The sequence below is a fragment of the Dankookia rubra genome (assembly GCF_004355005.1).
Classification (GTDB): Bacteria; Pseudomonadota; Alphaproteobacteria; order Acetobacterales; family Acetobacteraceae; genus Paracraurococcus; species Paracraurococcus ruber_A.
Genome location: NZ_SMSJ01000027.1, coordinates 1 through 55593, shown reverse-complemented (window position 1 = coordinate 55593; position 55593 = coordinate 1). Strand labels below are relative to the sequence as shown.

The window sequence follows — 55593 nt, the reverse complement described above, 5'->3', positions numbered from 1 at the left end:
GCCGGCCACAGGCGGCTCGCCATCATCGGCATCCCCTGCCAGGTCTATGCGCTACGGGCGATCGAGCGGGAGCTGGGCTTCGAGCGGCTCTACGTCATCGGCACGCCCTGTTCCGACAACACCACGACCGAGCGGTTCCACGACTTCCTAGCGCTGCTGGAAGACGACCCGGACAGCATCACCTACCTGGAATTCCGCGCCGACTACCAAGTCGAACTGCGCTATGCCGATGGCAGGTCGCGCACCATCCCATTCCTGCAGCTGCCGATCTCGAAGCTGCCGCCCGACTTCTTCCCGCTGACCTGCCGCACCTGCGTCGACTACACCAATGTCCTGGCCGACATCACCGTGGGCTACATGGGCGGCCAGGGCGAGCAATGGCTGCTGGTACGCAATGCGAGCGGGGAGGAACTGGTCGCGCTGCTGGGCGAGGAGCTGCACGTCGCAACGCCGGGCAGCGCCGGCAAGCGCGCCGGCGCGGTGAAGGGCTTCCTGGCGAATACCGAGCGCGCCGCCGGCGGCCTGCCGCTGCGCCGCATGCCGGATTGGCTGCGGCCCATCGTCGGCTGGCTGATGCCGCGCATCGGCCCACGCGGCCTGGAATTCGCCCGTGCCCGGGTGGAGATGAAGGCGGTCGAGACCGTGCTGCACCTGCGGCGGGAGGAACCGCGCCGCATGAAGCATATGATCCCGGGGCATGTCTGGGCGCTGGTCGCGCAATATGGGTTGGCATCGAAGGGCGGCGAGCGGCGCGGGTGAAGGGTGCCGCCGCTAAAGCGCGCGGTTCCAGCCGCCGTCGATGTCGATGACGGCACCTTGCATGTAGCTGGCTTCGGCGCTGGCCAGGAAGGCGACCAGCGCGGCGATCTCCTCCGGCTCGCCGAAGCGGGCGACGCCGGTGGATTTTGCCAGCACCGCGGCCGCCGCCGCTTCGTCCAACCCCTTCTCCTGCATGACGGTGGCGATGCGGCCGGTCAGGCGATCGGTGCGGATGCTGCCGGGGTTGATGCAATTCACCCGCACGCCGTCCTGCACACCGCGGTCGGCCAACGCCTTGGTCAGGTTCATCAGCGCCGCGTTCACCGACCCGCCGATGGCGAAATCGGCGCTGGCGATCTTCCCGCCGACGCCGGCGATATGCACCACGCCGCCCTGCGCCGCCTGCAGCGCCGGCCAGGCGGCCCGCGTCAGGCGGACGGCGGCGAAGAACTTGCCGGCGAAGCTGTCATCCCAGGCGGCGTCGTCCAGCGCCAGGAAGTCGCCGCGCTGCGTCGCGCCGGCGCTGTTCACCACCAGGTCCAGCCTGCCGAAGTCGCGCACCGCATGCGCCACCGCCGCGGCCGGCCCCGCCGGGTCGCGCAGGTCCACCGCCAGACCGATCGCGCCCGGCACGTCGCAGCCGCCGCGGGCGATGCCCAGCACCTGCATCCCCTCGGCGACGAGCCGCTGCACGATGGCGCGGCCGATCCCCTTGCTGGCGCCGCTGACCAGCGCCGCCCTGCCCTTCAGCCCGCGATCCATGTCCCTACTCCGCCTTGATGTTGGCGCCCCGGATCAGCGCCTCCGTCCGGGTCAGGTCGGCGCGCAGGAAGGCGCCGAACTCGGCCGGCGTGCCGCCCACCACCTCGGCCCCCAGGTCGAGCAGCTTGGCGCGGCCTTCCGGCGTGCCAACGATCGCCATGATCTCGCGGTTGATGCGCTCCGTGACCGAAGCGGGCATGCCGGCCGGGCCGATCATCGCGTACCATTCGACCACGGCGAAGCCGGGATAGCCGGACTCGGCGATGGTCGGCAGGTCCGGCGCATAGACCTGCCGACTGGCCGAGGTCACCGCCAGCGGCCGCACCGACCCGCCGCGGACGAAGGGCAGGGTCGAGCTGGCATTGCCGAACATCAACTGGATATTGCCTGCGACGAGGTCAGCAAGCGCCGGCCCGCCGCCGCGATAGGGCACGTGCACCATCTGGATGCCGGCGGCCTGGGAGAACAGCTCGCCCGAGAGGTGCACGGAGCTGCCGATGCCCGGCGAGCCGTAGGAGAGCCGGCCCGGATTCGCTTTGGCATAGGCCACGAGGTCGGCCAGGCTGCGGATCGGCAGGGCGGGGTTGACCACGACGATGTTGCCGACATTGGCCAGGTGCAGGATCGGCGTGACGTCGGCGATCGGATCGTAGGGCTGCTTGGTCAGCAGCGCCTGGGTGATCAGCGTGCTGATGCTCATGCAGATGGTGTGGCCGTCCGGCGCGGCGCGCGTCATCTCGACGATGGCGACCGCGCCGTTGCCCCCGGTGCGGTTCTCCACCACCACGTTCTGGCCGAAGGCCGCCGAGAGCGGCGGGGCGAGGTAGCGGCCGAGGATGTCCGTGGTGCCGCCCGGTGGGAATGGAATGAGCAGGCGGATGGGCCGGCTTGGCCAGGCCGGCTGCGCCTGCGCCAAGGCCGGCGCCGCCAGCGCTGCGAGCAGCCCGCGTCGTCGCATGGTCATCGTTTCCTCCCGCTTGGCGCATTCATTCCACGCTCCGGCGCCGGCGGAAAGGGCTGGCGGCCGGCGCCCGATCGGCTATGCCGTCCCGGTCCAGGAACAACGAGGCAAACCCGATGCCCGATCCCACCGCCACCCAGGCGCTCGGCCGCTTCGTCGCCGGCTCCGACTGGCGCGACATCCCGGCCGCGTTGCGGCACGAGGCCAAGCGTTCGATCCTCAACCATGTGGGCTGCGCGCTGGGCACCGCGCGCGACCCGGCGGTGCAGGCCGCGCTGCGGGTGATGCGGGGGCTCGGCGGCGCGCCGGCGGCGACGGTCTTCGGCCAGGGCGCCCGGCTGGATCCGATGGGCGCGGCCTTCGTCAACGCGGTCGCGTCGAACCTGCTGGACTATGACGACACCCATCTCGACACCGTCATCCATCCCGCCGCGCCGGTCGCGCCGCCGCTCTTCGCGCTCGCCGAGCAGCGCGGCCTGCCCGGTGCCGCGGTGCTGCACGCCTTCCTGCTGGGCGGGGAGGTCGCCTGCCGCATCGGCAATGCCGTCTCGCCCGGGCACTATGCCCGGGGCTGGCACATCACCTCCACCTGCGGCGCCTTCGGCGCGGCGGCGGGCTGCGCAGGGCTGCTGGGGCTTTCCGCGGAACAGGTCGCGCATGCCATCGGCATTGCCAGCAGCGAGGCGGCCGGGACGGTCGAGAACCTGCCGAACGCCGCGAAGAATGTCAGCGTCGGCAATGCCGCGCGGCACGGCATCCTGGCAGCGATGTTCGCCGCCGAGGGCTACGATGCCGCACCGGCGGCGATCGAGGGCCCGCTCGGCTGGGCCCGCGCCGCCGGCGACGCGGCCGACGTGGCGGCGATCACCGAGGGGCTCGGCACGCGCTGGGAGATCGGCCGCAACACCTACAAGCCCTACCCCGCCGGCATCGTCTTCCACGCGGTGATCGATGCCTGCCTGGAACTCCGCGCCCGGCTGGACGCGCCGCCCGAGGCGATCGCCGCCGTCACCGTCGCCGGCGACGCGCTGCTGCTGGCACGCGGCGACCGGGCAGTGCGGAACGCGCGCGACAGCCGCGTCAGCATCCACCATAGCGCCGCGCTCGGCCTGCTGCGCGGCCGGGCCGGCGTCGCGGACTTCGAGCAGCCGGCGGTGGACGACCCGGCGCTGGCCGGCTTCCGTGCCAAGGTGACGGCGGCGCTCGACGCGGCGCTGCCGCGCGGCGCGGCGCGGGTGACCGTCCGGCTGGCGAACGGGCGGGAGGAGGAGACCACCGTCCTCACCCCGCGCGGCTCCGAGGCCAGGCCGCTGACCGATGCCGAGCTCGAGGCCAAGTACCACGAGAATGCCGCGCTCGGCGGCTGCGCCGATCGCGCCGCGGCGCAGATCGCGGCGATCTGGGGCCTGGAGGAGGCGGCGGACCTCGGCCACCTCACGGCGCTGCTCGCCTGAGATGGACAAGTTCATGGCGCTGTCGGTCTTCGCCCGCGTCGTGGAGCAGGGCGGCTTCACCGCGGCGGCGAAGAAGCTGGGCCTCTCGCCCTCGGCGGTGACCAAGACCATCGCCCGGCTGGAGGACGAGCTGGACACCCAGCTCTTCACCCGCACCACGCGGCGGCTGCGCACCACCGACGACGGCCAGGGCTTCTACGAACACTGCGTGCAGATCCTGGCCGAGCTCGAGGATGCCGAGGTCACGCTGACCCGCGGCAGCGCCGTGCCGCGCGGCCGCATCCGCGCCGTGGTGCCGCTGAGCTTCGGCCGCGTCACGCTGATGCCGGAGCTCCCCGCCTTCTTTGAACGCTACCCCGAGATCAGCCTGGAGCTGCATTTCAGCGACGGCCCGGTCGACCTGATCGCCGAGGGCTACGACCTGGCGGTGCGGACCGGCAGCATCACCGACTCGCGCCTGACCACCAGGCTGCTGACCCGCGGCGCGCAGGTGACGGTGGCGGCGCCCCGCTACCTCGCGCGGCACGGGGAGCCGGGGACGCCGGAGGCCTTGCGCGACCACAACTGCCTGATCAGCCGCTTCGGTCCGGAATGGGGCTTCCGCGGCCGGGAAGGCCGCCCCTTCAGCGTGCGGGTGCGCGGCAATGCGGTGATCAACAGCGGCGATGCGCTGCGCGAGGCGACGGTCGCCGGCACCGGGATCGCCCAGGGCACCTGGTGGCTCTACCGCAAGGACCTCGAGCGCGGCGACGTTCGCGCCATCCTGCAGGACTATGCGCAGGAGGGCGCGCCGGTCTCGGTTCTGTATCCGGCGCAGCGGCATGTGCCGGCGAAGCTGCGGGCGCTGATCGACTTCCTCGTGCAGATCACGCGGACGGGGTGAGCTACCCCCAAGGCGCGACGAAGGGTGGCGGCGGCGCGACCTGGAATACGTTCAGCTGCATCGCCAGCAGGCTGTAGTAGCCGGCGAGGCCGGTCAGCTCGACCGTGCCCTTCTCGCCCAGCAGCGCCTTCGCCGCGTCGAAGGCCGCATCGCCGACTTTCCCGGTCCGCAGCAGCTCCCGGACGAAGCCGGCCACCACGCGGTCGGGCTCGGCATCGAAGGGCACGCTCTCCGCGCCGCTGCCGATCGCCGCGATCACCGCCTCCGGCACGCCCTGCTTCGCCGCGATCGGCGCATGCGCGTACCATTCGTAGGCCGCCTTCCAGTGCTGGCCGACGCAGAGGATGGCGAGCTCGCGCAGCCGCATCGGCACGCTGCAGTCGTAGCGGATGAAGATCCCGACCTGCTCGACCCGGGCGCAGAGCTCCGCGCTGGTCAGCAGCGGCAGGAAGGGCCCGCCCACGCCGCCGCGGGCGCCGGAGGCGATGCGGTCCCAGACCACCTGCTGGTCGGCGTCCAGCGTCTCGCGCGTCTTCGGTGCCAGGCGGGCCATGCGTTCTTCCTTCCCAATTGAAAACGGCCCGCACCCTGCGGTGCGGGCCGCCGGCTGTCCAGGCGCCGCGCCTACTCCGCCGCGGCCTGCAGGCCGGGCGCGAAGGCCGGCATGACCTCCCGCGCGAAGGCGCGGAGATTGGCCGGCGAGGCGTTCGGGTCGACCAGCAGGATGTTGGTGGCGCCCAGCGCTTCCAGCTGCTTCAGCCGGGCGACGATCTCCTCCGGCGTGCCGAGCAGCGGCGCGGTATCCTCCTCGACCCGCTCGGCCAGCTTGCCGCGGGCCAGGTCGCCGATGACGCCGACGACGCGCTTGCGCGTGTCGAAGGCCGCCTGCCGCTCCGCCTCCGAATGGATCATCTGCAGCGCGCGGGCGGTGCCGACCATGTTGGGGTCGTAGGCGCGCCCCACCTCCTCGCATTCCGCACGATACAGCGCGATGCGCTCGCCGATCTGCTCGACCGAGGCGAGCTGGTCGAGCAACAGGTTGAAGCCCTCCCGCGCCGCGCGACGGATGCTGTCGGGGCTGCCGGCGGCCAGCCAGAGCGGCGGGTGCGGCTGCTGCAGCGGCGCCGGCTCGACCAGGATGTTCTCGTAGTGCCAGCGCTTGCCGTGATGGGTGAAGCGGTCCTCGGAGGTCCAGGCCTTGCGGATCACCTCGATCGCCTCGTCGAAACGCTCGGACGCTTCCTCGAGCGGGATGCAGAAGGCGTCGAACTCGGCCTTGCGGTAGCCCTTGCCGACGCCGAAATCGAACCGCCCGCCGGTCAGCAGGTCGAGCGTCGCGGCCTGCTCGGCGACCAGCACCGGGTTGTGCCAGGGCAGCACGACGACCGCGGTGCCGAGCCGGATCTGCTGCGTCTTGGCGGCGAGGTAGGCGAGCAGGGTCATGGAGGCCGAGACCTGGCCCTGGCCGGTCGAGTGGTGCTCCACCATGAACATGTGGCGGAAGCCCAGGCGGTCGGCCTCCATCACGTAGTCGATGAAGCCCTGGTAGCCCTGGCTGTCCTCGATGCCGACGCTGCGCTTGGTCCGGGCGCCCCCGAACAGACCGAATTGCATTCCTGGCTCCCTGGGGCGGTTTCTCAGCCCATCATCCTGGGGATGGCAGGGACGGAAGGAAAGGCTTCAATCGGCAATTCTGCCGTGCCGGATCGTCCGAAATCCAGCAGTCCGGGACGAGCGGTCATTTCGGACAGGGCGGCACAGGACTTGTGCATCGCCGGGGTGGGTGACGGCCCGCCAAGGCTGCCGCATCCTGGCCGGAAGCAAAGCGGCGCCTGCCGCAGGGAAGGAATGATCCATGACCTGGAATCCCCGGCCGCTGGGCGTCGAGGATGTGGCCGTCCACCGCCGCGGCAAGGGCCAGCCCCTGGTGCTGGTCCACTGCCTCGGTCAGAGCTGGCGCTTCTGGGACGTGCTGGAGCCGCTCACCGACCGCCACGAGGTGATCGCCTATAGCCTGCCAGGCCATGCCGACACCCCCCTCCCCGCCGGCCAGTACGGCCAGGACGAGACCACGGCGCAGCTCAAGGCGCTGATGGAGCGGGAGGGGATCGCCAAGGCGCACCTCGCCGGCATATCCATGGGCGGCAGCCTGGTGCAGCATTTCGCCGGCACCCATCCGGAGATGGTGGACCGGCTCATCCTTTGCGACTGCACGCCCCTCTACAACGAGGAGAGCCGCGCCAACTGGCCGGTTCGCGCCGCCATCGCGCGGGAGAAGGGCGTCGCCGCCCTCATCCCCATGCTGATGGGCGTCTTCTTCACCCCCGGCAGCGTTGCCGAGGACGGGCCCAATGTCCGTCACGTGCGGGAGGTCTTCGAGGCCTGCAGCGGCGAGGGCTATGCGCTGGCCTGCGAATGGCTCGCCATGGTCGATGCGCGCGAACAGGCCAAGCGCATCACCGCGCCGACCCTGGTCATGCTGGGCTCCGAGGAGCGCGCCGCCTTCAAGGAAGCGGCGGCCTGGATGCATGCCAACATCCCCGGCAGCCAGGGCGTGGTCGAGGTGCCTGTGGCCGGCCATGCCTCGGTGCGGGAGCGGCCGGATTTCGCGGTGGCGCAGTTCCGCGCCTTCCTCGGTGGCTGAGGCGGCCGTGCGGCGGCGGTCGCTGATCGCCGGCCTGGCCTTCGCCGCGCCGGCCGTCGCCCGGGCGCAGGGCGACTGGCCGGGCAGCCGGCCGGTGCGGATCATCCAGCCGAGCCAGGCCGGCAGCCCGGCCGATGTCTATGCCCGCCTGCTGGCCGAGCATTTCACCAAGGCCTTCGGCGGCACCTTCGTGGTGGAGAACCGGGTCGGCGGCACCGGCACCATCGGCACCGCCGCCGTCGCCCAGGCCCCGCCGGATGGCTGGACGCTGATGTTCACCTCCAACACCTCCCACGTCGTGGCGCCGCTGGTGCTGCGCGGCCTGTCCTACGACCCCGTCCGCGACTTCGTCGCCATCGCCGGGCTCTATCACTACCCGATGCTGCTCATCATCAACCCGGCCATCCCGGCACGGACCACGGCGGAGTTCGTCGCCTGGGCCAAGGCGCGGCCGCAGGGCGTCAACATGGCCAGCGTCGGCATCGGCAGCGTCGGCCACATGATGGCAGAGCGCTTCCACCTGCGCGCCGGCTTCCGGCGGGAGCACATTCCCTATCGCGGCGGCCCCTCCGCGGTGCTGGCGGTGTCGCAGGGCGAGAGCGACTACATCTTCGACAATATCGGCAATTCAGGCACCTTCATGCGGGAGGGCCGGCTGCGCGGCCTTTCGGCCACCGGCCGCAGCCGGCCGCGACGGATGCCGCAGGTCCCGACCCTGGCCGAGGAGGGCTTTCCCGGCATGAACGAGGATGTCTGGTTCGGCCTCTGGGGCGCCGCCGGCCTGCCCCGCCCCTTCGTCGAAGGGGTCAATGCCGAGGCCAATCGCTGGCTGCTGAGCCCGGATATCCGCCGCCGGATGGACGAGGCCGGGCACGACAGCCTGGCAGGCCCGCCCGAGGCGATGCACGGCTATTGGATGGAGGACCGGCGGAATTGGGTGGAGATCGTGCGGGAGACCGGGGTGACGGTGGAATGAGGGTCGCGCTGGTGACCGGCGCCTCGCGCGGGATCGGGCGGGAGACGGCGCTCGCCCTCGCGGCCAAGGGCCTGGCGCTGTTCCTGGTGGCGGAGGGCACGGCGGAGGAACTGGCCTCGGCCGGGACCGAGTGCCGCGCTGCCGGCGCGCCGGAGGCGGCGAGTGCCACCTTCGACCTCGGCACCCCCGGCGCGGCGGAGGCGATGGTCGCCGCCGCCCTGGCCCGCTTCGGCCGGGTGGACGTACTGGTCAACAATGCCGGCATCCGGTGCCGCAAGCCCTTCGGCACCTTCACCCGGGCCGACTTCACCGGGCTGCTCGAGGTCAACCTGGCCGCCGCCTTCTTCGCCAGCCAAGCGGTGCTGCCGGCCATGCGGGCCCAAGGGGGTGGCCGGATCATCCATGTCGCCAGCCAGATGGGCCGGGTCGCGGCGGAGGACAACGCGCTCTACGGGATGTCCAAGGCGGCGCTGATCCAGCTGGCGAAGAACATGGCTTTCGAGCTGGCGCGGGAGGGCATCCAGGTGAACTCGGTCAGCCCCGGCCCGATCGCGACCGAATACAACATCGTCTCCTATGGCCGCATCCCCGGCCGGACCGAGCAGATGACCGCCCGCGTGCCGCTCGGCCGCATGGGGCAGCCGGCCGAGGTGGCCGAGGCCATTGCCTTCCTCGCCACCGCGGCGGGAAGCTTCATCCAGGGCCACGACCTGGTGGTGGATGGCGGCTACACGATTCAATAAAGGAGGGGCCAGTAGCGGGCGGGGTGCAAGCCGCCGGCGGCGTTGCTAGAGTCCGGGCAAAGCGACGGAGGTAACGATGCCCGACAGCCTGACCCGGGAGGCTCCCCGCAGCGGCGCGGGGAGCGGCACATACGACGCCGTGATCATTGGCGCCGGTTTCTCCGGCATGTACCAACTGCACCTGCTGCGCGACCGCCTCGGCCTTTCGGTCCGGGTGTTGGAACAGGGCGGCGGCGTCGGCGGCACCTGGTACTGGAACCGCTATCCCGGCGCCCGCTGCGACTCCGAAAGCCATTCCTACTGCTTCACCTTCTCCCCCGAGCTCTACCGGGAATGGGAATGGACCGAGCGCTATCCCGGCCAGCCCGAGATCATGCGCTACATGAACTGGGTCGCCGACCGGCTGGACCTCAAGCGCGACATCGCCTTCGACACCCGCGTCACCGGCGCCCGCTACGACGAAGCGAGCAACCGCTGGCAGGTGGCCACCGAGGCGGGCGAGACGCTGACGGCGACCTGGCTGATCACCGCGGTCGGCTGCCTCTCGACCGCCAACGTGCCGAAGATCCCTGGGCTCGAGGACTTCAAGGGCCGCTGGTACCACACCGGGCAATGGCCGCATGAGGGGGTGGACTTCACCGGCCAGCGGGTCGGCCAGGTCGGCACCGGCTCCACCGGCATCCAGGCGGTGCCGGTCATCGCCGCGGCGGCGAAGCACCTGACCGTCTTCCAGCGCACCGCCAACTACAGCGTGCCGGCGCGCAACGGCCCGCTGGATGCCGAGTTCAAGGATTGGGTGCGGCAGAACTACGAGGCGATCCGCACGACGACGCAGTCGACGCCGAACGGGCATCCCTTCGTCATCGCCGACCGCTCCACCTGGGACGTGACGGAGGAGGAGCGCCGGGCGCTGTATGAGGCGGCCTGGGAGAAGGGCGGGCTGCAGTTCCGCGCCACCTTCCGCGACCTGCTGCAGGACAAGGCGGCCAACGACACCGCGGCGGAATTCCTGAAGGCCAAGATCCGCAGCATCGTCAAGGATCCGGCGACGGCGGCGAAGCTGGCCGATATCGACCATCCCTATGCCGCCAAGCGCCCGCCGATAGACACCGACTACTTCGAGGCCTTCAACCGCGACAACGTCGCGCTGGTCGATGTCCGCGCCAACCCGATCGAGCGCATCACGCCGGACGGCATCCAGTTGCGCGACGGCACCGAGCACAAGCTGGACATCATCGTCTTCGCCACCGGCTTCGACGCGATGACCGGGCCGCTGCTGCGGCTGAACATCACCGGCCGCGACGGCTTGGCGCTGAAGGAGGCCTGGGCAGCCGGGCCGCGCACCTATCTCGGGCTGCAGGCGGTGGGCTTCCCCAACCTCTTCACCATCACCGGCCCCGGCAGCCCCTCCGTGCTCTGCAACATGCCCGTCTGCATCGAGCAGCATGCGGAGTGGATCGCCGACTGCATCGCGGCCCTGCGCGAGAAGGGCGTGGCGCGGATGGAGCCGGAGCCGGCGGCGGTGGACCGCTGGGTGGAGCATGTGAACGAGGCGGCGAATGCCACGCTGCTGCCGCAGGCCGGGCATTCCTGGTATCTCGGGGCCAATGTGCCGGGCAAGCCGCGCGTGTTCATGCCCTATGCCGGCGGGATGGCGCGCTACCGCGAGATCTGCAACGAGGTCGCGGCCAAGGGGTACGAAGGCTTCGTGCTCAACAAATGAGAAAAGGCCGGGGAGACGGTATTCTCCCCGGTCCCCTCATTTATTTCTGTCAGTCGGCACTCGCCGCGCGTCGGATGCCAAGCCCACAAAAAGGAAGGGAGGGGTTCGGGGAGGGAACACTTTTCCCTCCCCGATCTTCCTTCAGGCCGGCTTGAACTGCGGATAGGGCGGCCCGTCATCCTTGGTCGGCCGCCAGGTGACCGTCACCTTCTGGCCGATCGCCACGGTGTCGAAGTCGCAGTCGACGATGTTGGTCATCATCGTCGGCCCTTCCTCCAACGTCACATAGGCCACCGCGTAGACCTCCGGCGCGCGCTTCATCACGCTGACGCTGTAGATGGTGCCGCGGCCGGAGCCTTCCTTCCACTCCGTCTTGTCGCTGAAGCAATGCGGGCAGATGGCGCGCGGGTACCAATGCGCCTTGCCGCAATCGGTGCAGGCGCGGATGAGGAATCTGCCTTCCCGCGCCGCCGCCCAGAAGGGCTCGGTCTCCGGATTGGTCAGCGGCGCGGGGATCGAGCGTTCCTTCGCCATGTCTCTCACTCCCGTTCCATGATCAGCGTCGCGCCGCCGTGTCGGCTGCCGAGCAGCCCGCCGGTGCCATGCGCCAGCGCCACGTCGCAATTCTTCACCTGGACCGCCGGATGCGCTTCCCCGCGCAACTGCCGCACCGCCTCGATCACCTTGGTGATGCCGCCGCGATTGGCCGGATGGTTGTTGCAGAGCCCGCCGCCATCGGTGTTGAAGGGCAGCTTGCCGACGCCGCTGATCAGGTTGCCGTCCGAGACGAACTTGCCGCCCTGGCCCTTTTCGCAGAAGCCGAGGTCTTCCAGCTGCATCAGCACGGTGATGGTGAAGCTGTCGTAGATGCTGGCGTACTTGATGTCGTACGGCTTCACCCCGGCCTCGGCGAAGGCCGCGGGGCCGCTGCGGACCGCGGCGGAATAGGTCAGGTCGACCGCCCCGCCCATCTGGCCCTTCATGCTCTCCCCGGCGCCGATCACCTTGACCAGCGGGCGCTTGAGGCTGCGGGCGATCTCCGGCGAGGTGACGATCAGGGCGCCGCCACCATCGGAGACGACGCAGCAATCCATCCGATGCAGCGGCGTGGCGATCAGCGGGCTCTCGACCACCTGCTCCACCGTCACCACGTCGCGCAGCATGGCATGCGGGTTGTGCTGCGCATGGTGGCTGGCGGCGACCTTGATCCAGGCGAGCTGCTCGGAGGTGGTGCCGAACTCGTACATGTGCCGCGCCGCGCACATCGCATAGGCATTCACCGTGGCGATGCCGGTCGGGAATTCCCACTGCGTGTCGGGGGCATCGGCGCCGCGCACCCGCGGCACCGCGCCGGAATGCCCCTCGGACCGGGGCCGGCCCGCCAGGGTGATCAGGGCGACGGAGCATTTGCCGGCGGCGATCGCCTCGGCCGCATGGGCCACGTGCGCGAGGTAGGAGCAGCCGCCGACATCGGTGCTGTCCAGGTGCCGCAGGGTCAGGTTCATGTAGTCGGCCATGGCCAGCGGGCCGAGTCCGGGCGCATCGCCGGCGCAGAAGTAGCCGTCCACGTCCGACCTGGTCAGCCCGGCATCCCGCAGCGCACCCAGCGCGCTTTCGGCATGCAGCTGCGCGACGCTCTTGTCCTTGGCCAATCGCGTCGGGTGCTCGAAAGCCCCCGCGATATAGGCCTTGCCCTTGATGCTCATTCCACTCCCCCTCCTATCGGCTGCCGCAGCATCGCATGCGTCCCGATGCGCGGCGAGATGCCGGCCCGGCCGCACCGCGTCATTCGCGCTGCAGACCGGCCTGGTCGATCAGCGCGCGCCAGAGCGGTACCTCGGCGGCGATGCGCGCGGCCAGCGGCTCCGGCCCGTTGGCGCGCAGGGCGAAGCCGGCGGCCAGCAGCCGGGCCCGGACCGCCGGGTCGCCCAGCACCGCGGCGGCCTCCCTGGCCAGCCGCAGGATGATCGGCGCCGGGGTGCCGGCCGGGGCCAGAAAGCCCTGGAAGGTTTCGGAGACGAATCCGGGCCAGCCGATTTCCAGCATGGTCGGCACCTCCGGCAGGTCGGGCCAGCGCGTCTCCCCGGTCAACGCCAGGGCGCGCAGCGTCCCGGCCTTGATCTGGGCGTGCGCCGGCGGCAGTGCTGTGACGCCCACCGCCGTGGTGCCGGACAGCAGCGACTGCACCGCCAGCGCCGCGCTGTTGTGCGGGATCTGCACAAATGGGATGCCGGCGCGCAGCCGCAGCAGCTCCGCCGTCAGGTGCGGCGTCGAGCCGGTGCCGGGGTTGGCCAGGTTCAGCCCGCCCGGCGTCGCCCTCGCCCGCTCGACCAGTTCGGCGATCGAGCCGATCCCGCTGTCCGGCCGCGCCAGGATGACGTTGGGCGAGGCGCCGAGTTCTGAGATCGGCGCGAAATCTTGCACCGGGTCGTAGCCCGGATTGCGGAACAGGCTCGGGTTGACCACGAAGCCGGTCGAGGTGACCAGCAGCGTGGTGCCGTCCGGCGCGCTGCGCGCGACATGCGCCACGCCGATATTGCCGCCGCCGCCGGGGCGGTTGTCGACCACCACGGGCTGGCCCAGCGCCGCGCCCAGCCCCGGCGCCAGGACCCGGGCCATCACGTCGGTCGGCCCGCCCGGGGCGAAGGGCACCACGAGGCGTATGGCGCGCGAGGGCCAGGGCGTGGCAGGCTGGGCCGCCGCTGCGCCGGTGCCGGCCAGCAGCGCGAAAGCGGCCCGCCGGCCGAGGCGGCGACGAAGATGGCTCATGGCACCGATCCCCCGGGACATCGACGCCGCCTTCATCCGGACGGCTGGTGCAGAAGGCTGCCGGGCCTGGCGTCAGAGCGTCAAGCCGTGGCCATTCCAGGTGCCGGGGCGACCCTGCGGTGACAACCCAGACAGGCGCCGGCCAGTCCGGCACAAGGCCGGGAACAGCCGGTTGACGGGGAAAGCGGCAGCCGTGCCGCCCGGACCACGTGGACACTGCGCCAGTTGCAGATCACGATGTTCTCATTCCACAAATTTTGCTGAGCATCATAGACGGGCACAATCAACCAAGACTTGTGACGCCATGCTCAATCTTCGCGTCTTTCTTAATGGAATATTAACGGCCACCGAGGGCGAAGCCCTTCCGGCTCGTGGTTCGTGAACGCGCTTGTCGGCAGTGTCGCGGCCGGGCGGCTGTTATCGCCGAGGCTGCCGCGTGCGGACCACCACCCGGCTGAACCCGGCTTTTCGGCAGGGCGGCCGCTCCGCGTCCTGCACGTCGTCCCGGCGCTCGGCCAGGGTGGCGCGGAGCGGTTGCTGGCAGAACTGGTCCGCCACACCCGGCGCCTGCTCACCCACCGCATCGTCAGCCTGACCGACCAGCCCGCCTTCTTCGATTTCGGCGCCGCGGAGGTCGTGCCGCTCGGCCTCGCGCGCGGCCAGGTCTCGCTCGCCGCGCTGCAGCGGGCCCGGGCCGCGGCGCGGGCCTTCGCGCCGGACCTCGTCCAGTGCTGGCTTTATCACGGCAACCTGGCCGGCAGCCTGATGGGCTTGCGCGGCACGCCGCTGGTCTGGTCCGTCCACAATACAGACCTGCCCTGCGCCGGAACCAAGCCGCTGACCAGGCTGGTGGCTCGATTGGGCGGGCCGCTCTCGCGCGTCTCGCCCGACACCATCGTCTACTGCTCGGACAGCGCCCGCGCCTGGCATGAGCAGCGGCTCGGCTATGCGGCGCGGCGCGGCCGGGTGATCGGCAACGGGGTGGATTTCCCCGCTTTCGCCTTCGACCTCGCCGCCCGCGCCAAGCTGCGCGCCGCCTGGAACCTGACCGAGGAGCAGGTCGCCATCGGCACGATCGGCCGCCTGAACCCGCAGAAGGACCACGCCGGCATCGCCGCCGCGCTGGCCCGGTTGGGCCGGCGCGACGCCGTCTGGGTACTTGCCGGCAGCGGGTGCGACGCCGGCAACCCCGCGCTCGGCAGGATCCTCGACCGCGCGGGGCCGGACCTGCGGACGCTGCCGCTCGGCCCGCGCGGCGACATGCCGGCGATCCTGTCGGCGCTGGACCTGCTGGTGATCGGCTCGGCCTTCGGCGAGGCCCTGCCGATGGTGGCCCTGGAAGCGGTGGCCAATGACCTGCCGGTGGTGGCCACGCGGGTGGGCTCGGTCGAGCCGCTGGTCCTGGATGCCGCCTGCCTCGCGGCGCCGGGCGACCCGGCGGCGCTCGCGGATGCCATCGCGGCCGCCTGGCCCGCGCTGCCGGGCGAGCGGCGCCGGGCCTCGGCGGTCAACAAGCGACTGGCGCTGGCCGCCGAGTATGCTATCGCCGCGACGACGGCGAAGTATCAGCAGCTCTACCGGGACCTGATCCCGAGCGCCAGCGGTGCCGCCGGTCCACGCCCGCGCCACCATGGCATGACCACACCGTGACACGACTGCCGGCGGCATTCCGCCCGAGGGCCGACCGCGCGCCCTCCGCGACCGAAAGGTGACGACTCCATGGAACGCCTTGCCTGTTCCGCCGCGGCGACCTACCAGCCGATCGAAGCCGCCATCCATGTCAGCCGCTACGCCGGCGCTCTCGCGCTCTGCCCGGGCAAGCGGGTGCTGGATATCGCCTGCGGCGAGGGCTATGGCGCCTATCTCATGGCGGAAGCCGGCGCCGCCGCGGTGCTGGGCATCGATGTCAGTGCCGAGGCGGTGAAGGCTGCGGCGGCGAATTTCCCGCATCCCAGGCTGCAGCTCCTGGCCGGCGACGCGGCCGCGCTGGACGGCCTGCTGGGCGAGGCGCAGTTCGACCTCATCGTCTCGCTCGAAACCGTAGAGCACCTCGGCGACCCCGTCGGCTTCCTGCAGGCGCTGCGGCGGCGCTGCGCCCCGGGCGGCACGATCGTCGTCTCCTGCCCCAACGACCACTGGTACTACGCACCGGCGCAGCAGAATCCGTATCACGTCCGCAAGTACAGCTTCGCCGAGTTCCGCGCCCTTGCCGAGGAATGCCTCGGCGAGGGCGCCTGGTACTTCGGCACGGCTGCCCTCGGCTTCGCCACGCTGCCGATCGAGGGTCCGGCGGCCGGGCTGACGGGACTCGACCATGCCGATGCGCGGCAGGCGCGCGCCGCCTTCCTGTGCCGGCCGGGGCGGGAGGACGCGGTGACGCTCGACCGCGCGAGCTATTTCCTGGGCGCCTGGGGGCCCGATGCGCCCGAAGTGCAGGGGGCGGCGCTCTTTCCTTTGTCGATGGACCGCTATGCCGCGATGCTGCGGACCGGCGACCTCTCCGGGCACCTGGCGACCGAGGCGGCGGCGCGCGAGCGGCTGCAGGCGGCGCTGGCCACGGCCGATGCCGCGCTGCGCGGCCAGCAGCAGCTGGCGGCGGACCAGCGCGCCCAGGCGCAGCGGGAGCACGCCGCGCAACTCGCCGGGGCAGAAGCCGCGCTGGCCCGCAGCACGGAGGCGCTGCGCCAGGCGGAAGTCCGGCTGGATGAGGCGGGCCGGCGGGCCGAGCAGGAGCGCCGCCTCGCCCGGGTCCAGCTGCATGCGCTGCGGAAGGAGAACGGCATCCTGGCGGCTTCGGTCGCTCGGCTGCAGGCGGCCGCCACCGAGGCGCAGCAGCAATCCGCGGCGCTGCTGGACGCGGCCAGCCAGCATGCCGCGGCGCTGGAGGCCGAGCGCGACCGGTCCCGGCAGCTCACCGATGCCCTTCTCGACCGCCAGGGCGCGCATGACAGGCTGTTCGCCGCCCATGCCGCCCTGCTGGAGGAACGCGCCTTCCTGCTCGCCGAGCGGGAGCGGATCTTCGCCCGCATGCGGCCGGTCTGGCGCGTCGCGCAGATGATCCCCTCGCCCATGCGACGCGGCATGCGTCGGGTGGCCGGCCCGGTGCTGCGCCGCATCGCCGCGCAATCCTGACGCTGCGGAAATCAAGGCGATGCACCAGACCAGCTTCCACAGTGACCCGCGCTACGACTGGTTCGACGGCGACGTGCCGCGCACCGGCCAGGCCAATCTCGGCGCCGACGGGCGGAACCTCACCCTCGTCTTCCTGTCGATGAACCGCGCCGCCCTGTCGATCCGCCTGCTGCGCTCGCTGGCTGAGCAGGTGCCGCATTTCGCGGGCGAGGTGCTGGTCGCCGACAACGGCTCGGACGCCGCCGAACTGGCGGCGCTGGAAGCCTTCTGCCAGGCCGGGCTGCGCTGCCGCTGGCGCATCCTGCGCTTCGGCGAGAACCTCGGCGTCGCCGGCGGCCGCAACCGCGCCTTCCGGGAAGTGACGACCGACTGGATCCTCTCGCTCGACAACGACATCTACCTGACGGCGGACCCCTTCCCCACCCTGCAGCGCGACCTGTCGGTGCTGGGCTGCCACTTCCTCAGCGTGCCCTTGCTGAACCCGGACCAGGCCAGCTTTTTTGCCTTCGGCGGCCAGTTGCAGACCCTGATCCAGGACGGCCAGCCGCGCCTGACAATCGCCACCCTGCTGCCGCCCGGTGCGCCGCTCTCCGCGGCGCATGAGATGCGGCCGGCGGGTGACGGCTTCCTCTGTTCCTTCCTGTTCGGCGGGGCCAGCCTACTGCGGCGCGACAGCTTCGCGGCGCTGGGCGGCTTCGACGAGGGCATGTTCATCGGCTTCGAGGATATCGACTTCTCGCTGCGGCTATGGCGCGGCGGGATGAAGGTCGGCTCGGCCGCCCTGGCCTGCTTCGTGCACGACCATCCGGCGGCCGAGGCGGAGAGCGACCGCAGCTACGAGCGCGCCCGCTTTTCCCGCCGCAAGCTGCACGACGCGGCGCGGCACCTGGAAGCCAAGCACGGCTTCCGGGTCTGGGGCGAGGAGGTGGAGAACTGGCTGACGGCGCGCGAGCGGCAGCAGCAGATCCCCGGCACCGACGCGGCGGCAGGGAGCGGCCCCGCGGAGGCCTCGCCGGCGCGCCGGCCGCGCATCGCCCTGGTGACCGATACCGGCGATTGGGCCTTTGCCAATATCGCCCGCCAGATCATCCGCCATCTCGGCCACAGATACGAATTCGACCTGATCCCGATGACCGAGCTGGGCGGGATCGAGGAGGCGCGCTGGCTGGAGCGCGGGCGGGCCGGGAGCTACGTGCCGGGCGGCGGGTCCGGCATCAACCAGCTGCTGCTGGTCGCCCCCGACTACGACCTGGTGCATGTCTTCTGGCGCGAATACCTGACGCTGATCGGCTCCGCCGCCCTGGCGGACTATGCCGGCCGGCTCGGCCTCTCCTATGCCGAGTACGAGCGCGACTTCGTCCGCCGCGCCTGCATCACCACCAGCGTCTACGACCACCTGCACTCGACGCCGGAGGCGATCGCCGAGCGGCGGCCGGTCTTCAACGAGCTCACGGCCGGCTATACCGTCTCCTCCGCTCGGCTCGACCGGCTCTATCGCGGCTTCGAAGGGCTGCGCGCCCCGGCCGCGGTGATCGAGGACGGGGTCTCGCCCGAGCTCTTCCACCCGATCGGCCTCGACCGGTTCGACACGATCGGCGGGCGCGAGGTCGTCCTCGGCTGGGTCGGCAACAGCCAATGGGCCGCCTCGCTCGGCGACAAGAAGGGCGTCCATTCGATCCTGATCCCGGCGGTCGAGCGGCTGCGCGCCGAGGGCCTGCCCGTCCGGCTGGAGCTCGCCGACCGGCAGGCGGGCTTCATCCCGCACGACCGGATGGTCGGCTACTACGCGACGATCGACGCCTACGTCTGCACATCGGAGATCGAGGGCACGCCGAACCCGGTGCTGGAAGCGATGGCCTGCGGCGTGCCGGTGGTGACCACCGATGTCGGCGTGGTGCCGGAGGTCTTCGGGCCGGAACAGCGCCGCTTCATCCTGGCCGAGCGCAGCGTCGACGCGCTGGCCGCGGCGCTGCGCCGCCTGCTGGCCGAGCCCGCCCTCTTCGCCCGCCTCTCGCGGGAGAACCTGGCGCGCATCGCCGACTGGACCTGGGAGTCCAAGGCCGGGAAATTCGACCGCTTCTTCGCCGCCATGCTGGACCAGCGCGCCACCGGCCTCGGCGAGCGGCGGACCAAGATGTGCATGCTGCCCTTCACCACGCCGAGCATGGAGCCGGACGGCAGCATCCGGCTCTGCTCCGCCTCCAGCATCTTCGACTACCGGGCCGAGACCAACATGGGCAATGCCCGTGAGCAGGGCCTGGAGGCGGTCTGGCGCGGCGAGAAGTATCGGCATATCCGCCGCACCCTGGCCACGGGCGAAGCGCTGACGCCTTACTGCCAGGCCTGCGAATACCGCAGCGAGGGACCGGCCTGGCTGTTCCAGCTCCACCTGGCGCTGCATGCCTGGGGCGCCGGGCTGCGAAGCCCCGAGCTGCTCGAGCTGCTGCAGCGGCGCGCGCCGCGCTATGCCGAATATGCCGAGCAGGCGCCGGCGCTGCGCCTGCAGGTGCTGCCGCTGCCGGAGCTCGAAGCCGCCCTGCCGTCGCCACCAGGCACGCCGCTGCGGGTGCCGGAGGCGCTGGTCGATGGCAAGGACCTGCCGATCTATGTCGACCTGAATACGCTGAACCGCTGCAACGTCTCCTGCCTCATGTGTCCGCCGGCGATCAGGCACGACGACCTTGGCGAGCGGCGCGATCCCTATTACCGGCTGACATTGCCGGAGTTCGAGGCCTTCACCGGCGGGCTCAACGTCACCTCGGCGCATTTCGTCGGCGCCTATGCCGAACCGCTGCTGAACAAGGAGATCTTCGCGCTGGTCCGGCGCGCGCATGACCGCGGCATGTTCACCGCCATCACCACCAATGCGATGCCGCTGTCGCGCAGCTTCGCCGAGCGGCTGGTCGATGCCGGGCTCGACATGATGTCGATCTCGCTGCATGGCGCAACCGCGGCAACGGCAGAGGCGATCATGCGTCGCAGCCGCTTCGACCGGGTGCTGGAGAATATCCGCGTGCTGCAGGCGGTGAAGGCCGAGCGCGGCAAGGCGACGCCCGAGCTCTACTTCAACTTCGTCTCGCAGCGGCGGAACGTCGCCGAGATCGCCGATTTCATCGACCTCGCCGCAGCGTTGCAGGTACGGCACGTCAACATCATCCATCTGATCGACGGCGATGAGGTGGTGCAGTCCGAGGACAACCTGGTGCTCTATCCGGACCTTCTGGTGCCCCAGCTGCGCGAGGCGCTGCGGCGCGGCGCGGCGCTCGGCGTCAACGTCCATGTCAGCCCGGCCTATCGCGGCCTGATGGACAGCCATCCGGCCGAGCCTGCGCCGATGGCCCTGGCGGCGGCGGAATAGCCGGCATGTCCGCGACGACGGAAGCGGCGCCGCGGCGTCGCGTCGACCTGGGCTGGCGCATCCGCCACCGGCTGCGCCGGGCCGCCGCCCCGCGTCCCCCGGCCACTGAAGCCCTGCCCTTCGCCGAGCTGGCAACAAGGCTGGATGCGGACGAAGCGCCGGTCATCGCCTTCGATATCTTCGACACGCTGCTGCGCCGCACCGTGACGCCGGAGCACGTCAAGCGCCTGGCGCTCGACCGGCTCGCCCGCCGCCTCGCCTTGCCGCTGGATGCCGCCGCGCTCTATGCGCTGCGCCACCGGATCGAAGCGGAGCTGTGCCGCGCCAATGCGGACCGGCACGGCGAGCTGGAATTCCGCCACGACGACATGGCGCGGGCGCTGCACGCCGAGCTCCGCGCCGCCGGGACCCTCGGCCTGCCGGAGGATGCCGCCGGCTTCGCCGCCGCCCTTCTGGCCTGCGAGATGGCGGTCGAGGCGGAAGTGCTGCAGCCGGTGCCCGAGGCGGTCGCGGCGCTGGACCACCTGCGGCAGCGCGGCCGGCGTATCGCCGTGGTCAGCGACTTCTACCTGCCCGGGGCTTCGCTGCGCCGCCTGCTGGCGGGCTGCGGCATCGCGCTGGACGCGGTGCCATTGTTCGTATCCTGCGACCGCATGGCGTCAAAGCGCAGCGGCCGGCTCTATGCCGCGGTGCTGCAGGAGCTCGGCATCTGCGGTGCGGACCTGCTGATGGTGGGCGACAATCCGCATTCGGACGGCGTCATGGCGCTGGCCGCCGGTTGCCGCAGCCTGCTGGTCGATGCCGCGGCGCAGCACGCCTTCTATGCGCGGGCGGAAGCGGGTGCGACCGCCCCGGCCGTTGCCAGGCAGGCCTGGGACGCCCCGCTGCGGGAGCGCGGCCTGCTGCTGGCGGCGCCGAGCCTGGTGCTCTTCATCGAACGCCTTTATGCCGCCGCGCGCCGCGACGGGCGGCGGGAGTTGTTTTTCCTGGCACGGGAAGGCCAGCCGCTGCTGCGCCTGTTCGAGCGCTACCAGGACCTGCTCGGCCTGGAAGGGCCGGACCGCATCGCCTGCCATTACCTGCTGGCCTCGCGCCGCGCCTGTTTCATCGCCTCCCTGCGGCCTCTGCCGGACGAGGATTTCGCCGGCCTGTTCCGCCAGTACCGGCGCATCTCGCTCGGCGAATTCCTCGCCAGCCTGCGGATCCCGGAGGATGCGGCGGCGCGCATCGCGGCGGCGCTCGGCACCACCCTCGATCGGGTCGAAGCCGATTTCCCGACCAGCGGCTGCTACGCGCGCCTACGCGCGCTGCCGGCCTTCGCCGATGACTTCGAGGCGCTCCGCCGGACGCAGCGCGACAACCTGCGGACCTACCTGGCCAGCTTCGGCACCGATCCGGCGCGGGACGGCCTGGCCCTGGTCGATGTCGGCTGGAAGGGCACGATCCAGGATTTCATCGCCGCGGCACTCGGGCCAGCGGTGCCGGTGCTGGGCTACTACCTCGGCCTGCTGGCGGCGGGACAGCCGCTGGCCGGCAAGCAGGGGCTGCTCTTCTCCGATGCCGGCGGCCAGAGCGCCGGCTTCCGCGTGCTGGCGGAAAACCGCAGCCTCTTCGAGATCCTGCTCTGCGCCGACCATGGCAGCGCGCTTTCCTACGACCGCAGCCAGGATGGCGGCATCGTCCCGCGGCTGGAAGAGGCGCCGGAGGAAGCCGCCTATCTCCGCGATCAGGTCGCGCCGGTGGCGGATCGTGTCCTTCGCGCCGCCGAAGCGCTGCTGCGGGCGCGGCTTCGCTACGCGGTGGCGGACCGCCACTGGCTGGACTTCGTGCTGGACCGCCATGCCGGGCTGGTCTTCCGCCCCTGGGATGCCGCCGCCGGCTGGCTGCTGCGGGCGAAGCACCGGGAGAATTTCGGCGTCTTCCGCCTCTCCGGCTTCACCGCTGGCGCGGCGCCGCCGCTGCTGGCGCGGATGCGCTATTCGGCGGGCGTGCTGGTCCGGCCGCGCCAGGCGCTCGAAAGCTCCTTCTGGCCGGCCCTGACCCTATACCTCCGCTCCGGGCGCCTGCTGGCGGAAGCCTATGCCTGGCGGCAGCGCCGGCGGGCGCAAAGGGCATGAAGCTCTGCGTGCTGATGGGCTCCGCCGACATCAGCGGGGGCAGCTACGTGATCTTTGAGCATTGCCTGCACCTGGCCGAGGCGGGCGTCGCGGTGACCGTCGTCACGCTGGATCCCCTGCCCGACCGCCCGGTGCCATGGCACCGCGCCCTGGCGCGGCTGCGCTTCGTCAGCTTCGAAGCCGTGGCGGAGGAGCGCTTCGACCTGGCGCTCGCCACCTGGTGGAAGACGGTCTACGAGCTGCACCGGATCGATGCCGGCCGCTACGCCTATTTCGTGCAGTCGATCGAAAGCTGGTTCTACCCGGACAGCGATGTCGCGGTGCGCAACCTGGTGAATGCCACCTATTTGCTGCCGCTGCCCGGCATCACCGAGGCGCGCTGGATCCGCGACCACCTCCGCAGCCGCTTCGGCCACGCCTACAACCTGGTCCCGAACGGCTGCAGCAAGGCGCTCTATGCGCCGGCGGGTCCCTGCGTCGCGCCGCGCGAGCCCGGCCGGCTGCGCATCCTGGTGGAAGGCCCGCTCGGCGTCGACTTCAAGAATGTCGCGCGGACCATTGCGCTCGCGCGCCGTGCCGGCATCGGCGAGATCTGGCTGCTGACCTCCTCGCCCGTCGCGCGGTATCCCGGCGTCGCCCGGGTCTTCTCGCGCATCCCGGCGGCGGATTGCGCCGCGGTCTACCGGTCCTGCGACGTGCTGCTGAAGCTCAGCATGGTGGAAGGGATGTTCGGCCCGCCGCTTGAGATGTTCCATTGCGGCGGCACGGCCGTGGTTTACGACGTCACCGGCCACGACGAATACATCGAGCACGAGGCGAATGCGCTGGTGGTCGCCACCGGCGACGAGGCTGGCGTCGTCGCCGCCCTGCACCGCCTGGCGCAGGAGCCCGGCCTGCTGGCGCGCCTGACCGCCGGCGCGGCCCGCACCGCCGCCGAATGGCCGGACTGGGGCGCGACCAGCCCCGGCTTCGCCGCCGCGCTGCAGGCCATCGCCGCGGCGCCGCCGGCGATCGACCGCGACCGCCTGCGGCTCTCGACCGCCGAGTTCTTCAGCCAGTACGTCCGCGCCGAGCAGGCGCTGCAGGCCGCGCGGCGGCGAACCCCCTGGATACGCGCCGCGCATCGCGCCGCGGGCCGGCTGCAGGGCCTCGCTCGCCGTTCGCCCGGCTTCTTCCAACGCCTGCTCACCTGGCGCGCCCGGCTGCTGGAGGAACGCACGCTGCCGCGGGCGCGGACCCGGATATGAGCCTGCTGGGGCCCGGGCTGGCGGCGGATGCGCGGCGCCTCGGCGGCGCCTTCGGTGGCTTCCTGCGGGCTGTCGCCGAAACCGCGCGGGCACGCGGGGCACCTTCCGTGCATTTTCTTTCGAGCGAGGGGCGCTGGTTTGCCGCCACCTATGCGCGCATCCGCGCTGCCTCCCCCGACGCCATGCGCATTCCACCGGCGCGGCACCTGCCGATCAGCCGGCAGGCCAGCTTCCTCGCCAGCCTCGAGACCTGCGACCCGGCCTCGCTGGCGCCACTGCTGGCGCAATACACCCGGGCCAGCCTCGGCGCGGTGCTCGCCAGCCTTGGCGTCGCCTGCCCGGCGGCGGAGCTCTCCGGCTTCGGCCTGCACGCAGCCCGGCCCTGGGCCGAACAGGCGCCGCGGGCCTTCGCCTGCACCGCGCTGATGCGCCGGGTTGAGCTGCGCCGGCAGGAACAGCGCGGGCTCCTCCTGCGCTACCTGGCGCAGCAGGGCCTCTCCGCCGGGGGCGAAGCGCTGGTCGCCGATATCGGCTGGCGCGGATCGATCCAGGACAACCTTTCCCGGCTGCTGCCGCGGGCGAGGCTGCATGGCTGCTACTTCCTGCTGCTCGCGCCATTCGTCGCCGCCGCTCCCGACAGCACGCGGCAGAGCTTCCTGGCCCCGGATGCGGCGACGGCGCGGCGGCTCCGCTTCGGGGCGCCGCTCGAGCTTGCGGTGGGCAGCCCGCATGGCAGCGTCACCGGCTACCGCGCCGGGGATGCCGGCGTGACCCCGGTCGAAGCGCCGCCGCCCCGGCAGCCGGCCGCGATTGCCGACCATCTCGCCGGCTTCCGCGCGGCGCTGGCGGAGGTGGCGACCGGGGCGCCGAGCACGCCGGACGTGGCCCTTCGCGACGTGCTGCGGGTCCTCGAACATCCCTCGGAGGCGCTGGCGGCGCTCTATCTCGGCTGCGAGCGCGACGAGAGCTTTGGTACCGGCGGCTCGGTCGGGAGCCCGGCGCCGCTGACCTTGGGCAGGTTGTTCGCGGCGCTGCCGCGTCGCGCGGCGCGGCACCGGCTCGGCCTCGCCTTGGCCGATAGCGGCTGGCCTTGGGCGCTGCTGCGGCGCGACTTGCCCTGGCTCTTGCCGCTGCTGCGGCCGGCGCTGCTGCGGCTCGACCTGCGGCTGCCGGGGGCACCGCGCAGTCTCACGCCGATACCGCAATACATGGCATAGGGCGGATCGCGGGCGCGCGGTCGCCCGGAGGGAGGAATCGGTCCTGGAACGCCCAGGGCCGGAACGGTGCCGCGTTCATCTTCGGAAGTATTTCGGCCTTGCGAATCGCCGCTCCAGGATGGCACGCCGTCTCCTGCAACCACAAGGCGGTGCATTCACTCGAATCAATACAAGGGATGTTTTTTGAGCCGTTTCGATAGCCAATAACCGCCAACCGAAGCCTCCGCCGCAGTCAACACAGCAGCCATCCCGAGTCGTTCGCGTGACGCGAGGCAGACAATTGCGGCGGCGGCGCGATCAGGATCCGGTTTGACCAGGATGGCTACAACAAACGATTGAGATTTGTTGCTACTCGTTCGTGTGGCGGAGGCATCGCGCCTCTGCGGCACGAAGGAGAATGCACAGTGACCGTACTAAATGCATACACGATAGCGGAGTCGCCGCTCGTCTCCATTGGCGCGCCGGCCGATCCACGGACCCGCATGGCGGCGCGACTTCCCGCCTTCGTCCAGCCCTTCCTGACCTGGCTGACCGCGAAGCCGGCCCCGGGCGAAGCGGCACCGGGCCGCTCCGCCACCGCCTTCATCCTGGGCGCGCTCGCCTGGACCTTCGGCGGCTGCCTGCTGTCCGCCCTGCCGCTGGCCCTGGCCAACCCGCCGCTGCTCGCCTGGCTGCTGCTGCCGCTGGGACTGCTGGCGACCTGCTGCGGCCTCGGCCTGTTCCAGGTGGTGGTCTTCCATCATTGCTCGCACGGCACGGTGCTGAAGACGCGCGAGGCCAACCGCCGCGCCGGCCGGCTGATCTCCGCCCTGCTGCTGTTCAAGCGCTTCGAGGACTACCAGCGCGAGCACATGATGCACCATAGCCCCAACAAGCTGCTGACGGAGGAGGACGAGTTCGCCGACTTCGTCATGGGCATGTGCGGCCTCGAGCCCGGCGTGCCGAAGCGCGAGCTGTGGCGCCGGGTGCTCGTCAACTGCGCCTCCCCGGTCTTCCATGCGCGCTTCCTGCAGCGCCGGATGCGGGCCAGCATGTTCACCGGCGACCGCGCGCACGACCGGATGAGCCGCGGGGCCTGGATCGGCGCCTTCGCCCTGGCGGCTGTCACCGGCATGCTGCCGGCCTTCCTGGTCGCCTGGGTGCTGCCGGTCACCGTGCTGCTGCAGGTGGCTACGGTCTTCCGCATTCTCTGCGAGCACCGTTTCCCCGAGCCGCAGGTCATCTGCCTGCGCGACCGCAATTTCGTCTGCCACGCGACCGCCGGCGTCTTCCCGGGCAGCGCCCCGCCAGACCTCTACGCCACCACCCTGAAAGGCGCCCTGCGCTGGACCGCCTGGTGGGCCGAGATGCTGACCGTGCAGCTCTTCGTCCGGCTCTTCGTGCTGGTCGGCGATGCGCCCTGCCACGACTTCCACCACCGCAAGCCGGCGACCCGCCGCTGGGCCGACTATATCCATGCCCGGCAGCAGGACCTCGATGCCGGCTCACCGGGCTTTCCGGCCGGGTATTTCGAGAACTGGGGGCTCTTCGCCGCGATAGACCACAATCTTGACAGCCTTGCCGCCACGCGGCCGGAGGCGCTGGGCCGTTAAGGCACGGCAGCTTTGCAGGCCTGCGTCGTCCCAGGCCCGGCTGGCCGCCCCGGGCCCGGGCGCGGCCGCCGGGCCGGTCCCGCCACGCGCACCCCCGGCCGACCTCGCCGGCGGGTTGGCGTCCATGCCTGGACGCCGGTCCGCCGCGGCGCGTGCTTTCCAAGCCGCTGGTCGCGTCAGGGCGGTCGTGCCCTGGTGCGGTCCGTCCTAGGTATCGAGCCGCTCGCGCACCCGCTCGGCCGGCAGCCGCGCCACCACTGTGGTTCCCTTGCCGGGCATGCTCTCGATCGTCAGTTCGCCGCCATGCGCTTCCAGCAGCCGCTTGGCGATGGGCAGGCCGAGGCCCGCCCCGCCGAAGGCCCGGACCGCCGAGGGATCGAGTTGCTGGAAAGGCTCCAGCGCGCGGGGGATGTCCTCCGGCCGCATGCCGACCCCGGTGTCGCGCACCGTCACCGCCGCGGTCCCGTCCTCCGCCCGCTCCGCAGTGACCTCCACCAGCTGGCCGGGCAGCGAGAACTTCACCGCATTGCCGAGCAGGTTGTGCAGCACCTGGCGGAACCGCACCGGATCGATGCAGATCTCGAGCGCCGGGTCCACCGGCATCACCCGGATCTCCACCTGCCGGCTGTGGCTTTCGCCCGAGGCGAGCGCCACCGTGCTGGCCAGCAGCTGGTCCGCCGAGAGCCATTCCGGCGCCAGCGAGGGCAGCGCCTGCTCCAGGTAGGAATAGTCAAGGATGCCGTCCGCCAGCTTCAGCAGGTACTGCGCGGCTTCCAGGATCAGCGCCGAATAACGCCCGCGGTCGGCCGGGCTCGGGTCGTAGCGCGAGCCGGGAACCATCATTTCGGAATAGCCGACCACCGCGTTCAGCGGGGTGCGGAGCTCGTGCGTCAGCGTTGCCAGGAAACGCGCGCGGGCGGCGCTTGCCCGTTCCGCCACCGCCTTGGCGGCGCGCAGTTCCATTTCCGCCTGCTTGCGGAGTACGATGTCGATATAGACCGAGAGCGCACCCTCGATGAATTCCTGGTCGCCGGCCTCGAAGGGCCGGCTGACGTTGCTCTCGGACCGGCTGCCGAGGATCAGCGCCCGCCCGGTCGGCTTGTCATAGGCCCAGAGCAGGTAGGGCAGCCGCAGGATGCTGGTGAGTTCGTAGGCCAGCGGCTCGATCGGCGTCCGCGCCGTGGTGAAGAAGAACTCCGGCGGCGAGGGGATCATGATCGGCTGCTTGGTCGCATCCGCGCCGGCACCGATGGCGTGGATGACCCGGAAGGATTCGCCGCCCTCGTCCTCCCGCAGCAGCGCCGCGCCGTCGCAGAGCGCGTTCTCGATGATGATCTCGAGCATCGGCACGCCGATGTCGTTCGGCGTCCAGTCGCCGTCGGCCAGCCGGTAGGCCTCGCGGATCAGCTTGGCCACGGTGCGGCTGCGGCGCGCCTCGCGGAAGGTCTGGCTCTGCTCCTCCTGCAGCCGCAGCAGCCGGGCACCAAGGTCGTTGCACTCGCGCCGGTAGTAGGCCAGCTCGCGCTCGAGCTGGCCGACCAGCAGCCCCTGCGCGTTCTCCGACATCAGGCGCGCCTCCGCAGGACGGTCAGCACGCCGGTCCAGTCGAGCGGCCGGCTCAGCCCGCCGGCGAAGGGAGCGACCTCGACGCCGGAATAGAAGCCGAGCAGCGGGATCGAGGCGTGCAGCCCCTTCTGCACCAGCTCCGCCTCCTCGACCGGGGCTCCGCTGCGGGCGCTGCCGCGCCCGGCGCAGTCGATATAGAGGCCGAGCAGCGATTGCGTCCCGGCAACCGCCCGGTTCATCTCCTCGACGCCGCGCTTCACCGATTCCAGCATCAGGGAGTTGTCGCGGCTCATGATCTGCACCCGCGTGCCGCGGGCGAAATCCTGCTCGAACAGCGTCACCGAGCCGGTCTCGGGATTGGCGCGCAGGATCAGCCGGTTGACATAGGCATTCTCGTCATACGGCGCGAAGGGGTCGCCCTGCTTCTCCCCGAGCGTCGCGGTCAGCGTCAGCTCATGCCCGCGCGAACCGCCGAGCGGCAGGCCCAGCATGCGCTCGATCACCGTCAGCGCCGGCCGGCCGTCCAGCTCGTAGACCTCGGCGCCGTCGATGCGGGTGATCTCCATGAAGGTGCTGACCGGCCGGCAGCCATGCATGATCACCGTCTCGGCCTGCAGCGACGGCGGGAAGACCAGGGCGATGGCGGCATGCTTGACCACGTCGTCGCCGTCGAACACCCAGCCGCCGGCGAGGTTCATGTCGGTCAGCAGCCCGCCGCCCAGCAGGCAGACTGGCCGCGGGCCGAAGCCAGCATGGAAGCCGTCGACGATCGAGCTGGCCGGATGCAGCCGCAAGGGCGAGGTGGTGGCGACGCTGTCGAAGAACAGCATCACTAGGTCGCCGTCCCGGGCAATCCGCGCCGCGCCGGCGCCGAGTTCCTGGCCGGCAGCCCGCTCATCGGCCAGGAGCTGGCGCGTCACCACCGCCTGCGGCGTCACCGCGGGATCGAAGAAGGCGACCAGACCGAGCTCGAACCCGCTATAGCCGAACCCATTGCGGCCGACGGCGCCGGCCGCCGAGCCGCCGAAGACCGGCACCTCGCCGAAGGCGGCGCGCAGGGCGGCCCGCACCGCATGCGGGTCGTGCTTGCCGCCGCAAAAGGCGAGCAGCAGGTGCGGGTTGCCGGTCCCCAGGGCGGAGACGCAGGTCCTGACCGCGGTGGCAGGATCCGAGTGTTTGGCATAACCGACGCTGATCAAACAGGATCCCTCCCGGGGCGGGCCGCGGCCTGCGGCAGCATAGCGCCGGATCTCCGGCGCAGGGTCATTGGCCAGCCACGGCAGGAGCGCCGCCCTCGGCCCTGGCGCCGCCCGGCGGAACGGCAAGCCCGGCCAGGCATTCGGAGAGCTCGGACGGCGAGACCGGCTTCCGTAGCAGGGCATAGCCTCCCCGCGCGGCCATCGGCGCCAGATCCGCCATCCGCCCGGTGCCGGTCAAGAGCACGGCGGGCAGGTCGGGACGCCTCTGCCGGGCGGTCTGGATCAGCGCGGCGCCGTCCATCCCTGGCATGGTCAGGTCGGAGATCAGCAGATCGCAGGGCTTGCCGGCATCGAGGTAGACCAGGGCCTGGCCGCCATCCTCGGCCTCCTGCACCTCCCAGCCCTCGAACCCCAGGCATTCCGCCAGGAAGCGTCGCATCATCGGCTGATCGTCGACGACCAGCACCCGCCCGCGCGTGGCGGGCAGCGCCGCGTCGGTGACTCGCTGTTCCACCGCGCAGGGCAGCCAGAGCGACACGGTGGTGCCGCGCCCCGGCGCGCTGCCGATCCGCATGGCCCCGCCGGATTGGGAGGCGAAGCCATCGGCCATGGAAAGGCCGAGCCCGGTGCCCTTGTCGCGCGGCTTGGTGGTGAAGTAGGGCTCGGCGGCGCGGGTCAGGGTCGCGGGATCCATCCCCATGCCGGTGTCGGCGACCCAGAGGCGGACATACTGGCCGGGCGCCAAGCTGACCGGCGGCCCCCCGGCCATCCCCGCCGGGCCTGCCGCAACCTCCTCGACCGCTGCGCCGAGCGTCACCGTGCCGCCGTCCGGCATGGCGTCACGCGCGTTGACCGAGAGGTTGATCAGCGTGGTCTCAAGCTGTGCCCGGTCGACCCGCAGCGCCGGCAATGCCGCCGGCGAATCGACCGCGACCCGCACCCCCGGCCCGATTGCATTGGCCAGAACGGCACGCAGGTTGCGGAGCAGCTCGGTGGGATCGACTTCCGTGGCGCGCAGCTCCTCCCGCCGGGCGAAGGCCAGCATGCGGCGCGAGATGGCGGCGCCGCGCTCGGCCGCCTCGCGCAGCCCGGCCAGCAGCCGGGACGCGCCGGGCACGGCCGCGGCGAGCGCCGTGCCATGCCGCTTCTCCAGCAGGGCGATGCCGGCCAGGACGGCGGCCGAGGCATTGTTGAAGTCGTGCGCCACACCGCCCGACAGCTGGCCGAGCGCTTCCAGCTTCTGAGTATGGCGCAGCCGGTCCTGCGCCGCCGAACGGGCCGCCGCCTCGGCGGCGAGCTGGGTGGTGCGCTCGGCGACGCGGCGCTCGAGCGTGGCGTTCAGCTCGCGCAGCGCGGCCTCGGCCTGCTTGCCCTCGGTGATATCGAGGTTGCAGCCGACATAGCCGACCAGCCCGCCGAGCGGGCCGATCTTCGGCGTCGCCTCGCAGCGGTGCCAGCGGAGTTGCCCGCCGACAGTGCGGACCCGCAGATCGGCGTGGAAGGTCAGGCGTCCGGCGATGCAGCGGGCGAGCCGGGCGCGGAAGCCATCCAGGGCCTCGGGCACCAGGATGCGGCCCCAGCCACCATCGCGCAGCTCGGCGGCGGTAATGCCGAAGACGGTCTCGAAGCGGCGGTTGGCATAGACCGGCGCGCCGTCCGCATCGGTCGCCCAGATCAGGGTGGGTGCCTCGTCGGCGACGCCAACGGGGTCGAAACCGGGCTCGTCGGCGGCATGGCTCGCCGGTCGCTGCGCCAGGGCTCCGTCGGCCGGAGGCCGGGCGGGGTCCGGTCGGGTCTCCGCTTGGCAGGCTACAGGTCGCATCTGCGATTGCATCGGTAGCCGGTGCCCGAATGGATTGCGCGCGACGTCGCGACTGCACAGAAGCTTTTACGTTAGCATCAAAGGCGTTTCTCGCCAAGAAGTAACGGTGCCCGCGCGCCTGCCCGGGCCTGCCGCCGGGCGATGCCGGCGGGCCGGAATGGTGCTCGGGAGAGGCCTGCACCAGCAAGCCCGGCAAAGGCAGGGGCACGGACCGTTTCGGCCCGGACGGGCGGCTCCGTCGCCCTGCTTGCCGCCCGACCCGGTGCGCTCAGCCGCCGAGGATGAAGGGCTTCGCCGCGGCGTCGTAGTCGCCATAGCCGAGCAGGTCGCGCAGGGCGGCCGGCGGCATGGCCCCGGCCGCGGCGGATTGCCCGGCGCGCAGCGCCTCAAGGCCCGCCTGCATGCCGGCGGCCGCGGGGGAGAGCATCCCGGTCGGGAAGGTGCCGATCTTGAAGCCGAGCGCCGCGGCCTCAGCCGAGGTCGGGGTCGCCCGGGCGCCGCCGGGCGAGAGCACGGAGAAGGATGGCTTGCCGCCGGTCGCCGCCACCGCGCGGCGCATCTCGTCGTCGTCGGCCGGGCTGTCGAGCAGGAAGATGTCGGCGCCCTCGGCGGCGAAGATCTCGATCCGCGCCACTGCCTCGTCGATCCCTTGGGTCGGCCGGCAATCGGTCCGCGCGAGGACCAGGATGCCGCTGTCCTTCGCCGCCTGCACCGCGGCGCGGATCTTCATCCGCGCCTCCTCGCGCGGCAGGCAGGGCTTGCCGGCGCTGGTCAGGGCGCGGGGGGTGATCTTGTCCTCGATCAGGATGGCGGCGGCGCCGGCCTGGCCATAGGCGCGCACCGTGCGCTGCACGTTCATCGCGTTGCCATAGCCGTGGTCGCCATCGGCCAGCACCAGCAGGTCCGGCGCGGCCCGGTGCACCATGACGAAGCTGTCGAACATCTCGCCGAAGGAGATCAGGTCGAGATCCGCCCCGCCGAGCCGGCTTGCGGCGCAGCAGGAGCCGGAGAGGAAGGCTGTCCTGAACCCAGCGGCAGCCGTCATCTTGGCGCTCAGCCCATCCCAGACCGCGGGCATGACGATGAAGCCGGGCTCGGCCAGCAGGGCGCGCAGGCGCTCGGGTGCGGTCATGGGCGGGTCTCTCCTCGGGGCGTTTCCCGGCGGCCAGGATAGACCGGTTCGCCAGCAGGGCCAGGGGTGCCGGAATGGCGATGGTTGAAGCCTGCCCGGCAAGGGCGGTAGCGTCGCGGCAATGGCGCGGCGGCATCGACAGCCCCCGCGCCGAACGAACAAGGGAGCGACGCCATGGATGTCGGCATGATGCTGCTGTTCAGCAGCTATGGCTGGGACAACATCAAGGACAGCCAGGTCTGGCAGGAGGAACTGCGCTTGGCGCGGATCGCCGCCGACAGCGGCTTCGACTGCCTCTGGTCGGCCGAGCACCATTTCGCCGACTACTCCTTCGTGCCCGACAACATCCAATTGATGACGCACCTGGCCGCGGTCTGCCCCGATGTCGACATCGGCACCGCCGCCGTCATCCTGCCCTGGCACGACCCGCTGCGCGTCGCCGAGAATGCCGCCGTGCTCGATCTGCTGAGCAATGGCCGGCTGCGGCTCGGCCTGGGGCGCGGCCTGGCGCGGCGGGAATTCGAGGCCTTCCGCATCAGCATGGACGAATCCCGCGAACGCTTCGACGAAGCCGCGCCGATGATCATCGAGGCGCTGCGCACCGGCTTCATGGAAGGCAATGGCAAGCACTACAGGCAGCCGCGCGTCGAGATCCGGCCGCGGCCGGAGCGCAGCTTCGACGGTCGCCTGTATGCCGTGGCGTCGAGCGAGGATTCCGTCCATTCCGCCGCCAAGCTCGGCGCCCACATGGTGATGTTCGCCGACCGGCCCTGGGAGATGCGGCTGCCGGTGATCGAGCGCGGCCGGCAGCTGCACCGGCAATACCACGGCAATGAGCAACCGGCGCTGATGATGACCGAGTTCGTGGTCTGCGGCACCGACCTGGCGGCGACCGAGGCCGAGGCGCTGCAGTACCAGGGCAAGTTCGTCGAGAGCAACTTCTACCACTATGAATTCCTGGGCGAGCATTTCCGCACGGTGAAGGGCTATGACTCCTACCAGCAGAAGGCTGAGATCGCCCGCCAGGCCGGGCTCGCCGGCGCGGTGAAGGGGTTCATGCAGGCCGCGAGCTGGGGCACGCCCGATCGCATCCTGCGCGGGCTCGAGGAGCGCCGCCGGGTGATCGGCGAGTTCGAGCTGAACGTCGCCTTCCGCTTCGGCGGCACGCCCTTCGAGGTCGCGGAACGGGGCTTGCGGCTATTTGCGAAGGAAGTGCTGCCGGTGCTGAAATCCTGGGGTCCGGCGGCGCCGACCCGGGCGGCGGCCTGAGCGCGAGGCAAGAAGGTCGGGAGGAACAAGTGTTTCCTCCCCGAGCCCCTCCATTCCTTTGTGTGAGCCGGCGCTCGTCGCGCGGCGAGTGCCAGATTCACAGAAAGAGATGAGGTGTCCGGGGAGAAAACCTTCTCACCGGCCTTCTTCAGCCGGCGGGTCGCAGCACCGGCAGCACCAGTCCCTCGCCCGCCGGCTCGAAGCCGATACGCAGCGGCAGGCCGAGCCGCAGCACCGCCGCACCGCGCAACTGCGCCACCAGCCGTACGCCCTCCGCGAGATCGGCGGTCGCCAGCACATAGGGCAGCTCGGCGCGGAAAGCGGGGTGGTAGGGATGGTGCGCCACGGTCCAGCTATGCAGGGTCGCCGCGCCGCTCGCCTCGACCCAGTCGGCGGCGAAGGAGTGGCAGGCATCGCAGAGCGGCCGCGGATAATGCCGCACCCGGCCGCAATCGGCGCAGCGCTGCAGCACCAGTCGCCCCTCGGCCAGGCCCTGCCAATAGGGACGGCTCTCCGGCGTCGGCTCGGGCACCGGCTTGCTCGGCATGGCGGTGATCATCAGGCCCTCGCCATGATGGCGATGGTGCCGTCGCCGAGGTCGCCATAGCCGGTCACCAGCCCGACCTCCGCATCCGCCACCTGCGCCCGCCCGGCCTGGCCGCGCAGCTGCCGCACCAGCTCGACCACATGGTTCATGCCCGCCATGTGCGACTGCGAGAGCAGCCCGCCATGGGTGTTCACCGGCAGCCGGCCGCCGAGGCCGAGCGCGCCGCCCTCGACAAAGGCGCCACCCTCCCCCTTGCCGCAGAAGCCGAGGTCCTCCAGCTGGCACAGCACGATATAGGTGAAGCAGTCGTAGATCTCGGCGACGTCGATATCGGCCGGGGTCACGCCCGCCATGGCGAAGGCGCGCGGCGCCGCCTTGGCGAGGCCGAGCCGCGTCATGTCGGGCCGCTGGGTGATGGTGCTCGGGCTGTCCGGATGCCCCTCGGCCAGGCCGGTCAGCAGAACGCGCGGCTGGCGCAGGTCGCCGGCGGCATCCGCCTTGCTGACCACCACCGCGGCGGCGCCGTCGCTCTCCAGGCTGCAATCCAGCAGCCGCAGCGGGTCGGCGATCATGCGCGAGGCCTGGTGGTCCTCGATCGTCATAGGCGCGGTCATGGTCGCATTGCCGTTGAGGATGGCGTGCTGCCGCGTGGTGACGGCGATCTCCGCCAGTTGCCGGCTGGTGGTGCCGAACAGCTCCATGTGCCGCCGCGCCATCGGCGCATAGTACTGCGCCGGGGCCAGGGCGCCGACCGGCGCCTCGAACTCGCCGACCGTGCGGAATTGCGGCATCTGGTGGATGCGGGCGCCGATCCGGCTGCCGGTGCGCCCGGTGCGGCCGAGCGGCAGCAGCACGTGCCGGCAGAGCCCGGCCGCGACCGCCGCCGCGGCGCACTGCACCGCCGCCACCGCGCCGGCGCCGCCGAGCGGCGTGGTGGTTGAGAAGCGCAGGTCGGGGATGCCGAGATTGGTGACGAAATCCTCGGCGACCGTGGCGCCGAGCCCGATCGGCATGACAATGCCGTCGATCTCGGCGGGCCGCAGGCCGGCATCGGCGATCGCCGCGAGGGAGGCTTCGAGCTGCAAGGTCAGCACGCCGCGGCCGCCGGCGTCGCGCGTGTAGTCGGTTTCACCGATGCCGGTCACGGCCGCCTTGCCGCCGAGCGTCATGACGCGGGCTCCTGCGCTATCGGGGCGGAATTCGGGAAGGCGAACCGGGCCGCGGCACGATCGCCGCGGCCCGGCGCCCGAAGGCGGAACATACTCACTCCCTACGCGGCCGCTTGCGGTTGCACGACCGATTTTTCCGTTGACCGGAAATTATCTTCCGCTCAAGGGGACCACGCGCTCAACGCCGGGTCAAGCCCCTGCTTCATTCCGCAGCACGAATGGCAAGGATGGGGCGCATCCTGCCCTCGATTTCGGCAGTTGCGGATCGCACCAGCCGCAGTACCTCGGCCAGCCGCGGCGGCGCCAGGCGGCTCGGGACGGCCGCGAGGCTGAGCGCCGCCACCGGGTCGCCATCCCGGCCGAAGATCGGCAGGCCGATGCCGCTGGTGCCAGGCACCAGGTCGTGCACCAGGGTATAACCGTCGCGGCGGGAGGCCTCGATCCATTGCCGCACCCGCGCCTCGTCCACCCCGCGCGCGGTGCGGCCGGCCTGCTGCTCGGGCAAGGCCAGCAGCCGCTCGATCTCCGCCCGGTCGCGCAGGAAGGCGAGCAGCGCGACGCTGCCGGCGCCGAGCCCCAGCACCCGCCGGTCCCCCGGCTTCACCACCAGGGCACGGACGGGGTGGGCGCCCTCGATGCGGGCGACGCATATCGCCATGTCGCCGGAGCGCAGCGTGAGGTAGACGGTATCCCCGGTCGCATCGCAAAGCGCATGCATGACCGGCCGCGCCACCTCTGCCAGGCCGAAGCGGTTGCCGGCGGCAAAGGCCCAGCCGGCGAGCCGCATGCCCAGCACGTAGCGGGCGCCGGGACCATCCTGCTCGACGAAGCCATGCGCCGAGAGCGCGGCGATCATCCTGTGGGCGGTGGTCTGGCTGAGGCCGGAGAGCCGCACGACGTCGACGAAGCGCAGCCCGGTGCCGCCGGCGGCCGCCAGCGCATCGAGGATCGCGGTGGCGCGGCCGAAGGATTGTTCCAGCCCGCGTTCGCCCGGCGTGATGCCCTGCGGCATCGCGGCCTTCCCAGCCATGCCCCGCGCGTCCTCCTGCCAGTCCGCCCCGCCGCGCCGTGCCGCGGAATCGTTCCGACCGGCGGAGATGGCGTGCCGGCACGGGCAGACAAGGGCCCGTCGCGCCCTGCCCGGGCTCAGGAAAGCCCGGTCAGAACAGCCCCGCCTGGCGCCGTTGCAGCGGGGAGGCCGGCTTGCGCCGCGGCAGCGCCGGCACGGCCGGCGGCGGGCCGCCCGGCACATGCGGCGCCGGGCCGGCATAGCCGTCATCGGCGATGAGCCGCAGCTGCTCCGCCGCGCCGGCAGAGGCTGCCGGCAGGTCCAGCGGAACCGGCCAGAAGCACTCGACCCGGTCCTCGCCCCGCAGCGCCAGGAAGACCACGCGCTCGACCCGGCCGCCCTCCCCGGTCTCGACCGCGAAGCGGAAGACCAGGCCCTCGGCGGCTTCCTCGCCGAGCGCGAGGCAGAGCTGCTCGGCCTCCATCTCCTGACGCTTCAGCGTGCGCTCGGTCGGTTCGTCCGCGGCGCCGCGGTAGAAGCGCACCGGCACGCCCTGCCCGTTCGAGCCGATGACGAAGACGAAATGCGCGCTGTCGTCCAGCACCTCGAGCCAGGGATACTCGCCCGACTGCGCCGCGCGCTTCAGCCGGTGGCGGCCGAAGGCGAAGGCGCGGCAGCCGACCGACCAGGGATCGTCGCCGAGTTCGTAGCTCGCCATGGCCAGCGCGTCGCGCCGGGCATTGGCGAGCATGCGGCCGCAGATGCGCAGGCGGTCCTCGGTCAGGGCCGGATGGAAGTCCCACGGCATCTGCGCGGGTTCGGCGGACGGCGACTCGGCGGCGTGATCCATCCCGGAAGCATAGCACCGAGTCGGGCCGACTCGCACGCCCGCCGGAACGCCCCTAGCGGACCCATTCGCCCCGGCGCATCAGCGGCTCGGCCCGGCCCTCGGCATCCAGCCCGTCCACCTCGGTCTCGGCCGAGCCGATCATCCAGTCGACATGGATCAGGCTGCGGTTGGCACCGGCCGCGTCCAGCGCCTCGGGCGACAGCGCCTTGTCGACGAAGCAGCGCGAATAGGCCTGGCCGAGGGCGATGTGGCTGGCGGCGTTCTCGTCGAAGAGGGTGTTGAAGAACAGCAGCCCGCTGCCGGCGATGGGGTTGGAGGCCGGGACCAGCGCCACCTCTCCCAGCATCCGCGCGCCCTCGTCGGTGGAGATCATCCGCTCGAGCACCGCCTGGCCGGTGCTGGCGCTGGCCTCGGTGATCCGCCCGGCCTCGAAGCGGACGCGGATGTCCCGAATCAGCGTGCCCTGGTAGGCGAGCGGCTTGGTGGCGGCGACCACGCCCTCCGTCACCCGTGCATCGGGGGTGGTGAAGACCTCCTCGGTCGGGATGTTCGGGTTGCCGGTGATGCCGTTCTTCGCGGTGGAGAGCCCGCCCATCCAGGCATGGCCCGCGGCCAGCCCGACCTTCAGGTCGGTGCCCGGGCCGCGGAAGCGAAGGGCGGCGTAACGCCGCTCGTTCAGCATCACCCGCCGCGCCATCAGCGCCGCGTTGTGCGCCGCCCAGGCACCGACCGGGTCCGGCTGGTCGGCGCGGGAAGCCGCGAGGATCGCGTCCCACAGGCGCGCGACGGCCTCGGCCTCGGGCAGGTCGGGGAAGACGGCGGCGGCCCAGGCCGGCGTGGCGGCGGCGACCAGGGTCCAGTTGATGGCGGTGGCGGTGATCAGTTCCAGCGCCGGGCGATAGGCCGCGGAGCGGGCGCGGTTGGCGCGGGCCACCTTGTCCGGGTCCTGGCCGGCCAGCAGTGTCGGGTCGTCGCCGACAATGGCCAGCCGCGCCGCGCCGCGCCGGAAGGCCTTCGCCATCCCGTCATAGAGCCAGCCGGGCGCGGCATCGAAGCTTTCCTCCGGCGCATGGCGGTAGCGGGCCAGCGCCGCCTGGTCGTCCGAGAAGAAGGTCGTCACCAGAGAGGCCCCGGCGCGATAGGCCTGCTCGGTGATGCGGCGGGACAGGTCGATCGCCTCGACCGGCGCGGTCATCACCAGTTCCTGCCCCGGGGCCAGGTTGAGGCCGACCCGGACGGCGAGTTCCGCCAGGCGGTCGAGCCGAGGATCGGCGAGGCTGCTGCTGGGATGCGTATCCATCGGCGTGCTGTCCTTCCGGTGGCGGCTGCGATGACCGACACAGCATAGCGCATCCGCGGCGCAGGTCAGGCCGGCACCGCAGGGGTCCCGGTCCGGCCCGGCGCGATGCGGCATGCCGATGACCGCGGGCGCGGAGGGCGCCCGGCTTGACAGCCCCGCACCGTGGCCCCGACCCTGCGGCAAAATGGGGAAGGGTCCGATGCAGGCGGCGCTCGACGGGCTGGTGGTGCTCGACCTGACGAATTTTCTCTCCGGCCCCTACTGCACCATGCTGCTCGGCGACATGGGCGCCGAGGTCATCAAGGTGGAGCGGCCGGATGGCGGCGACGATGCCCGCCGCATGCCGCCCTTCGTGGAAGGACGCAGCCAGCCCTTCGCCGTCTGGAACCGCAACAAGCGCAGCGCCACCGCCGACCTGAAGCAGGCCGAGGACGTCGGCTTTGTCCGGCGGCTCGCGGCGCGGGCCGATATTCTGGTCGAGAATTTCCGCCCCGGCACGCTGGACCGGCTCGGCCTCGGCTGGGAGGCGCTGCATGCCGCGAACCCGCGGCTGATCTGGTGCTCGATCTCCGGCTTCGGCCAGACCGGGCCGTGGGCGGAGCATGGCGGGCTCGACATGATGGCGCAGGGCATGTCGGGGCTGATGGCCGGCAACGGTCCGGCGGAGGGCGAGCCATACCGCCTGCCGATCGCCATCACCGATGTCACGGCCGGGATGTATGCCGCGGTCGCCGTGCTCGGCGCGGTGCAGGCGCGGCACCGCACGGGACTGGGCCAGCGGATCGACCAGTCGCTGTTCGAGGCCGGGGTCTCGCTCGGCGTCTACGAGGCCGCGCATGTCTTCGCCCATGGCACGCGGCCGCAGCGGCTCGGGCAACTGCACCGCGGCTCGGCGCCCTACCGCGTCTTCCGCACGCAGGACGGCTACCTGACGCTCGGCGCCTCGAAGGAGAAGTTCTGGCGGGCGCTCTGCGGCATCGTCGGCCGGCCGGAGCTGACGGAGGATGCGCGATTCCGGACGAATGCCGACCGCGTCGCCAACAATGCCGCGCTGGTCGGGATCCTGCAGGCGGCGCTGGCGCAACGGCCGAGCGCGCAATGGCTGGAGGCCTTCGGCGCGGCCGGCATCCCCTCCGAGCCGGTGCTCTCCTACGACGAGGCGCTGGCACATCCGCAGGGCCGGGCGCGCGGCCTGGTGGTGCCTTTCGAGGATGGCGAACGCGGCAGCCTGCCGCACCTGGCGCCGCCGGTGCGGCTGGAGGGGACGCCCGCCACCATCCGCCGCCGCGCCCCCGATCTCGGCGAGCATGACGCGGAGATCCGCGCCTGGCTCGCGGCGCAGGAGGGCTGACGCCATGGCAACCGGACCCGACCTCGCCGGGCGCGTCGCCCTCGTCACCGGCGCCTCCCGCGGGATCGGCCGCGCCGTGGCGCTGGCCCTGGCCGAAGCGGGGGCCGATGTCGCGGTGAACTACCGCGAGCGCGCGGCGGAAGCCGAGGCGGCCGCCGCCGCCATCCGCGGCCTGGGCCGCCGCGCGCTCGCGGTCGCCGCCGATGTCGCCGAGGGCGCCGCCGTCACCGCCATGATGGCCCGGATCGAGGCCGGGCTCGGCCCGATCGACCTGCTGGTCAACAACGCCGGCATCGCGCTCCGCCGCGACATCGAGGCGCTGACCGAGGCGGAGTTCGATCGCACCCTGGCGGTGAACCTGAAATCCGCCTGGCTCTGCACCCAGGCGGTGCTGCCCGGGATGCGGGCGCGCGGCTGGGGCCGGGTGGTCAACATCTCCTCCGGCGCCGCGCGTGGCAGCGGGGTGATCGGGGTGCACTACAATGCCTCGAAGGCGGGGATGGAGGGGCTGACGCGGGGCTATGCCGCGCGGCTGGTGCAGGCCGGCATCACGGTGAACGCCGTGGCGCCGTCCCTCATCGAGACCGACATGGTCCGCGCGGGCTCGGAGGACTACGCGAGGAAGGTTCCGATGGGCCGGCTCGGCACTGCCGAGGAGGTGGCGCAGGCCGTGCTGATGGTCGCCGGCAATGCCTTCATGACGGGGCAGACGGTCCAGGTGAATGGCGGCATGCAGTTCACGTGACAGGTGCCGCGGAGGCCTGGACCGACTCGCCCGGCAGACAAGGAACATGGGCCCGGCAGGACTCGAACCTGCAACCAAACCGTTATGAGCGGTCCGCTCTGACCATTGAGCTACAGGCCCATGGGCGTGTGATGCCCATTGGCGCGCGCGCTGGCAAGCGTCCCCTGCGAGTGCCCCCCCCCCCTGCAAGTGCCCGCTAGCTGGTTTCCCCGCCCATGGCAGGATGCCGCCGCCGGGCGAAGGGGATCGGGCCGATGCGCGACATGCTGGGCTGGCGGCGGAAATCCGGCGTTATGGGCCCCTCCACCAACACCATCGTGCAGCCGGACTTCGACGCGCTGCGGCCGGTCGGCGTGACCAACCACTACAGCCGCATCTACACCCGGAATGCCGATGCGGTCAGCGACGAGAGCTTCCGCGCCGGGATCGAGGTCATCGGCGGCAACGTGCTCGACGCGGTCCGCAGCGTGATGACCTGCGCGCCCGACTACCTCGTCATGGGCATACCGGCGGTCACCTTCTTCGGCGGCGCATGGGGGCGGATGCCTTCAGCCGCTCGGTCGGGGAGGTCTCCGGCCTCGGCATCAGCCTCGGCAGCCATGCCTGCACCGCCGCGCTGCACGCCTATGGCGGGGTGAAGCGGATCGCCGTGCTGTCGCCCTACTGGCCGGTGATGAATGCCGAGGTCGCGCGGTATTTCGGCGAGATGGGCTTCGGCGTGGTGCGCGACATCGAAGTCGGTGATCGCCATCAATGCCGCGACCTGCTGGCATGCGCTCCGGGCCAACGGCATCGCCGACCGGCTGCTGGAAGAATTCTGACCCGTTGCGGCCCTGGCGCGTTGGCGCCGACGGAGAGGAACCTTTGCCATGACCGATGATGAGATCCGCGACATCCTGCTGACCACCCGGCGCATCGCCGTGGTCGGTGCCTCCGACCGGCCGGTGCGGCCAAGTCATGGCGTCAGCGGCTTCCTTGTGGACCGCGGCTATGCCATCACCCCGGTCAATCCGGGCATCGCCGGGCGCAGCCTGCACGGCGCGCCGGTGGTGGCCGCGCTGGAGGACGCCGCGCCGCTCGACATGGTCGACGTCTTCCGCCGCAGCGAGGAGGCCGGCGCCGTGGTGGACGAGGCGATCCGCCTCGGCGCCCGCACGGTCTGGTTGCAGCTCGGCGTCGTCGACGACGCGGCGGGGGCGCGGGCGCGCGCCGCGGGGCTGCGCTTCGTGCAGGACCGTTGCCCGGTGATCGAGTGGCGCCGGCTTGGCCTGCCGGCAAAGATTGCCTGAAATTCATTTTACCCCCGCGACCAGCTTGAAAGCCGGAGCGCGCCGGGCCACGTCGCGGGCGCATGGCCGGCGGGACCTTCCGGTGATCCGCTCCGCCCCGCCCGGCCAAGGGGAGACCGAGGACCCATGAACGACGAAGAGCGCCGCATCATCACCCAGTATGTCGAACGGGTTGCCGGCGCGGCGCCCGCCCCCGCCGCCGCCAGCCCCTGGGGTAGCAGCAGCGTGCCGGCCACCCAGGCCCGGCCGCCGCTGCCGCCGGTCGACCGCGAGGCGGATACGCTGATCAACGACCTTTTCAACCGCTACCCCGAGGCGCGCTACCGCATCACCCAGACCGCCTTCGTGCAGGAAGCGGCGCTGGTCGAGGCGCAGAACCGCATCCGCCAGCTGGAATGGGAGGTGCAGAACGCCCAGTCCCAGGCGCAGGCCTCGCAGCAGTCGCGCGGCGGGCTCTTCGGCGGCATGTTCGGCGGCGGCGCCCGGCCGCAGCCGCGCATGGCACCGCCGCCGCAGCCGGTCTACCCGCCGGGCTACAATCCGGGGATGCTGCAGCAGGGACGTGGCGGCTCGGGCTTCCTCGGCACCGCGCTGACCACCGCGGCCGGCGTCGCCGGCGGCATGGTGCTCGGCAACATGCTGATGGGCGCCCTGTCGGGCCATGGCGGCGCCGCTCAGGCGGCAGGCTTTGAGGGCGCCGGCGGCTTCGGCCAGGAAGCCGTGCCGACCTCCTCCCCCTGGACCGATCCCGGCACCGCGGCGGCCGACCAGGGCTGGGGCGGCGGCGGGCAGGATGCCAGTGCCTTGCCCGACGACGCGACCGGCGGCGGCTTCGACAATGGCGGCTTCGATACCGGCAATGCCGGCTATGACGACGCCTCGGGCGGCGGGTTCGACGACGAGGACGTCTAATCCATAGCGACCGCTTCTTGAACCCGCGCATGGCATGAGCGATCCTCATGCCATGCGCATTCCCGACCTCGACCTCGACCTGCTCCGCGGCTTCGTCGCCGTGGCGGAACGCGGCGGCTTCACCGCTGCCGGCCAGGCGCTCGGCCTCACCCAGTCCGCCGTCAGCCTGAAGGTGAAGCGGCTCGAGGATCTGGTGCAGCGCCGGGTTTTCGAACGCACCAGCCGCTCGATCGCCCTGACCCGCGACGGCGAGACCCTGCTGGCCTACGCCCGCCGCATCCTGGCGCTGAACGACGAGGCGGTGCGCCGGCTGGTGGCACCGCCGGTTGCCGGGCGGTTCCGGCTGGGCGTCGCCGACCATTTCGTCCCGCGCAACCTGGCCCCCCTGCTCGCCCGCTTCGCCCGCACCTGGCCGGAGGTGCGGCTGGAGGTGGAGGTCGGCCGCAGCCACGAACTGCGGTCGGCGCAGGAGAAGGGCGCGCTCGACCTGGTGCTCGGCAAGCGGCGGGACGGCGAGACGGCCGGCCGGCCGATCTGGACCGAGAGCGTGGTCTGGGTTGCCGCCCCGGACTGGCAGGCGCCGGAGGAGCGCCCCCTGCCCCTGGCGATGCTGCCCCCCGGCTGCATGTTCCGCGACCGCGCGCTGGCGGCGCTGGCCCGGGCAGGTCTCGCCTTCGAGGTCGTCTATACCTCGGCCAGCCTTCTCGGCGTCGCGGCCGCCGCGCAGGCCGGCTTCGCGCTGACCGTGCTCGGCCGCGGCGGGCTGCCGCCGGGGCTCGCCGAGGTGCCGGGCCTGCCGGCGCTCGGGACGGTCGAGATGTGCCTCTTCGGCGACGCGGCTGGACAGAACCCGCTGGCCGAGCCGCTGATGCGCTTCCTGCGGGAGAGCCTCTCGGCCGCCGACCTGGCCGCCGCGGCGTGAGCGCGGAAATCGGCCCGCGGCATGCCTGTCGTCTTTTCCATGTCCGAGGCCGCCTGGCTCCACGAATGCGACTTCTATGCCTGCACCCAGGACCGGGCGGCCCTTCTACGCGCCTGGCCGGAGGCGCTGCGTCCGAATGCGCTCGACCTCAACCACCTCGCCGAGGAGATCGAGGACTCGGGCGAGTTTCAGCGGCGCGCCGCCCGCAGCCTGCCGCTGCATGTGATCCAGCATCTGCTGAAGCTGCGCCTGCATCCCGACCGCCAGTCCGAGCGCCGCTGGAAGAAGGAAGTGAACGGCTTCCGCGACCAACTCCGCGATGTCTTTGCGGAGAACCCCTCCTTCCGGGCCGCCCGGACCGAGCTCGCCGGCGACCCCTTCGGTCCCGTGCAGCGGGATCCCTGCGGCGGGACCTAGACCTCGATCAGTTCGATAGCCCGTCGGTGATGGCGCTGCTGCCCGACCCCGCCGGGCCTTATGTTGACCTCAACACCGAGGTCCTGGCCGAGAACTGGTTCCCGCCGCCGCTCACCACCTGACCCAACCTCCGCGCGAGCGGTGCCAGCTTCGCATTGACCCCGTCCGGCCGGCGGCGCAGTTTCGCGTCATCGCAGACCACGGAGCCCCGCCCGGCATGCCGCCTGAGCCGCCGCCCGCCCGCGACGCGCGCATCGTCGCGCTGATCGGCACCGGCCATTTCCTCTCGCACTTCTACATGCTGTGCCTGCCGCCGCTCTTCCTGGTGTGGCGCCAGGAATTCGATGTCTCCTACGCCACGCTCGGCCTTTCCGTCGCGCTGATGAGCGGCACCACCGCCCTGCTGCAGACCCCGGTCGGCTTCTGGGTGGACCGCTGGGGCGCGCGGCCCTTCCTCGTCGGCGGCACCCTGCTGATGGCGCTCTCGGTCTCCGCCATGGCCTTCGCGCCGGCCTTCTGGATGATCCTGCCGCTGGCCGTGCTGTCCGGCATCGGCAACAGCGTCATCCACCCCGCCGACTACGCCATCATGGCCGGCAGCATCAGCAAGGGCTTCCTCGGCCGCGCCTTCGCGCTGCACACCTTCACCGGCAATCTCGGCTTCGCCCTCGCCCCGCCAGTCATCGCCCTGCTGCTCACGCTGATGGACTGGCGCATGGCGCTGCTGACCGTCGGGCTGCTCGGCATCCCCGTGGTCGCCGCCATCCTGCTGCAGAGCGGCGTGCTGCGCGACCAGGCCAAGCATAGGATGAAGGAGGACGGGCCGGGCGGGCGGGAATTGCTGCTCAGCCGTCCCATGCTGCTGTTCTTCGCCTTCTTCCTGCTTTCCTCGATGGCCGGCTCGGGCATTCAGTCCTGGCTTGTCACCGTCCTCGGCAAGCTCTGGGGCACGCCGGTGCTGGTCGCCTCCGCGGCGCTCACCGGCTACATGATCGGCGCCACCTGCGGCACGCTGGTCGGCGGCTGGATCGCCGACAAGTCGAAGCGCAACCTCTTCGGCATGGTCAGCGTGCTGACCCTCGTCGCCATGGCGCTGCTGCTGCTGCCCGGCCTGATGCCCCTGCCGGAGGCCGCGCTGCCGGTCGTCGCGATCTGCGCTGGCCTGGCGCTCGGCACCTCCCGCACCCCGCGCGACGTCATGCTGAAAGATGCCTGCCCGCCCGGGCAGATCGGGAAGGTCTTCGGCTTCGTTTCCTCCGGCCTTCCCCTGGGTTCCGCCATCACCCCGGTGCCGCTCGGCTTCCTCATCGACATGGGGCATCCCGGGCTGGTGCTGCCGGTGGTGGCCGGGCTGCTCGGGCTCTCGCTGCTTTGCGCCGGCAGCGCCCAGGGATCGGCCCGTGCGGCACGGGCGCCGGAAGCGGTTCCGGCCGAGTAGGGCTGCATGGCGAAGCTCCTGCGGCGCCTGCACCGCTGGCTCGGGCTGGGCGTCGGCGCCTGGTTCGTCCTGCTCGGCCTGACCGGCGCGCTCATGGCCTTCATGCCGGAGATCGAAACGCGGCATGTCGCCGCGCCTACCGGTGGTCCCTTCCTGCCGCTACCCGCCCTGGTCGAGGCCGCCGCGGCAGCGCTGCCCGAGGCCGATGGCGGCCCGCTCCGCGTCCATCCGCCGACCGCCCCGGGCGAGAGCTTCCGCGCCGATTTCCGCTTGGCGACAGGCGGCCGCACCAGCCTGCACCTCGACCCAGCCACCGGCGCCGTGCTGGGCGAGGTACGCTGGGGCGGGCAACTGATCCACACCGCCTACAATTTGCACCGCAACCTGCTGATCCGGAACGGCGAGCGCTTCGTCGGCTTCCTCGGCCTGCCGGTGCTGGGGCTGCTGCTGGCGGGGCTGGTCCTCGCCGCCTGGCCCTCCGTGGTCTCCTGGCGGGAGAGGGTCTTCTCCAGGGCCGGGCTGCGCGGCCGGCGGCGGCTGGCCAACCTGCACACCGCGCTCGCCCTGCGCGCCCTGCTGCCCCTGCTGGTCGCGGTCGGCACCGGACTGGCGCTGTCCTTCCCGCAAACCACCCAGCGGCTGCTCTACCGCGTCACCCACGCCACGCCGCAGCCGCCGCCGGTGCCGGGCGACGGCCGGGTGGACCTGGCCGGGGCGCTCGCCCTTGCCGAGGCGGCGCGGCCCGGCTGGCACCTGGTCTGGCTCGACCCGCCGGGCGAGACGGGCCGGGTCACCATGGCCTTCGCACCGCCAAAGGCCTGGCCGGGCGAGGAGCAGGTCGTGACGGTGGAGACCGCGACCGGCGCCCTGACCGTCGCGCTGCCGCATCCGGCCGGGCGGCTCGGCGCCTGGTTCACCGCGCTGCATGCCGGCACCGCCTTCGGCCTGCCGCACCGCATCTTCGTGGTGCTGCTCGGACTGCTGCCGCTGGCGCTCGGCTATTTCGGCCTGGCGATGTGGTGGCGGGCGCGGACGGCACGGCGGGCGCTGCGGGATTGAGGTGACCGCGCTCGACGCCCTGCTGCGCTGGCTGGACCTCGCGGGCATCGCGGTCTTCGCCGCCTCCGGTGCGCTGGTCGCCTCGCGCAAGCGGATGGATGCGGTCGGCTTCATCCTGATCGCCGCGGTCACCGGCTTCGGCGGCGGCACGCTGCGCGACCTGCTGCTCGGCCGCACCCCGCCCTTCTGGCTGCGCGACCCGACCTGGCTGGCGGTGGCCAGCAGCGTGGCCGTGGCGGTCTTCTTCACCGCCCACCGGATCGAGAGCCGCTTCCGCGCGCTGCTCTGGGCCGATGCGGTCGGCCTCGCGCTCTTCGCCGTGCTGGGGGCGGAGATTGCCCTGCTGGCCGGCGCCAGGCCCTGGGCGGCGGTGCTGCTCGGCGTCGTCACCGCGACCTTCGGCGGCGTCGCCCGCGACGTGATCTGCAACGAGATCCCGCTGCTGCTGCGGAAGGAAATCTATGCGCTCGCGGCGCTGGCCGGTGCCGCCGTCTACGTGCTGCTGCGGGTCGAGGGCGTTTGGCGCGACCCGGCGCTGCTGGCCGGCATGGCGGTCGCCTTCGGCATCCGCGCCGTGGCGATCCGGCGCGGCTGGTCCCTGCCCGCCTACAGGCCGCGGCTGGGCCGGGACTATCCCGACCGGTAGGGCCTTCAGCGCACCGTGTTGCCCGGCCAGAGCACCACCCGCAGGGTCTGCAGGATGATCAGCAGGTCGAAGAGCACGCCGAAATTCTTCACGTAGAACAGGTCGTAGCTGAGCTTCGAGCGGCTGTCGTCGAGTGACGCGCCGTAGGGGTAGTTCACCTGCGCTCAGCCGGTCAGCCCGGCCCGCACCAGGTGCCGCTCCTCGTACAGCGGCAGCTTATGGCCGAGATCGGCGGTGAATTCCGGCCGCTCCGGCCGCGGCCCGACGAAGCTCATGTCGCCGCCCAGCACGTTCAGCAGCTGCGGAAGCTCGTCGATCCGCGTGCGGCGGAGGAAGTTGCCGATCCGGGTGATGCGTGGGTCGCGCGCCTGGGCATAGACCGCGCCGGCCTTCTCCGCATCCATCCGCATGGTCCGCAGCTTCATGATGCGGAAGACCCGGCCGCCCTGGGTCACCCGGGACTGCCGGTACAGCGCCGGCCCGCCGTCCTCCAGCCGCACCGCCAGTGCCGCGGCCAGCAGCACCGGGCCGGACAGCACCAGCAGCAGCGCCGCCGCGGCGACGTCCAGGGCGCGCTTCAGGGCGAGATCCAGCGGGCGGAAATGGAAGCCGTCGGCATAGAGCAGCCAGCCGAGCTCGATCCGCTTGATGTCGATGCGGCCGATCTCGTTCTCGAGGAAGGGCAGGTATTCGTGCACCGGGTAGCCCGAGGTGCGGCAGGCCAGCAGCGCCTCCATCGGCAGGCCGCGGCGGTCGTCCGGGGCGACGACGATCTGGTCGGCGCCGAATGCCCGTACGGCCGCGAGGATGCCGCCCTCGGCCGGCAGCACCACGCAATTGGGGTCGCGGGCCAGCCGGGAATCGACCGCGGCATCGGCGGGGTGGCGGATCAGCCCGACATCGTAGCCCAGCGTGCCGCCCTCGCGGCGCAGCAGCACGGTCAGGTCGAAGGCCCGTTCCCCGGCACCGACGATGATGAGCCGGCGGCGAAAGGCGCCCCGATTCCGCAAGAGGAGCAGCGCCACGCGGGCGGCGAAGGCCGTCAGGGTGAAGCATGGGACGGCCGCCGCGAAGAGCAGCCCGGCCTGGGGCGCGCCGAAGGGCGGCGGCAGCAGGGTGGCAAGGATGGAGGCCCCGGCGCTGCCGAGCAGCACCGCGAAGGGCGCCCGGCCGAGCGAGCGGCGGGTCTGCTGCAGCGCGTCGCGCCGGTAGAGGCCGAGCGCATAAAGGAACAGCACGCAGGCCAGCGGGTGCAGCGCCGCCGCCGGCATGCCGGGCCATGGGGCCCTCGCCAGGCCGGACAGGGCGAGCCAGAGCGCCAGCGGCCACGCGATCAGCGCGAAGGAGGTGTCGAGGAGCACGAGCACTGGACCCGCGGCGGGACCGGCGCGGCTTGGCGTGACCATGGCGACCTCGGGAATGGAACGGGAGCGAGGGGAACGCCGGGTGGCCGGCACGATCCCTATACCGTGAAGCGGTTCCGGAAAGTAAATCTATCAACCCGAAATAGTGATTCCGCAATGCGGATCAGGGGCCGCCGCGGGACGTGCCGACTCGCCAGGGGAAACGGGCCGTATGGATCCGCGACTGTCTCCGGCCGTGCCGCAGCCAGTCGCGCCCAGGCGGGACGGCCCGGCCGGAGGCGGTTCGCCGTCGCCGAAAGCCTCTGGCACCGGCGATGCCGCGTTCACCTCCGTCGGCAAACCGCTATAGCCTCGGGCAAAACCCACCAGGAGAGGATACATATGCGCCGCCGCGCATTCACCACGCTCACCGCCGGACTGCTCGCCACCCCGGCGCTCGCCCAGGCACCCTATCCCAACCGGCCCATCCGCATGGTCGTGCCGCTGCCGGCCGGTGGCGCCACCGATATCTGGGCCCGGCTCGTCGCCGAGCCCATGGCCGGCATTCTCGGCCAGCCCGTGGTGATCGAGAACCGCGCCGGCGCCGGCGGCCTGATCGGCACCGAGGCGGTGAAGAACGCTCCGGCGGACGGCCATACCATCCTGTTCCACATCGCCAATTTCGTGCAGACGCCGGTCGTGCTGCGGCGCTGGCCCTATCAGCTCGATGATTTCGCCTTCCTCGGCAAGTTCGGCACCACGCCGCTGCCGCTCTGCGTGCGCGAGGACAACCCGGCGAAGACCCTGAAGGAGTTCGTCGCCTGGGCGAAGGGGAAGCAGCTCGCCTTCGGGACCTATTCGCCCGGCTCCTCCGGCCATGCCCTTGCCCAGGCCTTCTCCGACCTCGAGCGCCTCGACATGACCGCGGTGCACTACCGCGGCGAGGCGCCGCTGCTGCAGGACATGCTGGGCGGCCGGGTCAGCTGCGCCTTTCATTCGATGACCGCCTCCGGCGAGCAGATCCGCAGCGGCAGGCTGCGGCCGCTGGCGACCCTCGGCCGCGGCGGCATCCCCAGCCTGCCGGCGGTGCCGACCTTCGTCTCGCTCGGCTATCCCGACTACTTCGGCAATTCGGGCTTCATCGGCCTCTTCGCGCCGGTGCGCACGCCGGAGCCGATCCTGGGCGCGCTGGAGGACGCCTTCCGCGAGACCATGGCGCGGCCCGAGGTGCTGCGCCGCATGGCGGAGACCGACACCATCGCGCAGTACCTGCCGCCGGCCGCCTTCCGCGCCGATGTCGAGAACTACCTGGCCTTCTGGCAGGGGCTGGTGGACCGGCTGGGGATCACCGCCGAGGGGTGACGCGCGGCTCACGATCCTTGGAGCGGACGGATTCCGCTCCGCTCCGCCGGCCCGGGCATGATCCAAGCTAGTCCCGCGCAGCCGCCGCAGAGCGGCCGCACGGGAGGATCACCAGATGCGCCGCCGCCCCCTCCTGGGCCTTGCCGCCCAGGCGCTCGCCGCCCCCGCCATCGCGCAGGAGCGGACCCCGACCCGCTACCCCGACCGCCCGGTCCGCTTCATCGTCCCCTTTCCGCCCGGCGGCGGCACCGATGTCTGGGCCCGCATGGTGGCGGAGGCGATGCAGGCCGAGCTCGGCCAGCCCATCCTGATCGAGAACCGCGCCGGGGCCGGCGGGATGGTCGGCACCGAAGCGGCGGCCAAGGCGGCGCCGGACGGCTACACGCTGCTCTACAACATCACCACCCATGTCCAGGCGCCAGTCACCTTCCGCCGCTTCCCCTATGACCCGGTGGGGGATTTCTTCCCGCTCGGGCGGCTCGGCACCACCGCCATCACCTTTTGCGTCGGGCCGACCGTGCCGGCCGCGGTCACCACCCTGGCGGAGTTCGTCGCATGGGGCCGCAACCGCGACCTCGCCTTCGGCAATTACGGCCAGGGCTCGACCGGCCACGCCTATGCCCTGCTGCTGGCGCAGGAGGCCGGGCTGCGGGTGACGCAGGTCGCCTACCGGGGAGAGGCGCCGATGCTGCAGGACCTGCTCTCCGGCAGCTTCCACGGCGGCTTCCACGGCATGCCGGCCTCGGGCGAGATGATCCGCGCCAGGCGCATCCGGCCGCTGGCGACCGGCGGTCCGGACCGCGTGCCGTCGCTGGCGGCAGAGGTGCCGACGCTGCTCGAGCTCGGCTATTCCCGCCGCTTCGACTTCACCGGCTTCACCGGTCTCTTCGCCCCGGCGCGCGTCCCGCCGCCGATCCTCGACCGCCTGGCCACCGCCTTCCGCACCGTGGCGACCAGCCCGGAGATGGTCCGCCGGCTGCGCGCCATCGACACCGCGCCGGGCTACGAGGACCCGGCGACCTTCCGCCAGTCGGTGATCCGCACCCTGCGGCAATGGGAGGAGCTGGCGGCGAGCCTCGACCTTTACGCCACGGGTTGAGCCCCGGCGGCACGGGCGCGGGCACCGGCCGCGAGCAGCAGCGACACGCCGACCACCAGCGCGGTGCCGAGCACGACGCCCGCCAGCCGGTCCAGCGCCGGCTGCAGCGTGTCCGGAGGGCCATTGCCGGAAGCCATGGCCATGATCAGCGCGACCCCTCCCTGGGTGCCGACATAGGCGTCCGGCCCGCCGCCATGGTGCAGCCGGGCGAAGACCAGGAGCCCGCCGCCGAAGGCCGCCAGCCAGAGCGACAGGGCATCAGGGCCGAGCGCCAGCAGCAGCGCGCCGAGCCCTCCGCCCAGGACGCAGCCCAGCATGCGCTGCCTCCCGCGCACCCGGGCGGCGCCGATGTCGCGGTCCAGCACCACCAGCGCGGTGATCGCGCCCTGCACGACCGAGGGCAGCTCGAACTGCGCCCAGAGCAGCGGCACCAGCGCCAGCACCAGCCCGCCGACCAGGCCGAGGCGGTCGAGATCGGCGGCCGGTGCCGCGCCGGCCGGGGCCGGCGCTGCCGCTTCCGGCGGTCCGCCCAGCACCGCGTCGCAGAGCGTCGCCACCACGACGCCGCAGACGATCTCCAGGCAGCGGGCACGGGCGAAGGCATCGAGGTCGCCGGCCGGGCCGAGGCTCTGCACCAGCACCAGCGTCGCGGTGATGGCGGCGTAGAACCAGGCATAGGCGAAGCGGGACGGGCCGAACCGCGCCCGGGTGCCGTAGGCACCGATGCCGAAGAGCAGGACGGCCTGCAGCACCGGCTGCCCTGCCGAGGCCGCGCTTGCGCCGAGGCCCCCGACCGCGCCCAGCAGCGTGCCGCCGGTCCGCTGCGCCGCCTTCGACAGCAACTGCCGCCGGTCCGGGCTGGAAACGATCCAGGCCGATATCGCCGCCCACCAGGGATCGTCCAGGCCGAGCCGCAGGGCCACCAGCACCGCGAACACCACGCTGAGCGCACCGACCAGCCCGGTCCGGGTCAGCCTTCCCGGCGCGGTCAATGGAGCACCAGCACGCTGGCATTGCCGCCGCGGAAGGCCGGGATGCGCCCCACCAGGCCGGGCAGCGTGATCTCGACCGGGAAGCGCCGGGGCAGCCGGACCCAATCGGTCTGCGGCGGGACATAGGGCATGACGCCCTGCGGCATGGCCGACCGCGCGATGGCCGGCCCGAGGCTGCGCACCCGCCCCTCGTGCAGCCGCCAGGGATCGCTGCCGAGCCGCACCCAGGCGCGCTGCCCCGGGGCGATGCGGCCGAGATGGCGTTCGGTGACGTTGGCGACCACGCGCCAGTCCTGGTCGGTGATCACGGCGAAGACCGCCTGACCGGCTTCCAGCCAGTCGCCGGCGCGGCGCTCGAAGGCGGCGATGCGGCCTGCGGCCGGCGCCGCGAGGCGCGTGCGGTCGAGGTCGTAGCGGGCACGGTCGCGCGCCGCCTCGGCTACCGCGACCTCGGCCGCGCGCACCGCCACCTGGCGTCGCGCCACGCTGGCGACCGCCATAGCGCGGCGCAATTGCGCCGATGCGACGTCGAGGTCGCGGCGGGCGTCGTCCACCCGCTGAGCGCTGATGTCGGCGCTGCGCAGGAGGCTGCGCTCGCGGTCAAGCACCGCGCCGGCATCGCGCGCCACCGCCTCCGCGGCGGCGATGCCGGCCTCGGCTTCCGCCACAGCATCGGCGGCCAGGGCCTGCTGCTGCTGCGCCAGCTCGACCGCGGCCTGAGCGGAGGCGAGCGCCAGCGCGAAGGGCCGCGGCTCGATCGCCAGCAGCGGCGTGCCGGCCGCGACGCGCTGGTTCTCCCGCACCGGCAGCTCGGCGATCGGGCCGGCGACCTCGGGCGCGACCAGCACGACATCGGTGGTGACATAGGCGTCGGCGGAATAGGCGAGGAAGAGCGCCGAGGCCTCGTAGGCCGCGAAGGCCCCGGCCAGGGCGAGCAGGACGCTGCGCGCGAGGTGGGCTTCGATCCAGCGGAGCATGCGGCGGTCCCGGCCTGACGCCGCATCATGGATTGCCGTTACAAAGCCGCGCAACCGCCGCCGGCCGGACGCTGCCTCAGACGGCGGGCGGCTTGCGCAGCTCGGGCTCCAGCAGCCGGGCGAAGGCGACCTCCCCGGCGGCCAGGATACGGTCCTCGCCGATCGCCGCGCGCGGATCGGCGGCGTTGCGCCAGGCCTTGTACTCGTCCTCGGCTTCGATCCCGAGGCTTTCGGCCAGCAGATGGATCCAGTTGCGCACCCGTATCCCGTGGCGTTCCAGCGCCACGGCCTCGCGGTGACAGGAATGGAAGATGGTGCAGAGCGTGCCGGTGCCGGTCTCCGACATGGCGGAGAGCGTCGCGCGATGCGCGTCGGCCAGCGCACCGGGCACCGCGGCGAGGGAGGAGCACATGTGACCAGGCGACCGATATGGATGCTCGGCCACCGTGACGCCGGGGATCAGCCGCAGCAGGGCGGGGACGAGGTCGTTCACCGCGACGCGACCGTTGAAGCCGTGATGCGCATGGAGCAGCACGCGCGCTTCGACCCGCTGCGTCAGCAGCGGCGCGAGGCGGTCGCGGCGGGCCCAGAGCGCCTCGGTGACGTGGACCGTCTCGAACTTCGTGGGCGTCACCGGCGCCATGCTGTCCTGCATGTTCATGTGGCAGGAAGGGCACCAGGTGACGACCTGGCCGCGGCCCGACTCGTTGAACTGCGTGACGGTGCGGCGCGCCATGCCTTCGCTGATGCGGGCGCTGGCCTCTTTCGGGCTGCCGCAGCAACTGGCCGGGCCGCCGGCCGGCGCGGCATCCATCCCGACCAGCTCGAGGATGCGGGTGGTGGCGCGGATGACCTCGCCGTGCCGCGTCATGTTGCAGCCGTACCAGAAGACGGCATGGTCTACAGCCATTCGGCCTGCTCCTGCTCGGTCAGCGTCAGGCGCGCGAAGGCCTTCACCTTGGGGGAGAACTGCGTGTCCTCCTTCACCGGTATGCGCGGCGCCTCGCCCAGCGCGCCCTTCGCCCGCCACTGTGCCAGGCGCAGCATGAAGGCGGCGTCGATCTGCTCGGGGCAGGCCGGCGTGCAGATGCCGCTGCGGGTGCAGGCGGCGACCCAGGCGAGCGCCGCCGGCGTGCCGGGCCCGTCGCGCAGCAGGTCGCGCATGCCGAAGGCGACCGCAGCGGGATCGGCGGCCCCGACGCCCGCGGCATAGGGCGTCATCGGGCAGGCGCGCACGCAGCCCCCGCAGGCGGTGCAGAGCCCGGCGAGGCGGGCGGATTCCGCGCGGATATGCTCGATGAGGGTCATGCGGGAAGGGTCACGCAAGCGCGGGCACCACGGCGATGCCCTCGATCTCGATGCAGACATCGGTGGTGGTGAATTGCGCGCCGCCGACGCAGGTGCTGGCGGGAGGCGTTGCCAGGGCGGCGAAGGCGGCGCGGCGGACCTCGTTGAAGCCGTCGTAGTGCCGCATGTCGGAGAGCCAGGTGGTGACCTTCAGCAGGTGCGACAGCTCGGCGCCCTCCCCGGCCAGGGCGCGTTCCAGCCGGGCCAGGCATTCCCGCGCCTGGTCCTGCACCGGCCGGCCGGCGGCGGCGCTGCCGCGCGCGGTGACGCCGGAACAAAAGATCAGCTTCGCCCCGCCGCCGAGCGGCACCACGCGGGCGGGCGGGAATAGGGGGGCCTGGCTCATGGGCGCATCTCCTCGGTGCAGCCTCGCCCGCCCTGACCACCCGGCGCAAGCCTGCGCGGCGGGGCGAGGCAGGGTGGCGGAGAAAAAAACTAGGCTGGCAAAGCTGGCTGGCAGGCTTTCTGCTCCAGCTCGGCGAGGTAGGCCTTGGGGTCGCGCCGAAAGCGGGTGCGTAGGATTCGTGCCTGATGCCGTGGCGCGAGCCGGCGCTGGAGGTCGGCCCATCGCGTTCGATTGGCGCGCCCGAGTTCGCGGGCGGTGGGCGGATGCAGCCGCGTTGCGATAGCCGAGATCACCCGGACCTCGCCGCGCAGCACGATGGCAGGCGAGGCCGTCTTGCGCCCTGTGGCGCGGCGCTCGTGGTAGCGCTGTGAGCCAAACAGCTGCTCGAGGCCATTGTCGGTCCGCGGCAGGTCGGGGATGGCGTAGCAGTGGAACAGCCCCGGCCGGTAGCTGCGGGTGACCTTGCCGAAGTGCTCGATCGCCCCAGCCAGGCTTCCAGCCTTGGCGCGATGGCGGGCCATGGCGGCGACCAGGCCGTCAAAGCGGCGCTGGACCTTGGTGGCATCCTCGCCGGCCTCGTTGCCCAGGATGTGCGCCGCCCGGTGCACCCAGTCATAGGCGCACGCGATGTCCGGCCAGAGCTCGGCCGTGCGCTCCAGGCCGCGGCCGATCAGTTGGCGCAACTGCGTGAGCGGCGCCGAGCCGCCCCTTTTTCCCTCACCCGGTCCAGGCTGTCCGCCACCGCCTCGAGCCGAGCCTTGAGCCGCAGCCCCGAGGCGGCCAGCGGCGGGCGGCCATCATCGGTGATGGCGCTGCGCACCGCGGCGCAGTAGCCGCGGGCCACCTCGGCCGTCGTGTCGTCCTGCCCCTCCAGCGCCCGCTCGATCGGCCGGACCCCGCGCACCTCGGCTTTCAGCCGTACCTTGGCATGCCGGTCGGCCTCGAAGACCGGATGCGCCGCCTCGCGCAGGAAGTGAAACTGGCAGAGCTGGTGCGGCACTCCCGGCAGGGCCCGCTCGACCGCCCGACGGATCGATGTCTGCCCGTCGCTGACCACCCCCAGCACCGGCACGCCGACCGCCCCGGCCACCTCGCGCAGCAGCGGCTCGAGATCCTTCGCCGTGGCCGAGAGCAGGCTGCGCGCCAGC

At 71.9% G+C, this 55593-nt stretch carries 49 protein-coding genes, 1 tRNA gene and 2 pseudogenes (1 of these 52 only partly in view); 28 read left to right on the top strand and 24 right to left on the bottom strand.

Features of this window, described 5'->3' with window-relative positions; all coding sequences use genetic code 11:
• Nucleotides 1-759 carry the 3' portion of a Coenzyme F420 hydrogenase/dehydrogenase, beta subunit C-terminal domain gene (locus tag E2C06_RS18960; protein ID WP_133290185.1) on the top strand. It extends 465 nt beyond the left edge of the window, so only the last 759 of its 1224 coding nucleotides appear in the window; its start codon lies beyond the left edge, outside the window; it ends in the stop codon at nt 757-759.
• A gap of 12 nt (nt 760-771) precedes the next feature.
• On the opposite strand, the gene E2C06_RS18955 is transcribed toward E2C06_RS18960, so the two are convergent.
• Nucleotides 772-1521: an SDR family oxidoreductase gene (locus tag E2C06_RS18955; protein WP_133290184.1), complete on the bottom strand. Its 750-nt coding sequence runs from the start codon at nt 1519-1521 to the stop codon at nt 772-774.
• 4 nt (nt 1522-1525) lie between these two features.
• Complete coding sequence (locus tag E2C06_RS18950; protein ID WP_133290183.1) at nt 1526-2479, bottom strand: Bug family tripartite tricarboxylate transporter substrate binding protein; 954 nt, start codon at nt 2477-2479, stop codon at nt 1526-1528.
• A gap of 119 nt (nt 2480-2598) precedes the next feature.
• Between E2C06_RS18950 and E2C06_RS18945 the strand changes: the two genes are divergently transcribed.
• Nucleotides 2599-3936: an MmgE/PrpD family protein gene (locus tag E2C06_RS18945; protein WP_133290182.1), complete on the top strand. Its 1338-nt coding sequence runs from the start codon at nt 2599-2601 to the stop codon at nt 3934-3936.
• 1 nt (nt 3937) lies between these two features.
• On the top strand, nt 3938-4819 hold the full coding sequence (locus E2C06_RS18940; RefSeq protein WP_133290181.1) for a LysR family transcriptional regulator: 882 nt from the start codon (nt 3938-3940) through the stop codon (nt 4817-4819).
• Between the two features lies 1 nt (nt 4820).
• Here E2C06_RS18940 and E2C06_RS18935 read toward each other — a convergent pair whose 3' ends face one another.
• On the bottom strand, nt 4821-5372 hold the full coding sequence (locus E2C06_RS18935; RefSeq protein ID WP_133290180.1) for a carboxymuconolactone decarboxylase family protein: 552 nt from the start codon (nt 5370-5372) through the stop codon (nt 4821-4823).
• A gap of 71 nt (nt 5373-5443) precedes the next feature.
• Nucleotides 5444-6433 carry an LLM class flavin-dependent oxidoreductase gene (locus E2C06_RS18930; protein ID WP_133290179.1) on the bottom strand — a complete coding sequence of 330 codons (990 nt, stop codon included), beginning with the start codon at nt 6431-6433 and terminating at the stop codon, nt 5444-5446.
• A 241-nt stretch (nt 6434-6674) separates the two neighbouring features.
• On the opposite strand from E2C06_RS18930, the gene E2C06_RS18925 reads away from it, so the two are divergent.
• The 4 genes from E2C06_RS18925 to E2C06_RS18910 all read left to right on the top strand — a co-directional run bounded on the left by E2C06_RS18925 (nt 6675) and on the right by E2C06_RS18910 (nt 10905).
• Nucleotides 6675-7463, top strand: coding sequence for an alpha/beta fold hydrolase (locus E2C06_RS18925; RefSeq protein ID WP_133290178.1), 789 nt, complete (start codon nt 6675-6677; stop codon nt 7461-7463).
• Nucleotides 7456-8439, top strand: a complete 984-nt coding sequence (locus E2C06_RS18920) for a Bug family tripartite tricarboxylate transporter substrate binding protein (RefSeq protein ID WP_165982492.1) — start codon at nt 7456-7458, stop codon at nt 8437-8439. Before E2C06_RS18925 ends, E2C06_RS18920 begins: the two co-directional genes overlap by 8 nt.
• Complete coding sequence (locus E2C06_RS18915; RefSeq protein ID WP_133290176.1) at nt 8436-9182, top strand: SDR family NAD(P)-dependent oxidoreductase; 747 nt, start codon at nt 8436-8438, stop codon at nt 9180-9182. The genes E2C06_RS18920 and E2C06_RS18915 overlap by 4 nt, the downstream gene beginning before the upstream one ends.
• Nucleotides 9183-9258: 76 nt before the next feature.
• Nucleotides 9259-10905 carry a flavin-containing monooxygenase gene (locus E2C06_RS18910; RefSeq protein ID WP_133290175.1) on the top strand — a complete coding sequence of 549 codons (1647 nt, stop codon included), beginning with the start codon at nt 9259-9261 and terminating at the stop codon, nt 10903-10905.
• Between the two features lie 141 nt (nt 10906-11046).
• Here the strand turns inward: E2C06_RS18910 and E2C06_RS18905 are convergent, their stop codons facing one another.
• From E2C06_RS18905 to E2C06_RS18895, 3 genes are all read right to left on the bottom strand, one after another.
• Entirely contained in the window at nt 11047-11439 is a 393-nt protein-coding gene (locus E2C06_RS18905; protein WP_133290174.1) for a Zn-ribbon domain-containing OB-fold protein, read from the bottom strand.
• A gap of 5 nt (nt 11440-11444) precedes the next feature.
• The gene (locus E2C06_RS18900; protein WP_133290173.1) at nt 11445-12611 is read right to left on the bottom strand and encodes a thiolase domain-containing protein; all 1167 of its coding nucleotides are present in this window, start codon (nt 12609-12611) and stop codon (nt 11445-11447) included.
• A gap of 79 nt (nt 12612-12690) precedes the next feature.
• Entirely contained in the window at nt 12691-13674 is a 984-nt protein-coding gene (locus tag E2C06_RS18895) for a tripartite tricarboxylate transporter substrate binding protein (protein WP_165982491.1), read from the bottom strand.
• A 378-nt stretch (nt 13675-14052) separates the two neighbouring features.
• On the opposite strand from E2C06_RS18895, the gene E2C06_RS18890 reads away from it, so the two are divergent.
• The 7 genes from E2C06_RS18890 (at nt 14053) to E2C06_RS18860 (ending at nt 26337) form a co-directional block, all read left to right on the top strand.
• On the top strand, nt 14053-15324 hold the full coding sequence (locus E2C06_RS18890; protein ID WP_133290171.1) for a glycosyltransferase: 1272 nt from the start codon (nt 14053-14055) through the stop codon (nt 15322-15324).
• Between the two features lie 69 nt (nt 15325-15393).
• Nucleotides 15394-16806, top strand: coding sequence for a class I SAM-dependent methyltransferase (locus E2C06_RS18885; protein WP_133290170.1), 1413 nt, complete (start codon nt 15394-15396; stop codon nt 16804-16806).
• A 19-nt stretch (nt 16807-16825) separates the two neighbouring features.
• On the top strand, nt 16826-20164 hold the full coding sequence (locus E2C06_RS18880; RefSeq protein WP_133290169.1) for a glycosyltransferase: 3339 nt from the start codon (nt 16826-16828) through the stop codon (nt 20162-20164).
• A 5-nt stretch (nt 20165-20169) separates the two neighbouring features.
• Entirely contained in the window at nt 20170-22281 is a 2112-nt protein-coding gene (locus E2C06_RS18875; RefSeq protein ID WP_133290168.1) for an HAD family hydrolase, read from the top strand.
• Nucleotides 22278-23528, top strand: coding sequence for a glycosyltransferase (locus tag E2C06_RS18870; RefSeq protein WP_133290167.1), 1251 nt, complete (start codon nt 22278-22280; stop codon nt 23526-23528). Before E2C06_RS18875 ends, E2C06_RS18870 begins: the two co-directional genes overlap by 4 nt.
• A complete protein-coding gene (locus E2C06_RS18865) occupies nt 23525-24745 on the top strand; it encodes a hypothetical protein (RefSeq protein ID WP_133290166.1) in 1221 nt (406 codons plus the stop codon). The genes E2C06_RS18870 and E2C06_RS18865 overlap by 4 nt, the downstream gene beginning before the upstream one ends.
• Nucleotides 24746-25149: 404 nt before the next feature.
• Entirely contained in the window at nt 25150-26337 is a 1188-nt protein-coding gene (locus E2C06_RS18860; protein WP_133290165.1) for a fatty acid desaturase, read from the top strand.
• Nucleotides 26338-26544: 207 nt separating this feature from the next.
• Here E2C06_RS18860 and E2C06_RS18855 read toward each other — a convergent pair whose 3' ends face one another.
• From E2C06_RS18855 to E2C06_RS18840, 4 genes are all read right to left on the bottom strand, one after another.
• Nucleotides 26545-27903, bottom strand: coding sequence for a sensor histidine kinase (locus tag E2C06_RS18855; RefSeq protein ID WP_133290164.1), 1359 nt, complete (start codon nt 27901-27903; stop codon nt 26545-26547).
• Nucleotides 27903-29102: an FIST signal transduction protein gene (locus E2C06_RS18850; protein ID WP_165982490.1), complete on the bottom strand. Its 1200-nt coding sequence runs from the start codon at nt 29100-29102 to the stop codon at nt 27903-27905. The genes E2C06_RS18855 and E2C06_RS18850 overlap by 1 nt, the downstream gene beginning before the upstream one ends.
• Nucleotides 29103-29166: 64 nt before the next feature.
• Nucleotides 29167-30924, bottom strand: a complete 1758-nt coding sequence (locus E2C06_RS18845; protein ID WP_165982489.1) for a response regulator — start codon at nt 30922-30924, stop codon at nt 29167-29169.
• 268 nt (nt 30925-31192) lie between these two features.
• Entirely contained in the window at nt 31193-32056 is an 864-nt protein-coding gene (locus E2C06_RS18840) for an isocitrate lyase/PEP mutase family protein (RefSeq protein ID WP_133290161.1), read from the bottom strand.
• Nucleotides 32057-32230: 174 nt separating this feature from the next.
• Here E2C06_RS18840 and E2C06_RS18835 point away from each other — a divergent pair, with 174 nt between their 5' ends.
• Nucleotides 32231-33325 carry an LLM class flavin-dependent oxidoreductase gene (locus E2C06_RS18835; protein ID WP_133290160.1) on the top strand — a complete coding sequence of 365 codons (1095 nt, stop codon included), beginning with the start codon at nt 32231-32233 and terminating at the stop codon, nt 33323-33325.
• Between the two features lie 148 nt (nt 33326-33473).
• On the opposite strand, the gene E2C06_RS18830 is transcribed toward E2C06_RS18835, so the two are convergent.
• The 5 genes from E2C06_RS18830 to E2C06_RS18810 form a co-directional block, all read right to left on the bottom strand.
• Nucleotides 33474-33884 carry a Zn-ribbon domain-containing OB-fold protein gene (locus E2C06_RS18830; RefSeq protein ID WP_206664590.1) on the bottom strand — a complete coding sequence of 137 codons (411 nt, stop codon included), beginning with the start codon at nt 33882-33884 and terminating at the stop codon, nt 33474-33476.
• Nucleotides 33884-35041 (bottom strand): thiolase C-terminal domain-containing protein, encoded by a 1158-nt coding sequence (locus E2C06_RS18825; protein ID WP_133290159.1) that lies wholly within the window; start codon nt 35039-35041, stop codon nt 33884-33886. Before E2C06_RS18825 ends, E2C06_RS18830 begins: the two co-directional genes overlap by 1 nt.
• A gap of 202 nt (nt 35042-35243) precedes the next feature.
• Nucleotides 35244-36071, bottom strand: coding sequence for an IclR family transcriptional regulator (locus E2C06_RS18820; protein ID WP_165982488.1), 828 nt, complete (start codon nt 36069-36071; stop codon nt 35244-35246).
• Nucleotides 36072-36201: 130 nt separating this feature from the next.
• Nucleotides 36202-36858, bottom strand: a complete 657-nt coding sequence (locus E2C06_RS18815) for a hypothetical protein (protein WP_133290157.1) — start codon at nt 36856-36858, stop codon at nt 36202-36204.
• A 94-nt stretch (nt 36859-36952) separates the two neighbouring features.
• A complete protein-coding gene (locus E2C06_RS18810) occupies nt 36953-38200 on the bottom strand; it encodes an aminopeptidase (RefSeq protein ID WP_133290156.1) in 1248 nt (415 codons plus the stop codon).
• A gap of 199 nt (nt 38201-38399) precedes the next feature.
• Between E2C06_RS18810 and E2C06_RS18805 the strand changes: the two genes are divergently transcribed.
• Both E2C06_RS18805 and E2C06_RS18800 read left to right on the top strand, forming a co-directional pair.
• Nucleotides 38400-39551, top strand: a complete 1152-nt coding sequence (locus E2C06_RS18805) for a CaiB/BaiF CoA transferase family protein (RefSeq protein ID WP_165982487.1) — start codon at nt 38400-38402, stop codon at nt 39549-39551.
• 4 nt (nt 39552-39555) lie between these two features.
• Entirely contained in the window at nt 39556-40296 is a 741-nt protein-coding gene (locus E2C06_RS18800) for an SDR family NAD(P)-dependent oxidoreductase (protein ID WP_133290154.1), read from the top strand.
• A 47-nt stretch (nt 40297-40343) separates the two neighbouring features.
• On the opposite strand, the gene E2C06_RS18795 is transcribed toward E2C06_RS18800, so the two are convergent.
• Nucleotides 40344-40416 (bottom strand) — tRNA-Ile (locus E2C06_RS18795).
• Between the two features lie 134 nt (nt 40417-40550).
• On the opposite strand from E2C06_RS18795, the gene E2C06_RS18790 reads away from it, so the two are divergent.
• From E2C06_RS18790 to E2C06_RS18755, 9 genes are all read left to right on the top strand, one after another.
• Nucleotides 40551-40934 (top strand): hypothetical protein, encoded by a 384-nt coding sequence (locus tag E2C06_RS18790; protein WP_206664589.1) that lies wholly within the window; start codon nt 40551-40553, stop codon nt 40932-40934.
• The gene (locus E2C06_RS38770; RefSeq protein ID WP_206664588.1) at nt 40931-41176 is read left to right on the top strand and encodes a hypothetical protein; all 246 of its coding nucleotides are present in this window, start codon (nt 40931-40933) and stop codon (nt 41174-41176) included. Before E2C06_RS18790 ends, E2C06_RS38770 begins: the two co-directional genes overlap by 4 nt.
• Nucleotides 41166-41585 carry a CoA-binding protein gene (locus E2C06_RS18785; RefSeq protein ID WP_133290153.1) on the top strand — a complete coding sequence of 140 codons (420 nt, stop codon included), beginning with the start codon at nt 41166-41168 and terminating at the stop codon, nt 41583-41585. The genes E2C06_RS38770 and E2C06_RS18785 overlap by 11 nt, the downstream gene beginning before the upstream one ends.
• A gap of 126 nt (nt 41586-41711) precedes the next feature.
• Nucleotides 41712-42497, top strand: a complete 786-nt coding sequence (locus tag E2C06_RS18780; RefSeq protein ID WP_133290152.1) for a DUF2076 domain-containing protein — start codon at nt 41712-41714, stop codon at nt 42495-42497.
• Between the two features lie 52 nt (nt 42498-42549).
• Nucleotides 42550-43419 carry a LysR family transcriptional regulator gene (locus E2C06_RS18775; RefSeq protein WP_133290200.1) on the top strand — a complete coding sequence of 290 codons (870 nt, stop codon included), beginning with the start codon at nt 42550-42552 and terminating at the stop codon, nt 43417-43419.
• Nucleotides 43420-43440: 21 nt separating this feature from the next.
• Entirely contained in the window at nt 43441-43836 is a 396-nt protein-coding gene (locus E2C06_RS18770) for a DUF29 domain-containing protein (RefSeq protein WP_133290151.1), read from the top strand.
• A gap of 217 nt (nt 43837-44053) precedes the next feature.
• On the top strand, nt 44054-45274 hold the full coding sequence (locus E2C06_RS18765) for an MFS transporter (protein WP_133290150.1): 1221 nt from the start codon (nt 44054-44056) through the stop codon (nt 45272-45274).
• Between the two features lie 6 nt (nt 45275-45280).
• On the top strand, nt 45281-46333 hold the full coding sequence (locus E2C06_RS38765; RefSeq protein ID WP_133290149.1) for a PepSY-associated TM helix domain-containing protein: 1053 nt from the start codon (nt 45281-45283) through the stop codon (nt 46331-46333).
• 1 nt (nt 46334) lies between these two features.
• On the top strand, nt 46335-46979 hold the full coding sequence (locus tag E2C06_RS18755) for a trimeric intracellular cation channel family protein (RefSeq protein ID WP_206664587.1): 645 nt from the start codon (nt 46335-46337) through the stop codon (nt 46977-46979).
• 5 nt (nt 46980-46984) lie between these two features.
• Here E2C06_RS18755 and E2C06_RS40620 read toward each other — a convergent pair.
• Nucleotides 46985-48250 (bottom strand): annotated as a pseudogene (locus E2C06_RS40620) (TIGR03013 family XrtA/PEP-CTERM system glycosyltransferase).
• Between the two features lie 474 nt (nt 48251-48724).
• Here E2C06_RS40620 and E2C06_RS18745 point away from each other — a divergent pair.
• The gene (locus E2C06_RS18745) at nt 48725-49684 is read left to right on the top strand and encodes a Bug family tripartite tricarboxylate transporter substrate binding protein (protein WP_165982485.1); all 960 of its coding nucleotides are present in this window, start codon (nt 48725-48727) and stop codon (nt 49682-49684) included.
• A 115-nt stretch (nt 49685-49799) separates the two neighbouring features.
• Entirely contained in the window at nt 49800-50783 is a 984-nt protein-coding gene (locus E2C06_RS18740) for a Bug family tripartite tricarboxylate transporter substrate binding protein (RefSeq protein ID WP_133290145.1), read from the top strand.
• Here E2C06_RS18740 and E2C06_RS18735 read toward each other — a convergent pair.
• From E2C06_RS18735 to E2C06_RS39465, 6 genes and pseudogenes are all read right to left on the bottom strand, one after another.
• Nucleotides 50768-51775 (bottom strand): FUSC family protein, encoded by a 1008-nt coding sequence (locus E2C06_RS18735; RefSeq protein WP_133290144.1) that lies wholly within the window; start codon nt 51773-51775, stop codon nt 50768-50770. The two genes, E2C06_RS18740 and E2C06_RS18735, sit on opposite strands and share 16 nt — an antisense overlap.
• Nucleotides 51772-52752, bottom strand: a complete 981-nt coding sequence (locus E2C06_RS18730) for an HlyD family secretion protein (protein WP_133290143.1) — start codon at nt 52750-52752, stop codon at nt 51772-51774. Before E2C06_RS18730 ends, E2C06_RS18735 begins: the two co-directional genes overlap by 4 nt.
• A 76-nt stretch (nt 52753-52828) precedes the next feature.
• Nucleotides 52829-53662, bottom strand: a complete 834-nt coding sequence (locus tag E2C06_RS18725) for a (Fe-S)-binding protein (RefSeq protein WP_133290142.1) — start codon at nt 53660-53662, stop codon at nt 52829-52831.
• Entirely contained in the window at nt 53653-54060 is a 408-nt protein-coding gene (locus E2C06_RS18720; RefSeq protein WP_133290141.1) for a (Fe-S)-binding protein, read from the bottom strand. Before E2C06_RS18720 ends, E2C06_RS18725 begins: the two co-directional genes overlap by 10 nt.
• 10 nt (nt 54061-54070) lie before the next feature.
• Complete coding sequence (locus E2C06_RS18715) at nt 54071-54445, bottom strand: RidA family protein (protein ID WP_133290140.1); 375 nt, start codon at nt 54443-54445, stop codon at nt 54071-54073.
• Between the two features lie 89 nt (nt 54446-54534).
• A pseudogene (locus E2C06_RS39465) lies at nt 54535-55593 on the bottom strand (ISNCY family transposase); the annotation flags it as partial.

Excerpts from the sequence above, each read along its gene's own strand:
- E2C06_RS18955 (WP_133290184.1), bottom strand. The coding sequence starts at position 1,521 with ATGGATCGCGGGCTGAAGGGCAGGGCGGCGCTGGTCAGCGGCGCCAGC.
- E2C06_RS18950 (WP_133290183.1), bottom strand. The coding sequence starts at position 2,479 with ATGCGACGACGCGGGCTGCTCGCAGCGCTGGCGGCGCCGGCCTTGGCG.
- E2C06_RS18945 (WP_133290182.1), top strand. The coding sequence starts at position 2,599 with ATGCCCGATCCCACCGCCACCCAGGCGCTCGGCCGCTTCGTCGCCGGC.
- E2C06_RS18940 (WP_133290181.1), top strand. The coding sequence starts at position 3,938 with ATGGACAAGTTCATGGCGCTGTCGGTCTTCGCCCGCGTCGTGGAGCAG.
- E2C06_RS18935 (WP_133290180.1), bottom strand. The coding sequence starts at position 5,372 with ATGGCCCGCCTGGCACCGAAGACGCGCGAGACGCTGGACGCCGACCAG.
- E2C06_RS18930 (WP_133290179.1), bottom strand. The coding sequence starts at position 6,433 with ATGCAATTCGGTCTGTTCGGGGGCGCCCGGACCAAGCGCAGCGTCGGC.
- E2C06_RS18925 (WP_133290178.1), top strand. The coding sequence starts at position 6,675 with ATGACCTGGAATCCCCGGCCGCTGGGCGTCGAGGATGTGGCCGTCCAC.
- E2C06_RS18915 (WP_133290176.1), top strand. The coding sequence starts at position 8,436 with ATGAGGGTCGCGCTGGTGACCGGCGCCTCGCGCGGGATCGGGCGGGAG.
- E2C06_RS18910 (WP_133290175.1), top strand. The coding sequence starts at position 9,259 with ATGCCCGACAGCCTGACCCGGGAGGCTCCCCGCAGCGGCGCGGGGAGC.
- E2C06_RS18905 (WP_133290174.1), bottom strand. The coding sequence starts at position 11,439 with ATGGCGAAGGAACGCTCGATCCCCGCGCCGCTGACCAATCCGGAGACC.
- E2C06_RS18900 (WP_133290173.1), bottom strand. The coding sequence starts at position 12,611 with ATGAGCATCAAGGGCAAGGCCTATATCGCGGGGGCTTTCGAGCACCCG.
- E2C06_RS18895 (WP_165982491.1), bottom strand. The coding sequence starts at position 13,674 with ATGAGCCATCTTCGTCGCCGCCTCGGCCGGCGGGCCGCTTTCGCGCTG.
- E2C06_RS18885 (WP_133290170.1), top strand. The coding sequence starts at position 15,394 with ATGGAACGCCTTGCCTGTTCCGCCGCGGCGACCTACCAGCCGATCGAA.
- E2C06_RS18880 (WP_133290169.1), top strand. The coding sequence starts at position 16,826 with ATGCACCAGACCAGCTTCCACAGTGACCCGCGCTACGACTGGTTCGAC.
- E2C06_RS18875 (WP_133290168.1), top strand. The coding sequence starts at position 20,170 with ATGTCCGCGACGACGGAAGCGGCGCCGCGGCGTCGCGTCGACCTGGGC.
- E2C06_RS18870 (WP_133290167.1), top strand. The coding sequence starts at position 22,278 with ATGAAGCTCTGCGTGCTGATGGGCTCCGCCGACATCAGCGGGGGCAGC.
- E2C06_RS18865 (WP_133290166.1), top strand. The coding sequence starts at position 23,525 with ATGAGCCTGCTGGGGCCCGGGCTGGCGGCGGATGCGCGGCGCCTCGGC.
- E2C06_RS18855 (WP_133290164.1), bottom strand. The coding sequence starts at position 27,903 with ATGTCGGAGAACGCGCAGGGGCTGCTGGTCGGCCAGCTCGAGCGCGAG.
- E2C06_RS18845 (WP_165982489.1), bottom strand. The coding sequence starts at position 30,924 with ATGCGACCTGTAGCCTGCCAAGCGGAGACCCGACCGGACCCCGCCCGG.
- E2C06_RS18840 (WP_133290161.1), bottom strand. The coding sequence starts at position 32,056 with ATGACCGCACCCGAGCGCCTGCGCGCCCTGCTGGCCGAGCCCGGCTTC.
- E2C06_RS18835 (WP_133290160.1), top strand. The coding sequence starts at position 32,231 with ATGGATGTCGGCATGATGCTGCTGTTCAGCAGCTATGGCTGGGACAAC.
- E2C06_RS18830 (WP_206664590.1), bottom strand. The coding sequence starts at position 33,884 with ATGATCACCGCCATGCCGAGCAAGCCGGTGCCCGAGCCGACGCCGGAG.
- E2C06_RS18825 (WP_133290159.1), bottom strand. The coding sequence starts at position 35,041 with ATGACGCTCGGCGGCAAGGCGGCCGTGACCGGCATCGGTGAAACCGAC.
- E2C06_RS18820 (WP_165982488.1), bottom strand. The coding sequence starts at position 36,071 with ATGGCTGGGAAGGCCGCGATGCCGCAGGGCATCACGCCGGGCGAACGC.
- E2C06_RS18815 (WP_133290157.1), bottom strand. The coding sequence starts at position 36,858 with ATGCCGTGGGACTTCCATCCGGCCCTGACCGAGGACCGCCTGCGCATC.
- E2C06_RS18810 (WP_133290156.1), bottom strand. The coding sequence starts at position 38,200 with ATGGATACGCATCCCAGCAGCAGCCTCGCCGATCCTCGGCTCGACCGC.
- E2C06_RS18805 (WP_165982487.1), top strand. The coding sequence starts at position 38,400 with ATGCAGGCGGCGCTCGACGGGCTGGTGGTGCTCGACCTGACGAATTTT.
- E2C06_RS18800 (WP_133290154.1), top strand. The coding sequence starts at position 39,556 with ATGGCAACCGGACCCGACCTCGCCGGGCGCGTCGCCCTCGTCACCGGC.
- E2C06_RS18790 (WP_206664589.1), top strand. The coding sequence starts at position 40,551 with ATGCGCGACATGCTGGGCTGGCGGCGGAAATCCGGCGTTATGGGCCCC.
- E2C06_RS18785 (WP_133290153.1), top strand. The coding sequence starts at position 41,166 with ATGACCGATGATGAGATCCGCGACATCCTGCTGACCACCCGGCGCATC.
- E2C06_RS18780 (WP_133290152.1), top strand. The coding sequence starts at position 41,712 with ATGAACGACGAAGAGCGCCGCATCATCACCCAGTATGTCGAACGGGTT.
- E2C06_RS18775 (WP_133290200.1), top strand. The coding sequence starts at position 42,550 with ATGCGCATTCCCGACCTCGACCTCGACCTGCTCCGCGGCTTCGTCGCC.
- E2C06_RS18770 (WP_133290151.1), top strand. The coding sequence starts at position 43,441 with ATGCCTGTCGTCTTTTCCATGTCCGAGGCCGCCTGGCTCCACGAATGC.
- E2C06_RS18765 (WP_133290150.1), top strand. The coding sequence starts at position 44,054 with ATGCCGCCTGAGCCGCCGCCCGCCCGCGACGCGCGCATCGTCGCGCTG.
- E2C06_RS38765 (WP_133290149.1), top strand. The coding sequence starts at position 45,281 with ATGGCGAAGCTCCTGCGGCGCCTGCACCGCTGGCTCGGGCTGGGCGTC.
- E2C06_RS18745 (WP_165982485.1), top strand. The coding sequence starts at position 48,725 with ATGCGCCGCCGCGCATTCACCACGCTCACCGCCGGACTGCTCGCCACC.
- E2C06_RS18740 (WP_133290145.1), top strand. The coding sequence starts at position 49,800 with ATGCGCCGCCGCCCCCTCCTGGGCCTTGCCGCCCAGGCGCTCGCCGCC.
- E2C06_RS18730 (WP_133290143.1), bottom strand. The coding sequence starts at position 52,752 with ATGCTCCGCTGGATCGAAGCCCACCTCGCGCGCAGCGTCCTGCTCGCC.
- E2C06_RS18725 (WP_133290142.1), bottom strand. The coding sequence starts at position 53,662 with ATGGCTGTAGACCATGCCGTCTTCTGGTACGGCTGCAACATGACGCGG.
- E2C06_RS18720 (WP_133290141.1), bottom strand. The coding sequence starts at position 54,060 with ATGACCCTCATCGAGCATATCCGCGCGGAATCCGCCCGCCTCGCCGGG.
- E2C06_RS18715 (WP_133290140.1), bottom strand. The coding sequence starts at position 54,445 with ATGAGCCAGGCCCCCCTATTCCCGCCCGCCCGCGTGGTGCCGCTCGGC.